Annotated in this window: 48 protein-coding genes and 4 pseudogenes (1 of these 52 running past the window's edge); 26 read left to right on the top strand and 26 right to left on the bottom strand. The window is 63.3% G+C overall.

Going from position 1 to position 57,671, the window contains the following annotated elements; all coding sequences use genetic code 11:
• The 6 genes from MLGJGCBP_RS26775 to MLGJGCBP_RS26750 all read right to left on the bottom strand — a co-directional run.
• A protein-coding gene (locus MLGJGCBP_RS26775; RefSeq protein ID WP_160099236.1) for a cyclase family protein crosses the window boundary here: on the bottom strand, positions 1 to 828 show its 5' portion. Its footprint begins 48 nt before the window's first position; only the first 828 of its 876 coding nucleotides appear in the window; the start codon lies at positions 826 to 828; the stop codon falls past the left edge of the window.
• Positions 825 to 2,504: a class I adenylate-forming enzyme family protein gene (locus MLGJGCBP_RS26770; protein ID WP_201453210.1), complete on the bottom strand. Its 1,680-nt coding sequence runs from the start codon at positions 2,502 to 2,504 to the stop codon at positions 825 to 827. The genes MLGJGCBP_RS26775 and MLGJGCBP_RS26770 overlap by 4 nt, the downstream gene beginning before the upstream one ends.
• A 165-nt stretch (positions 2,505 to 2,669) precedes the next feature.
• Positions 2,670 to 3,434 (bottom strand): crotonase/enoyl-CoA hydratase family protein, encoded by a 765-nt coding sequence (locus MLGJGCBP_RS26765; protein ID WP_160099232.1) that lies wholly within the window; start codon positions 3,432 to 3,434, stop codon positions 2,670 to 2,672.
• 22 nt (positions 3,435 to 3,456) lie between these two features.
• Complete coding sequence (locus tag MLGJGCBP_RS26760; RefSeq protein ID WP_160099230.1) at positions 3,457 to 3,831, bottom strand: Zn-ribbon domain-containing OB-fold protein; 375 nt, start codon at positions 3,829 to 3,831, stop codon at positions 3,457 to 3,459.
• 1 nt (position 3,832) lies between these two features.
• The gene (locus tag MLGJGCBP_RS26755; RefSeq protein WP_160099228.1) at positions 3,833 to 4,984 is read right to left on the bottom strand and encodes a thiolase family protein; all 1,152 of its coding nucleotides are present in this window, start codon (positions 4,982 to 4,984) and stop codon (positions 3,833 to 3,835) included.
• An 11-nt stretch (positions 4,985 to 4,995) separates the two neighbouring features.
• Positions 4,996 to 6,327, bottom strand: a complete 1,332-nt coding sequence (locus MLGJGCBP_RS26750) for a flavin-containing monooxygenase (RefSeq protein ID WP_236581394.1) — start codon at positions 6,325 to 6,327, stop codon at positions 4,996 to 4,998.
• Between the two features lie 117 nt (positions 6,328 to 6,444).
• Here MLGJGCBP_RS26750 and MLGJGCBP_RS26745 point away from each other — a divergent pair, with 117 nt between their 5' ends.
• The 3 genes and pseudogenes from MLGJGCBP_RS26745 to MLGJGCBP_RS54375 form a co-directional block, all read left to right on the top strand.
• Positions 6,445 to 6,654, top strand: a complete 210-nt coding sequence (locus MLGJGCBP_RS26745; protein ID WP_160099224.1) for a hypothetical protein — start codon at positions 6,445 to 6,447, stop codon at positions 6,652 to 6,654.
• A 124-nt stretch (positions 6,655 to 6,778) separates the two neighbouring features.
• Positions 6,779 to 7,948 carry a CaiB/BaiF CoA transferase family protein gene (locus tag MLGJGCBP_RS26740; RefSeq protein ID WP_160099222.1) on the top strand — a complete coding sequence of 390 codons (1,170 nt, stop codon included), beginning with the start codon at positions 6,779 to 6,781 and terminating at the stop codon, positions 7,946 to 7,948.
• Between the two features lie 139 nt (positions 7,949 to 8,087).
• Positions 8,088 to 9,802, top strand: a pseudogene (locus tag MLGJGCBP_RS54375) (IS1634 family transposase); the annotation flags it as partial.
• A gap of 127 nt (positions 9,803 to 9,929) precedes the next feature.
• On the opposite strand, the gene MLGJGCBP_RS26730 reads toward MLGJGCBP_RS54375, so the two are convergent.
• Entirely contained in the window at positions 9,930 to 11,102 is a 1,173-nt protein-coding gene (locus tag MLGJGCBP_RS26730) for a CaiB/BaiF CoA transferase family protein (protein ID WP_160099220.1), read from the bottom strand.
• Positions 11,099 to 11,929, bottom strand: coding sequence for an IclR family transcriptional regulator (locus tag MLGJGCBP_RS26725; protein ID WP_160099218.1), 831 nt, complete (start codon positions 11,927 to 11,929; stop codon positions 11,099 to 11,101). The genes MLGJGCBP_RS26730 and MLGJGCBP_RS26725 overlap by 4 nt, the downstream gene beginning before the upstream one ends.
• Positions 11,930 to 12,545: 616 nt before the next feature.
• Between MLGJGCBP_RS26725 and MLGJGCBP_RS26720 the strand changes: the two genes are divergently transcribed.
• The 10 genes from MLGJGCBP_RS26720 (at position 12,546) to MLGJGCBP_RS52070 (ending at position 22,743) form a co-directional block, all read left to right on the top strand.
• Positions 12,546 to 13,790, top strand: coding sequence for an acyl-CoA dehydrogenase family protein (locus MLGJGCBP_RS26720; RefSeq protein WP_442972125.1), 1,245 nt, complete (start codon positions 12,546 to 12,548; stop codon positions 13,788 to 13,790).
• A 217-nt stretch (positions 13,791 to 14,007) separates the two neighbouring features.
• Complete coding sequence (locus MLGJGCBP_RS26715) at positions 14,008 to 14,994, top strand: AraC family transcriptional regulator (RefSeq protein ID WP_160099214.1); 987 nt, start codon at positions 14,008 to 14,010, stop codon at positions 14,992 to 14,994.
• Positions 14,995 to 16,150: 1,156 nt separating this feature from the next.
• Positions 16,151 to 16,648 (top strand): ester cyclase, encoded by a 498-nt coding sequence (locus tag MLGJGCBP_RS26705; protein WP_160099212.1) that lies wholly within the window; start codon positions 16,151 to 16,153, stop codon positions 16,646 to 16,648.
• Between the two features lie 118 nt (positions 16,649 to 16,766).
• Positions 16,767 to 17,999, top strand: coding sequence for a cytochrome P450 (locus MLGJGCBP_RS26700; RefSeq protein WP_160099210.1), 1,233 nt, complete (start codon positions 16,767 to 16,769; stop codon positions 17,997 to 17,999).
• Positions 17,996 to 18,202 carry a ferredoxin gene (locus MLGJGCBP_RS26695; protein WP_160099208.1) on the top strand — a complete coding sequence of 69 codons (207 nt, stop codon included), beginning with the start codon at positions 17,996 to 17,998 and terminating at the stop codon, positions 18,200 to 18,202. Before MLGJGCBP_RS26700 ends, MLGJGCBP_RS26695 begins: the two co-directional genes overlap by 4 nt.
• Before the next feature lie 674 nt (positions 18,203 to 18,876).
• Positions 18,877 to 20,259 carry an FAD-dependent oxidoreductase gene (locus MLGJGCBP_RS26690; protein ID WP_201453212.1) on the top strand — a complete coding sequence of 461 codons (1,383 nt, stop codon included), beginning with the start codon at positions 18,877 to 18,879 and terminating at the stop codon, positions 20,257 to 20,259.
• Positions 20,260 to 20,517: 258 nt separating this feature from the next.
• On the top strand, positions 20,518 to 20,835 hold the full coding sequence (fdxA, locus tag MLGJGCBP_RS26685) for a ferredoxin (RefSeq protein ID WP_160099206.1): 318 nt from the start codon (positions 20,518 to 20,520) through the stop codon (positions 20,833 to 20,835).
• Between the two features lie 638 nt (positions 20,836 to 21,473).
• Positions 21,474 to 21,632 carry a hypothetical protein gene (locus MLGJGCBP_RS26680; RefSeq protein ID WP_160099204.1) on the top strand — a complete coding sequence of 53 codons (159 nt, stop codon included), beginning with the start codon at positions 21,474 to 21,476 and terminating at the stop codon, positions 21,630 to 21,632.
• Positions 21,633 to 21,788: 156 nt separating this feature from the next.
• Positions 21,789 to 22,109 carry a hypothetical protein gene (locus MLGJGCBP_RS26675; protein ID WP_160099202.1) on the top strand — a complete coding sequence of 107 codons (321 nt, stop codon included), beginning with the start codon at positions 21,789 to 21,791 and terminating at the stop codon, positions 22,107 to 22,109.
• Positions 22,110 to 22,428: 319 nt separating this feature from the next.
• Entirely contained in the window at positions 22,429 to 22,743 is a 315-nt protein-coding gene (locus MLGJGCBP_RS52070) for a Mu transposase domain-containing protein (RefSeq protein ID WP_442972127.1), read from the top strand.
• Positions 22,744 to 23,122: 379 nt separating this feature from the next.
• Here MLGJGCBP_RS52070 and MLGJGCBP_RS26665 read toward each other — a convergent pair whose 3' ends face one another.
• A complete protein-coding gene (locus MLGJGCBP_RS26665; protein ID WP_442972124.1) occupies positions 23,123 to 24,208 on the bottom strand; it encodes an IS110 family transposase in 1,086 nt (361 codons plus the stop codon).
• Between the two features lie 611 nt (positions 24,209 to 24,819).
• On the opposite strand from MLGJGCBP_RS26665, the gene MLGJGCBP_RS26660 reads away from it, so the two are divergent.
• From MLGJGCBP_RS26660 to MLGJGCBP_RS54370, 12 genes and pseudogenes are all read left to right on the top strand, one after another.
• Positions 24,820 to 26,106 (top strand): MFS transporter, encoded by a 1,287-nt coding sequence (locus MLGJGCBP_RS26660; RefSeq protein ID WP_160099196.1) that lies wholly within the window; start codon positions 24,820 to 24,822, stop codon positions 26,104 to 26,106.
• A gap of 352 nt (positions 26,107 to 26,458) precedes the next feature.
• Positions 26,459 to 27,408, top strand: a pseudogene (locus tag MLGJGCBP_RS26655) (enoyl-CoA hydratase-related protein).
• Positions 27,409 to 27,710: 302 nt separating this feature from the next.
• Positions 27,711 to 30,050 carry an ATP-binding protein gene (locus MLGJGCBP_RS26650; protein ID WP_236581391.1) on the top strand — a complete coding sequence of 780 codons (2,340 nt, stop codon included), beginning with the start codon at positions 27,711 to 27,713 and terminating at the stop codon, positions 30,048 to 30,050.
• A gap of 446 nt (positions 30,051 to 30,496) precedes the next feature.
• Positions 30,497 to 31,717, top strand: a complete 1,221-nt coding sequence (locus tag MLGJGCBP_RS26645; protein WP_236581390.1) for a cytochrome P450 — start codon at positions 30,497 to 30,499, stop codon at positions 31,715 to 31,717.
• Between the two features lie 46 nt (positions 31,718 to 31,763).
• Positions 31,764 to 33,317, top strand: a complete 1,554-nt coding sequence (locus MLGJGCBP_RS26640) for an aldehyde dehydrogenase family protein (RefSeq protein WP_201453203.1) — start codon at positions 31,764 to 31,766, stop codon at positions 33,315 to 33,317.
• A gap of 53 nt (positions 33,318 to 33,370) precedes the next feature.
• Positions 33,371 to 34,483, top strand: a complete 1,113-nt coding sequence (locus MLGJGCBP_RS26635; protein ID WP_160099194.1) for a Zn-dependent alcohol dehydrogenase — start codon at positions 33,371 to 33,373, stop codon at positions 34,481 to 34,483.
• A 159-nt stretch (positions 34,484 to 34,642) separates the two neighbouring features.
• Positions 34,643 to 34,996, top strand: a complete 354-nt coding sequence (fdxA, locus tag MLGJGCBP_RS26630; protein WP_160099192.1) for a ferredoxin — start codon at positions 34,643 to 34,645, stop codon at positions 34,994 to 34,996.
• Positions 34,997 to 35,016: 20 nt separating this feature from the next.
• Positions 35,017 to 36,366, top strand: coding sequence for an FAD-dependent oxidoreductase (locus tag MLGJGCBP_RS26625; protein WP_160099190.1), 1,350 nt, complete (start codon positions 35,017 to 35,019; stop codon positions 36,364 to 36,366).
• Between the two features lie 138 nt (positions 36,367 to 36,504).
• Complete coding sequence (locus MLGJGCBP_RS26620; RefSeq protein WP_160099188.1) at positions 36,505 to 36,771, top strand: hypothetical protein; 267 nt, start codon at positions 36,505 to 36,507, stop codon at positions 36,769 to 36,771.
• Between the two features lie 212 nt (positions 36,772 to 36,983).
• A complete protein-coding gene (locus tag MLGJGCBP_RS26615) occupies positions 36,984 to 37,877 on the top strand; it encodes an NADP-dependent oxidoreductase (protein WP_160099186.1) in 894 nt (297 codons plus the stop codon).
• Between the two features lie 201 nt (positions 37,878 to 38,078).
• Complete coding sequence (locus MLGJGCBP_RS26610; protein ID WP_236581388.1) at positions 38,079 to 38,948, top strand: PDR/VanB family oxidoreductase; 870 nt, start codon at positions 38,079 to 38,081, stop codon at positions 38,946 to 38,948.
• A 321-nt stretch (positions 38,949 to 39,269) separates the two neighbouring features.
• Positions 39,270 to 39,698, top strand: a pseudogene (locus MLGJGCBP_RS54370) (hypothetical protein); the annotation flags it as partial.
• Positions 39,699 to 39,940: 242 nt separating this feature from the next.
• Here the strand turns inward: MLGJGCBP_RS54370 and MLGJGCBP_RS26600 are convergent.
• The 17 genes from MLGJGCBP_RS26600 to MLGJGCBP_RS26520 all read right to left on the bottom strand — a co-directional run bounded on the left by MLGJGCBP_RS26600 (position 39,941) and on the right by MLGJGCBP_RS26520 (position 57,031).
• Complete coding sequence (locus MLGJGCBP_RS26600; protein ID WP_160099182.1) at positions 39,941 to 40,570, bottom strand: PaaI family thioesterase; 630 nt, start codon at positions 40,568 to 40,570, stop codon at positions 39,941 to 39,943.
• 11 nt (positions 40,571 to 40,581) lie between these two features.
• A complete protein-coding gene (locus MLGJGCBP_RS26595) occupies positions 40,582 to 41,010 on the bottom strand; it encodes a Zn-ribbon domain-containing OB-fold protein (RefSeq protein WP_160099180.1) in 429 nt (142 codons plus the stop codon).
• On the bottom strand, positions 41,010 to 42,179 hold the full coding sequence (locus MLGJGCBP_RS26590; protein WP_160099178.1) for a thiolase family protein: 1,170 nt from the start codon (positions 42,177 to 42,179) through the stop codon (positions 41,010 to 41,012). The genes MLGJGCBP_RS26595 and MLGJGCBP_RS26590 overlap by 1 nt, the downstream gene beginning before the upstream one ends.
• 39 nt (positions 42,180 to 42,218) lie before the next feature.
• Entirely contained in the window at positions 42,219 to 43,634 is a 1,416-nt protein-coding gene (locus MLGJGCBP_RS26585; RefSeq protein ID WP_160099176.1) for an MFS transporter, read from the bottom strand.
• Positions 43,635 to 43,708: 74 nt separating this feature from the next.
• Positions 43,709 to 44,881 carry an acyl-CoA dehydrogenase family protein gene (locus tag MLGJGCBP_RS26580; RefSeq protein WP_160099174.1) on the bottom strand — a complete coding sequence of 391 codons (1,173 nt, stop codon included), beginning with the start codon at positions 44,879 to 44,881 and terminating at the stop codon, positions 43,709 to 43,711.
• Positions 44,881 to 45,675 (bottom strand): enoyl-CoA hydratase/isomerase family protein, encoded by a 795-nt coding sequence (locus MLGJGCBP_RS26575; RefSeq protein ID WP_160099172.1) that lies wholly within the window; start codon positions 45,673 to 45,675, stop codon positions 44,881 to 44,883. The genes MLGJGCBP_RS26580 and MLGJGCBP_RS26575 overlap by 1 nt, the downstream gene beginning before the upstream one ends.
• A gap of 14 nt (positions 45,676 to 45,689) precedes the next feature.
• Positions 45,690 to 46,868, bottom strand: coding sequence for an acyl-CoA dehydrogenase family protein (locus MLGJGCBP_RS26570; RefSeq protein ID WP_160099162.1), 1,179 nt, complete (start codon positions 46,866 to 46,868; stop codon positions 45,690 to 45,692).
• 33 nt (positions 46,869 to 46,901) lie between these two features.
• Complete coding sequence (locus MLGJGCBP_RS26565; RefSeq protein ID WP_160099160.1) at positions 46,902 to 47,684, bottom strand: aspartate/glutamate racemase family protein; 783 nt, start codon at positions 47,682 to 47,684, stop codon at positions 46,902 to 46,904.
• A gap of 125 nt (positions 47,685 to 47,809) precedes the next feature.
• Positions 47,810 to 48,559 (bottom strand): SDR family NAD(P)-dependent oxidoreductase, encoded by a 750-nt coding sequence (locus MLGJGCBP_RS26560; RefSeq protein WP_160099158.1) that lies wholly within the window; start codon positions 48,557 to 48,559, stop codon positions 47,810 to 47,812.
• A gap of 11 nt (positions 48,560 to 48,570) precedes the next feature.
• Entirely contained in the window at positions 48,571 to 49,347 is a 777-nt protein-coding gene (locus MLGJGCBP_RS26555) for an enoyl-CoA hydratase/isomerase family protein (RefSeq protein ID WP_160099156.1), read from the bottom strand.
• Positions 49,348 to 49,397: 50 nt separating this feature from the next.
• The gene (locus MLGJGCBP_RS26550) at positions 49,398 to 50,153 is read right to left on the bottom strand and encodes an SDR family oxidoreductase (protein ID WP_160099154.1); all 756 of its coding nucleotides are present in this window, start codon (positions 50,151 to 50,153) and stop codon (positions 49,398 to 49,400) included.
• Between the two features lie 121 nt (positions 50,154 to 50,274).
• Entirely contained in the window at positions 50,275 to 51,465 is a 1,191-nt protein-coding gene (locus tag MLGJGCBP_RS26545) for a thiolase family protein (RefSeq protein ID WP_160099152.1), read from the bottom strand.
• A 103-nt stretch (positions 51,466 to 51,568) separates the two neighbouring features.
• A complete protein-coding gene (locus MLGJGCBP_RS26540) occupies positions 51,569 to 52,513 on the bottom strand; it encodes a TIGR03620 family F420-dependent LLM class oxidoreductase (protein ID WP_160099150.1) in 945 nt (314 codons plus the stop codon).
• Positions 52,510 to 54,219, bottom strand: coding sequence for an AMP-binding protein (locus MLGJGCBP_RS26535; protein ID WP_160099148.1), 1,710 nt, complete (start codon positions 54,217 to 54,219; stop codon positions 52,510 to 52,512). The genes MLGJGCBP_RS26540 and MLGJGCBP_RS26535 overlap by 4 nt, the downstream gene beginning before the upstream one ends.
• 300 nt (positions 54,220 to 54,519) lie before the next feature.
• Positions 54,520 to 55,158 (bottom strand): TetR/AcrR family transcriptional regulator, encoded by a 639-nt coding sequence (locus MLGJGCBP_RS26530; protein ID WP_268960776.1) that lies wholly within the window; start codon positions 55,156 to 55,158, stop codon positions 54,520 to 54,522.
• 185 nt (positions 55,159 to 55,343) lie between these two features.
• Entirely contained in the window at positions 55,344 to 55,829 is a 486-nt protein-coding gene (locus MLGJGCBP_RS26525) for a nuclear transport factor 2 family protein (RefSeq protein ID WP_160099144.1), read from the bottom strand.
• Complete coding sequence (locus tag MLGJGCBP_RS26520; RefSeq protein ID WP_201453201.1) at positions 55,829 to 57,031, bottom strand: NADH:flavin oxidoreductase/NADH oxidase; 1,203 nt, start codon at positions 57,029 to 57,031, stop codon at positions 55,829 to 55,831. Before MLGJGCBP_RS26520 ends, MLGJGCBP_RS26525 begins: the two co-directional genes overlap by 1 nt.
• Positions 57,032 to 57,234: 203 nt before the next feature.
• On the opposite strand from MLGJGCBP_RS26520, the pseudogene MLGJGCBP_RS26515 reads away from it, so the two are divergent.
• Positions 57,235 to 57,671: pseudogene (locus MLGJGCBP_RS26515) on the top strand (NAD(P)(+) transhydrogenase (Re/Si-specific) subunit alpha); the annotation flags it as partial.

The raw sequence follows: 57,671 nt of genomic DNA, 5'->3' as shown, positions 1-57,671 counted from the left end.
AGGCAGCGGAGCGAACAACAGCAGGAAGGTGGAGCGCTTGGCTTCGGCCAGCGTATCCGCCAGCGCGGCCAGGCTGAGGTTCTCGATCAGCGGCACCCCATGCCGATGGAGTAGGACAAGGTGGGCGGGGAATCCGGGCTCGGCGGTCTGCCGCTCTACCGCGTAGTTGTCCGCTCCGACCAGCGCGACGTCTCGTGCGGCGAGCCAGGTTGCCGCCTCCGCGGTGATTCCGGGCTCGTCAGCGAAGTAGTCGGCAGCCGTCCCGTGCGACTCCCACCAGCCCGTCCGGATTAACACGGCATCTCCGGGCTCGGGGGTGACTCCCGCCTCCGCGATCCCGCGCTCCAGGTCCGCAGCCTCCACCGGGCTTCGCGACGGCAGCGGGCCACCGGTAGTGGCGACCATGTCGACGAGCACTCCACGTGTGACGACGGGGACCAGATGCTCCGCCCCGCAGCGCTGGGCACCGCGGGTGGTCCGGGTCGAGCTCTCGGGATGACCATTGAACAGATGCTCGCCGGACCAGGCGTGAGACAGCGCATCAACGTGCGTGCCACTGTGCGTAGGTAATTGCACGGTGTCCTCGGCGAATTTGAACCCGCCGGGGGCGCGGGCGCCGAGAGCGTAGTCCCCGGCGTCCCGATTCATGAACCGGACGGGTCCGGGCCGGTGCCCCGGGGACGGGGTGTGTGGCCCCAACGGTTGAGCCAAAGACAACGTACGCCCGGACCGAACCAGTCCCGCCGCTCGCCGCGTGACTTCGGGGGTGACGAGGTTCAACGCCCCAGCCTGATCCTGCTCACCCCAACGGCCCCAGTTCCCGATCATGAGCTGCCAGCCCTCTCCGCCGCCAGCGCGGCGTCGACCAACACGACGGCATCCGGCTTCAGCAGCCGACGGGCAATCTTGCCGGTGTCCGTTCGCGGCAACTCGGTCACGAAGGAGATCAGCCAGGGAACCTTGTAGCCAGCGATCCGCTCCTTGCAGTAGCGGGTCAGCTCCTCTGGTGTGATCCGGTCCGAGCATGGGATCACAAAGGCGATCGCCACCTCGTCCTTCGACGGATGCGGGGCTCCCACAACCAATACCTCACGCACATCGGGATGCTCGGCAAGGAAGCTCTCCACCTCCGCGGGCGAGACATTGATCCCCGAGACCTTGATCATGTCGGTTGCCCTGTCGACAAAGGACACGGTGCCGTCCGGATGGAGCACTAGCCGGTCACCGGTCCGGAACCATCCGTCGCTTGTGAAGGCGGCGGAATTAGCTGCGTCGTCGTTGAGGTAACCGGGGGTGATGCGGCCACGTACCTGCGCCTCGCCTGCCTGGCCGACGGGAAGAACGGCTCCCGTCTCTTCGTCCACCAAGCGGATCGCGACGCCGGGCAGCGGATGCCCCTGAGTGGCCATTCGATCGGCCAGAGGCATCCGGTGATCGGTGACGCAACAGTTGCCATAGGTCTCGGTGGAGCCGTAGATGTTGCAAATCTCCCCCACCCCCAACTCGACCACTGCGCGCTGCACGGTATCGGGACGCCCGATGGTGAGCCCGGTACGCAGAGAACCAATTCCCCGCATCTGCTCTGCACACTGCGTGGCAAGGACGTCGATCATCGCGGGGAGAAGATATGCTGCGGTGACATTCTCGCGTTGCATCACATCCACGGCCTGACCCGGAGTGAACTGTTCCTGCAGCACGAGACAGGCCCGGTGAGTCATCGTGGCCAGGGCCGCGTTGGCGCAGCCGTAGCTCCAGAACAGCGGTGATCCAAGCCATACGCGATCCTGCTCGCCCAGTCCCATCCGCTCACCGATGTGAAATGCATTCACCACGAGGTCGCGGTGACTGAGTGGCACAGCCTTGGGCGTACTCGTAGAGCCAGAGGTGTATAGGACGTACGCCACCCGCTCGCCCCGACCGGACGGTTCCTTGATCGGATTCCCGGTGGCGTGCTGATCGGTGAGATCGGCCCACGAACTCGTGGCAGCCGGGTAGTCCTCGCCGATCACCAGTACGTGCCGTAGGTTCGGGAATCGGTTGCTGCGCAACGGCCCTCGGTCATCGAGCTCGGGAACCAACGCGCGAAGCTGGGCCACCAGGTCCGTGCCCCGCACTCGGTCCACCATCACGAGGACCGACGCTCCGGAGGACCGCAGCAGAAAGTCGAGGTCATAGGCCTTGGCCCAGGTGTTGAATGCGTCCACCCGGGCGCCGCAACGCATCGCACCGAAGGCCACCGGAATCCATTCGGGAATATTGGGTGCCATCAGAGCGACGGTGTCGTCCTCCCGTATTCCGAGACTGTGCAGAACCCGGGCGGCGACCTGGCTCTGCGCGGCGAGCTCCGCGTACGTCAGCCGTGTCGTCTCGGAGACGAGTGCGTCGCCGGCGGGCGTGGCAGCAGCGCAGGCGTCGAGCAGTTCGGGCAGAGTCCGGGCAGTCGGCGGTGGCACGAGGAGTTCCTCGGCCGGGGAGCCCTGCTCCCACACGGTGGTTTCTGACACGGTATTGCGTCTCCTCATGTACATGCCTCTAGGCGTCAACTACATCCGAGATGTTTTCAATATTGCGAATTTCGATTCTACATATCGAATCTAGTCAAGTGCTTGTACACCGGCAAGTGGAAGTGGTCCCATTGCATCCGGTGGAACGAGGCCAGGCGCCGGGCGTCAGCGGCCGGTCCACTTCGGCTCGCGCTTCTCGGCGAAGGCGCGCGCGCCCTCCTTCGCATCGTCGGAGGCGAGAACGGTGGAGGTGATCTCGTCTTGCCGGGCGAAGCTCTCCTCGGTGGACCAGTCGCGCTGCTGGAGGATGACTTGCTTGCTCGCGGCGACGGACAGTGGCGCGTTATCGATGATCCTGCGCGCGAGCCGGGTGGCTTCGGCGAGCGCGCCGCCGGGCTCGGTGACCCGGTTGACCAGACCATGAGCGTGCAGGCATCGTGCATCGACGGGATCCCCGGTCAGGGCCATCTCCATCGCGACGCGCTGCGGAATCAAGCGCGGCAGGCGAATCAAGCCGCCGGCCGCGGCCGCAAGGCCGCGCCTGGCCTCGGGCAGACCGAAGACCGCGTCCCGCGCGGCGACGACGAGGTCACAGGCGAGGGCGGCCTCGAAACCGCCGGCGAGGGCGTACCCTTCGACGGCGGCGATCAGCGGTTTGTCCGTTGGCGTGCGGGCGATACCCATCAGTCCGCGGTGTTTGACCCGGGTACTCTCGCCGCGCAGGAACGCCTTGAGATCCATTCCGGAACAAAAGGTGCCGCCGGCGCCGGTGAGGATGCCGACTCTGAGATCCGCCCGGGCGTCGAGCTCATCGACAGCCGCGCACACTCCGTAGGACACGGCGCTGTCGATGGCGTTACGGACCTCCGGTCGATTGATGGTGATAATCATCAATCGATCGTCGACCTGGACGAGTACGGGGTCGGTCATTGTGGGGCTCCCTCTGTCGTACTCAAGTGGCGGCAGTAAAGACGGGCACAGGCAGCTCATCTGCGGACGTCTTGAAGCCGAGGTGAACGGGGAGACCGATGCGGAGCGGGATGTTGTCGGTGAGACGGCCGAGCACCCGAACACCCTCCTCCATGTCCACGGTGACCAGGGTGTAGGGGACCTGGTCGCGAACATTGGAAGTGAAGGCGTGGTGGCTGATCGTCCACGAATGAACCGTGCCGTGCCCGGTCGCCGTTACGTGTTCCACGGCGAAGGAGTGGCAGGTGGGGCAGAGCATCTGCGGGTAGTGGCGAATGCGCCCGCAGTCCATACACTTCTGGAGGACCAGCCGGCCCTTGGCGGCCCCGGCCCAGTAGGCGTCGGACAGTTCGGCCATGTCAAGCCCCTTCCATGATCGCTACGGCGCCGTCGCCCATGTCGCCGTAGCCGGTGACCAGACCGACCCGGGCACCGTCGACCTGAGCGGCGCCGCCGTCACCGCGTAATTGCCGGACGAGCTCGACGATGTGATTCATTCCCAGCATGTGCCCCTGAGACAGGAGCCCGCCGTGGGTGTTGGTGGGCAGTGCCCCGCCGAGACGGAGCCGGCCGTCCTCGACGAATTTTCCGCCGTCGCCCTTGGCGCAGAAGCCGAGGTCCTCGAGCTGGCAGAGCACGACCCAGGTGAAGCAGTCGTAGATCTCGGCAACATCGATGCTCGCGTGGGAGATGCCCGCCATCGAGAAGGCGATTGGCGCGGCCTTGGCGACACCGACGGTGGTCAGGTCGGAACGTTGGGTGATGGCGCTGGGCGAATCGGGGTGACCCATCGCCACCCCGCGCAGGACGACGGGGCGGTGCCGTAGGTCCCGCGCACGTTCGGGAGTGGTGACGACGTACGCGGCGCCGCCATCGCTTTCCAGGCTGCAATCCAGCAGTCTGAACGGATCGGTGATCATCCGCGAGTTCTGGTGGTCCTCGACGGTGATGGGTGTGCGCATCACGGCGTGTTCGTTGAGTACCGCGTGTGAACGTACCGCGACGGCGATCTCGGCAAGCTGGCGGCTGGTGGTGCCGTAGAGCTCCATATGTCGACGGGCCATCGGGGCGTAGAGCTGGGCGGGGGCGATCGCGCCGACGGGCCGCTCGAACTCGGTGATGTAGTGAAACTGGGGCATCTGGTGGATACGCACCCCGGCCCGGGCCCCACTGCTGACGTTGCGCCCGGACGGGACGAGAACAGTGGTGCAGATTCCTGCTGCGATGGCGGCCGCAGCCATCTGGATCGCCCCGACCGCACTGGCTCCGCCGTGCGGAACCAGCCCGGAGAATCGAAGGTCGGTAAGGCCGAGGTTGTGAATGTACTCCTCTGCCGGGGCACCAGTGATTCCGATCGGGATCACCCCGTCGACGTCCCGAGGCCGCAGCCCGGCGTCTTCGATCGCGAGCAGTGAGGCCCTCAGCTGCAGCTCCAGTGCGCTCTCCGTGGCCGAACGAGAGTACGGGGTCTCGCCGATGCCAGCGATGGCCGCGGCGCCGTTGAGTGTCATTGTGGTCTCTCCTATTTGGGGTTGCTGTCAGCGGTCCCCGTCGCTGCGCCGCCGAGGACCTTCCCGATTTGACGTCGGTAGCGCACAGGATCGAGTTCCAAGCCGTAGCGGGCGCTGCCCGGAAAGTGTTCGGCCAGGAAGCGCTCTTCGCGGGCGATGTCGCGGTGCATCCCGGCGCTGTCCGGAAGGGCGGCGTCACCACGCAGTGCGGCGGTCATAAGCCGAGACTGGACGTCCATCATCGAGATGTTGGCGCCGCCGGAGACATTGAAGAACCCAATGAAGTACATTCCCGGCCAGTCTGGATGCACGACCCGCTTGTAAGCCTTGATCTGGTGTTCGACGATCGGGGAGACCTTCTTCGATAGAAAGGGCAGGTCGACCTCGTATCCGGTGGCCGCAATAATCGTGTCGACCTCGGCGCTGGTGCCGTCGACGAACGTGACGGTGTGCCCGTCGATTCGCTCCACTCCCGGACGAACGTCGATGCGCCCGTAGGACACATGCGCCATATACGTGGCACTGCTGGCAGGGTGCGTGCGGGTTGCCGGGGTCCGAAACCCCCATTGTTCCGGGCGTCCGTGATACACCCGGCTGATCCAACGCATTGCTTGCCGTTGCACCACCCACGGAAGCCAGCGTCTGTTGATCTTTGCCAGCACCCGCGCCGCGGGAAGCCCCAGGATCATCCGCGGCATGATCAGAAGCGGAGAGCGCGCCGAGCTGAGTGTGTGCGCCGCGAACGGCACCAGGTCCGAGGCGATGTCGAGCCCGCTATTTCCCGCCCCGACTACCAGCACCCGGTGCCCGGCGAAGGGCGCAGGTTCTCGATAGGAGTTGGAATGCAGGTATCGGCCGGTGAAATCGGTGGCCCATGGGGGGTGGGCAGGCAGGCCCTGATGCCCACTGGCAACCACGACGACATCGAATGTCTCCTCGCTGCCTTCCTCGGTTCGCACGATCCAGCCGGCACCTGGCTCTCCGTTGACCGGTTCGACCGCGCTCACTCGGCTGCGAAAGCGGATGCGCGCACCGATACCGAAATGATCGGCAACCGACTCCAAATATGACCGTACGTGCTGATGAGCGGGGAACAGAGGCGTGTCGTCCGGGAACGGAAAGCCCTCGAAGGACGTGCTCCGTGGCTCCGAATTGATGTGCAACGAGGAGTAGGCGACGCTGAGCCCATTGTCGTTGTCGTAAACCCAGAGCCCACCCACGTACGATCCGGCCTCGAACACTATGACCTCGTGTCCGTCTGCCAACAGATGACGGGCCGCACTCAGGCCTGCCGCCCCGGCCCCGATCACCGCGCAACGCCTCTTCTCAGACACTGTGCACATCCGAATGGTCGGCACTGCCAAGCGGCAAGGGAATGATAGTCATCAACCGATCTCCTCCACGGACAGCTAGAATTCAGAATCTCGAATCTACTTTCCTAACTTCGATAAGTTAAGCGGATGAAGCGCCCTACGGTCAAGATGTACGACGCGGCCGATATCCGTCAGCAGGAACGAGGCGCCGAACTGTCCGGATTCTGGACCTACACCAGACCCGTTGCGCTGCTGTCGATCCGCTTCACGGAAAGCAGCTGGGACCGCTCCTATCGCCGGCGCTGCCGCAGGAGGGTGCTGCGTCTGCAGTGGCACCCCCGATGGGGTCGTACTTGACCTGACACCCAGCCTGGGGTTACACATTCTCGAATAGCAATTCTGTTTACCGAAGAGATGACGAGGTAGCCGAATGATGTCGCCAGATCCGCACTCGCACCGCCCCGACGCACGGTTGGGGCCGTTGAGCGGTATCCGTGTCGTTGAGAACGCTTCGATCGTCCTCGGACCGCTCACCTGTCAGTATTTGGCGGCGATGGGTGCGGATGTGATCAAGATCGAGCCCCCCTCCGGTGATATGACCCGCCGCATCGGCCCGCGCCGTGCCGAGGGCATGGGGGCGCTGTTCATGACCAACAACAGGAATAAGCGCAGCGTTGTTCTCGATCTGAAGAGCCCCGACGGGCAAGAGGCCCTGCGCCGGATCGTGGACACAGCCGATGTCTTCGTGCACTCGGTCCGGACGGCCGCCGCCCGCCGGATCGGCCTTGTCTACGAGGAGCTTTCGGCACGAAATCCGGGCCTGGTGTTCTGCCATGTTGCTGGATTTTCCGATGGCGGTCCCTACGGACCCAATCCTGCTTACGACGACATCGTCCAGGCCCTCAGCGGATTGGCGATGCTCCAGCGGGTGGTCACCGGCGAACCGCGATACGTCCCCTCGATCCTGGCGGACAAGATCACCGCTGTCCATGCGGCCTTCGCCATCAGCAGCGCCCTTCTCGAACGCTCACGCACCGGGCTCGGGCAGGCCGTAGACGTCACGATGCTCGAGACGATGACCGCGTTCGTCAGTGCCGAGCACCTGTGGGGTCACGCATTCAACCCGCCGCTCGGACCGATGGGCTATGAGCCGGTCGTTACGGCTGCCCGCCGCCCATTCCAGACCGTGGACGGCTATCTCGCTCTCATGCCTTATTCGGACGCACAGTGGATCCGCTTTTTCGAGATCGTCGAACGCTACGACGTCCTTGCCGACGCGCGCTATACCACTCTCGCCGGCCGTCAGGAGAACGTCGCGCTGGTATGGAACGAGCTCGGCATTGAGGTAGCGAAGCGGACCACCGCCGAGTGGAGCGAAATCCTCGAGAAAGAGGACATCCCGTACGCGCAGGTCAATTCGCTCGAGGATCTGCTCGACGATCCCCACTTGGAGGCCATCGGGTTCTGGCGGATGATCAGCGATCCGGACGGGGGGCAGCTGCGTGTCCCCGGTGACGGAACTGCCTTCTCCCGTAGCGTGAGCCCAGCGCCGGCACCACCGCCACACCTCGGAGCTCACACCCGCGAGGTACTCAGCGAGGTCGGGTTGAGCCCCGATGAGATCGCCGAACTAGCGAGCTCCGGCGCGTAGGGCACCTAGACCGAAGTTTGGACGAACCTGGGTGCCGGGTGCGCCTTTGATCTGCCCTCTTCTCGGTTTGCGAGCTGTCGGGTGTAGTCAGAGTATTGGGTGTGTCGTGATACACGACGAATGCGACTGCATGCAGGTCATGACAAAGCGTCACGACGCGGTCTATGTGGTCAGAGCGCGGAAGTCGCACGTGGACTACGAGTCCGCCGATCTGCGGCGGACCTTCCGCGAAGTTGCCCGGGTCCGCAACGAGACGGTGGCGAACCTGTCCACGCCGCCCGCCCACGTGATCGACTGGTTCGAGGCCGGGTTGAAGTGACAGACGCTGGTGCCGGCCGCCACGACGGCCAGGGTGCCGCACGGACACGTCGCCGCGGTGTGGGCGATGGCGCACCGGTGGGGTTGCCCGCACTGCTCAGCCCGGCCGGCCGGTTGCGGGTCTGACGATTGCACTGCCCCTCGCCCGGGCGGTGGCCAGCCTCGAAGCTGGCCACCGCCTTCTGGTGGGCCGACACCACCCTCGGGGTGGACCTGGGCGTCGCCCACGCATCCACCGACGAGATCTACGCGACGATGGACTGGCTTGTCGGTCGGCAGGACACGATCGAAAAACGGCTCGCAGGAATGCATCTCGACCATTGGTGAATCCATCGCGGATCGTGATGTTCGACCTGTCCTCCTCCTGGGCGATCGGCCGGCACTGCGACCTGGCCGCCCGTGGCTACTCCCGCGACGGGAAGAAGGGCTGCGAGCAGATCGAATACGGGCTGCTCACCGACTGAGGGTCGTCCGGTCGCGGTGCGGGATTTCCCGGAAAACACCGCCGACCCGGCCGTCTTCACGCACGCCGTGACCGCAATTAGAAGGCACTTTCGGACTCGAGAACTGCTGATGGCCGGCGACCGCGGGATGGTCACCTCCGCCCGCGTTACAGCCCTCAACGAACTCGGCGGGGCTGACCGCACTGCGGCCCCGCAGGTCGCCTCGCTCGCCGCCGACGACGGGTCGCTGCAGATGAGCCTGTTCGACATCCGGAACTACGTCGAGATCAAGCACCCCGACTACCCCCGGGAACGGTTAACTGTCGGCCGCAACCCGGCTCTAGCCGATGAACGCCCGCAAACGCGGCGAGCTGCTCGACGCCACCGAGGCGGAACTGGGCAAGATCGTTCGCCGCGGTATCCGGGGCCGAGGCCGGGAAGATCGACCTACGGGTCGGCCGGGTGCCGGGAAATACAGGGTGGGCAAACACTTCCACGTCCGAATCACCGACACGTCACTGACGGTGACCCGTGACCGGGACCGGATCGACGCCGAGGACGCCCTCGACGGGATCTGCACCCTGCGCACCACCGCCAGCGCCGACGAGCTCGACACCGCCACCGTGATCGTCGCCTACAAGCACGTCTCCCGCATCGAAGGCTACTTCCGGTCCCCCAAGGCCATCGACCTGGACCTGGACCTGGACCTGGACCTGCGCCCCATCTACCACCGCCTCACCGGCCAGGTCACGGCGCACGTACTGATCTGCATGCTCGCCACCTACCTACCTCACCTCGCACCTGCGCAAGGCCTGGGCGCCGTTGACCTACGAACACCCGCCGCACCAGTAAGGATCCCGTTGCACCGGCGGCCCGCCCGGCCGCCGCCGAGACCAAGGCGACCCGCAAGATCACCACCGACTGTGACCTGCCGGTCCGATCCCGCCAAGGGCTGCTGGCCCACCTGGTCACCTTGACACACAACGACCCGCGCTACGGCGCCGCCGGACCGATCGTGGCGACCCTCGCCGTCACCACCGCCACCCAACGACGCGCCTTCGAACTCGTCGACACCACCATCCCCCTGACCGTCAATTGGCTAGAACAATCACAACCGAAAGCAGCGAACCCCCAGCTCAACTGGGGGTTCGTTCGTCCTCATGGCCGTAACTTCGGCCTCGACATCTGACCGGACTGCGTCGGCCGAGCACTTGATGGGCTCAGCCTACGGCGCCCGCCATCCGAAGTTCCTCTATCCGCTCTGCGGGAAGACCGAGTTCGGTGAGAATCTCGTCGGAGTGCTCGCCGACGCCGGCTGCGGGCCGGGCGACGGAGCCGGGTGTCCGGGAAAACCGCGGCGCCGGTGCGGGTTGCACCACGCCGTCCACGGTCACAAATGCCTTCCTGTGGACGTTGTGTGGATGGCTCGGCGCCTCACTCATCCGTAGAACCGGCGCGAAGCAAGCATCCGTACCTTCCAGCAAACGGCACCATTCGTCACGCGTTCGGGTACGGAAGATCTCGGTAAAACGACGGGATGCCTCCGGCCATCCCTCCGGGTCCCACTGCTGGGGTAGGCCGGAGTCCGTCAGGCCGACCCGGTTCAACAGCTCGACGTAGAACTGGGGTTCCATCGCCGCGATCGCGACGTGTTCACCGTCGGCGGTCTCGTAGACGTCATAGAAGTGCGAGCCGCCGTCGTTGGGATTGGACTCGCGTTCCTCGACCCACGCACCGCGGCCAAACAGCTCATACATCATCGTCATTTGATAGGCAGCGCCGTCGATCATTGCGGCGTCGACCACCTGGCCGCGCCCGGAGCGCATTGCTTCCATAAGTCCGGCCAGGAGCCCGGAGACCATGAGCATGCCGCCGCCACCGAAGTCTCCCACGAGGTTCAGTGGGGGTGACGGTGGCAGGGCCCGGCGTCCCAGCGGAGCCAAAGCGCCTGCCAGCGCGATGTAGTTGAGGTCGTGCCCTGCGACGGTCGCGTAAGGCCCTTCCTGACCCCATCCGGTCACGCGACCATAGACCAGTCGCGGGTTTCGTCCGAGGCACTCCTCAGGGCCGAGCCCGAGCCGCTCCATGGTGCCGGGCCGGAAGCCCTCGATCAGAGCGTCAGCGCCCTCGACGAGCTCGAGCGCGGTGGCGAGTCCGTCGGTGTGTTTGAGGTTCAGCGCGATCGATCGGCGGCCGCGGCCGAGGATGCCGTCGGTCATCGAGGACATCCCACCGTCTTGGCTTGGTCCGTGTGGCGCTGGCCGGTCGATACGCACGACGTCCGCACCGAGGTCGCTCAGCATCATGGCACTGAACGGGGCAGGCCCGACGCCTGCGAACTCCAGCACCTTGACCCCATGGAGGGGTCCTGCGGCGGCCGCACGCGATGTCACTGTCCAGTGTCTCCGGTCTCGGGTCCGCTCAACGGGTCGGCATGGTGGACTCGGCCGAGGTCCCGCTCCACCAGCACCGCGGTGGCGGCCGCCGACTCGATGAGCGCCCGCTCTGCCTCCGCGTCAATACTATTGCTGAGCGTGGAAAGGTGGATCGCCGCGACCACCGTGCTGTGATCAGCTCGGATGGGTACAGCAATCCCCACGACGCCAATGATCGCCTCTTCACGACTGACAGCGAAGTCTTGCTCGGCGATGCGGTCCAGTTCTCGCTCGAGTTCCGCGTCCTCGACCAGGGTGTGCTTGGTCAACTGCTGCCGGTCGCCGGCGAAAAGCCGGCGGCGCAACTGCCGGTCATTCGCGGCGAACAGCTTGCCCACGGCCGTCGCGTGCAGGTATAGGGACTGACCGAGCCGGATGTCTACCGTGACCGGTCGCGAGCCCTGGAACCGGTCGACGTAGGCGACCCTGCGGCCGAAGGGAACAGCCAGATAGACGTCGTATCCGGTTTGTCGGGCCAGCTCGCCCAGGTGCCGGCGACTGATTGCCCGCACCTCCAGTCCGTCGACGATCCGGATACCGAGCCGGATAGCGCGCGGGCCCAGCGAGTACCGCAGATCCTCTCGGACCGCGGCGACGTCGGTCGCCACCATCCGCTTCAGCAGGTTGTGGCTGCTGCTCATCGGTAGGTCGAGTCGTTTGCTGATCTCGGTGACAGTCATCCCGTCGGGACGACTTACCAAGAGTTCGAGGACGTCGAACGTCCGCGAATATCTGTCATTGCTGCCCATCAGCACCACCGAATCGGCTGTTTCGTTTTGCCGCACAGATTCCTTTTGCCGCACAGGCCGATGGTAGCTCGCCTATTCCGAAATTGGGAAATGATTTCGGGATACGAGCGGCCTCGACCCGGAGGGCCGGAGACTTCAGGTCAGCCGACAAGGTGACCGTCAATGACCCTTGACACACGAGGCACAATCTTCTTAGATTCGAGATGCGGAATCCATTTTCGAGAAAGGCGGTCCGCCTCTTGATGACCCCAGACACTGACCGACCGCCCGCCACAACCAAGCGGGGCGCGCATCTCGCTCACTCCCCCAGCAGATGGACTCTCACATCAAGGTTTTCGTGAGTGTGCGAGGTGCTGGGTTGCTCGAACCACGAAATGACCGGCACGCTCTCGCCATACTTCGCCAGCGCCCCTCGCTTCGGGCAATCCATCTAGTCCGTCGCGGTTTTCACCTACGCTGGAACGACCCGACGCCTGGTCGCCGAACGCATGCGCGGACGACGAATACACGATCGAACGGCTGCACGGCACGAAAGGGCCCGCTGTAATCGACACGCTGTGGGGCTGAGCCGGTAAGGCCCGCGATCCTCGTAGAGGAGGCCATGCGCGCCAGTAGGTAATTGCAGTGCGGTGCCGTCAGCACAGCGGCCTACATGGCCACGAATGCAGACGCACCCCATGTAAGGATCTCGGCCCACTCCGAGCACCCGCCAACTGACCGACCTAAGGAACCAGGAAAAGCCGTGATCCCTCGCACCATTTTCTCGACCGAGCACGATCTCTACCGTCAGACCGCCCGACGCTTCATCGCCGAGGAAATCCTCCCTTACTACGAGCAGTGGGAGGAGGATGGGATAGTCCCACGGCATGTCTGGCACGCTGCAGGCAAGATCGGGCTCCTTTGCCCCTCCGTTCCTGAGGAATATGACGGCGCCGGCGGAAACTTTCTGCACAACACAGTGATCATCGAGGAGATGGCCCGGGTCGGGGCCACTGCCCCAACCTTCTACCTCCAATCGGACATCATCGCGCCCTACCTCGTGCACTTCGGTACCGAGGAGCAAAAGCAGCGCTGGCTGCCGCCGATGCTCAGCGGCGACATCGTCACAGCGGTGGGGATGACCGAACCCTCTGGCGGCAGCGACTTACAGAATCTGCGAACCTCCGCCCGGCGGGAGGGCGACGACTTCGTGGTCAATGGGCAAAAGGTATTCATCACCAACGGCCACTCCGCGGATCTGCTTGTCTTGGCCTGCCGCACCAATGACGCACCCGGCGCCAAGGGCGTCAGCCTCCTACTGGTGGAGACAGATACCGTGGGGTTCCACCGCGGACGCAAGCTCGGCAAGATCGGATGCAAGGCCCAGGACACCGCCGAGCTGTTCTTCTCCGACATGCGCGTCCCTGCCGTGAACATACTCGGCGAGGAGGGCCGCGGCTTCTATCACCTCATGACCGAGCTTGCCCAGGAACGCCTCGTTCAGGCCGTCCGCGCGGTCTCGTCAGCCGAGGCCGCGCTCGAATGGACGATCGAATACTGCCGCGACCGGTCGATGTTCGATCGGACACTCGCGGACTTCCAGAACACCCAGTTCACGCTAGCCCAACTGCACTCCGATGTGCTCGCCCAACGGGTGCTCGTCGATCGCTGCATCGAGCTGCACGTCGAGGGAGGCCTCGACGCCGTCGACGCTGCCAGTGTCAAGATGACTACCACACAGCTACAGGGCCGAGTTATGGACGAATGCCTCCAGCTGTTCGGCGGCTGGGGATACATGTCCGAATACCCCATCGCGCGCGCCTACGTCGACGCCCGGATGACTCGCATCGGCGGCGGCTCGATCGAGGTAATGAAACACATCATCGGCCGCTCGCTGTTCCGAGAAGCGAGGTCCTGAGAACCAATAGAGCGGAATCTTCGACAGACCCGACAGCAGTAGGATCATCCTCCAACCGACCTGGCTGAGGTGACCTGATTGACTGAGCTTGACCGAGGATGATGAAGGTTTGAGCACGGTGACGCATCGTGGAGATGCAGTGCTTCAGCGAGTAGGTTCGGCAGCGGTGCACGTTCCCCACAGCGACGGCGTGCGGTGGGAAAGGAGTCGAACAGAGATGACTTCTAGCGATACTGATCCATTCACCGGGATCTCCGATCCTCTGATAACTCACGATCTCGACGAAGCTCGCACCTACATCGACCAGGTATACGCCTCACATCGTCTTGAGGCGCACACGCACAGACAACTCGATTTTCGGCATCAGTATTCGAAATCGGGGCGATTGACAATCGGGCATCTCACCTATGGTGCCGATGTCTCCCTCGACATCGCGCCCACCGAAAAGTCGTACCATGTTTGTCTACCGTTACAAGGGCGATGCGTCGTCGAGGACGGAACCGAACGCGCGCAGATCGGTGACGGTCATGCCGCAATACTTCCCCCAATGCGTTCACTGACCGTCCGGTGGACTCCCACCTCTATACAGCACGTTCTCAAAGTGCCGCAGGAGGCACTCGAGATGCAGTTGGCACGGTTGATCAACCAGCCAATCGACAGTTCGCCTACGTTTGCGCTCGATGTCAATTTGGGAACCGGCGCGGCTCAAGCTCTTCAGGCGTCGGTCGCATTTTTGTGGAGAGAGCTTTCGCGTGTTGATGGCCTCTCCACCATTTCCTTGGCTCGTGAGCACCTCGAACAGAGCATCTTGACTCAGCTGCTCTTCGCAGTCGAACACCAGTATTCGGAGCTCGTGCGCGCGGACGTGCGCCAACCCCGCCCTAGCAGGATCCGGAAGGTGCTCGACTACATCGATGCTTATCCCGAGCGGGATCTGAGCACGCCATATCTTGCGGAGGTCGCGGGAGTGACCGAGCGGGCGTTGCAGGCAGGCTTTCGGAAGTTGGTGGGGGTTTCCCCGAGTACCTACGTCCGGGATGTGCGTCTTGAGCGCGTCCATGCCGAACTCTTGATGGGTCCTGAATGCGGTACCGTCACCGAGATCGCCTCTCGTTGGGGCTTCTATCATTTGAGCCGCTTCGCCGGTCAGTACAAGCGCCGCTTCGGTGTCCTGCCGTCGGAGACTATGGCCCGAGGCCGTTGAGATCGATTCCTTTGAATCGTTGTCGAACAACTTCGCCCGCCTATCCACCGACTGGTGACGTCGGCGGGTGGTTCGGAACCCAAGCAGCGTTCGTCCAATTCGAGAGTTTGTGAGCTGAGATCTGCAAGCACCCGGCTAGGTCGGTCCCGTGCGCGGGGGTGGGCGGCCAGTCACTGACAAGCGCGGAACGAAGCTGGATCGCACGGCTCGGCGGCAAGCCGATTTTCGTCCTCAGTGTCGCCACCTGCTGGCTGCTGGTGCGGGTATGGAGGCGGTCTCGTCTTGCGTTACGTCCCCGGTCGATCTGGTCGAGGCGGCGGTTGGGCACTGCCCGAATATGGAGAGCACCGCTCGATACGAACCAGTCCGGTTGTTGGCGCGCGTGGAAATGCCACATGAGGTGATACCCGGCCGCCCGCACGTCCAGCACCTCACTGTCCGGCCAGTTGTCCGTCGACTGTCAATGGCCAAGTAGAAGTGGATCTGGCGCATTTTTCGTGAAGCCGCTTGGCGTGTCACTGACCTGCATCGACGAGGTCGGGTGAGGATTCTCCGGGTGCGCAGAAGACGGTGTGTGGGTCCTACTCCTGCATTTGGTACTTCGATCGTTCGCTGCGGGCCTGGTCTGTGATCTCGACGCCGTCACAGCGGGGCTGACACTGCCGCACAGTTCCGGCGCCGCCGACGGGCACGCGAACAGGAGCAAGATGCTCAAACGGCAGATGTACCGGCGAGCCAACTTCGACTTACTCCGCAAACGCGTCATATACGCCGGATAGTCAAGCGCCCCATAGAAATCACGAAAGTTGCGCTAGATCCACTTTCTCATGGTCACGGATATCGACACCAGTCGGCGATTGAATTGGAACGAACGTGGACCGCCGGCCAATCGCAGACAGCGCGTTCGCCAACACCGAGGGACGGCAACGCCCCACCGTGCAGTCACGCGCCTATGCCCGTCCCAACTTCCCGGAAACACCGGGATCCGGAAAACTTGCCGAACGACCGATAGTCAACAACCTACGGGACCCCCCAAGGTTCGGAATGAGGATAGTCCAGCTTCGCCGCGGGGATAGTGATGCAGACCACATCGACGTACCGTCGGCGGCAAGGGATTTTCACGATCCAGACTTCGGATTCGAAAGGTCGAATACAGATGACTGCCAGCGTTACGAAGAAGTGGACCGATGCCGAGAGGATCGAGGCTCAGCGTCAGTGCGTCGAACACCATGTCGCTCTGGAGAATGCCGGCGAACAGAGCCGAGTTCTGAAGGAGACTTTCGCCACCGAGGGCGTCTTCTACGACGTGGTCCCCGGTGTCACCCATTTCGAGGGGCTTCAGGGCGTCGCCGACTTCTACGACATGCTCTTCAGTGTCCTGCCGGACATGCACATCAAGGTCACCCACACTTACGACGTTCCGGGTTGTTGTGTGCGCGAAGGCGTTGTCACCGGAACCCATTCGGCCGAGTTTGCGGGTGTTCCCGCCTCGGGAAAATTCATCTCCTTCCCCTTCTGCGGGCTCTACATTTTCGGTGACGACCCGACCAAGTTGATTGCCGAGCGTGCCTATTGGGACAACGACGGACTGTTCCGTCAAATGCGTGGCGAGGAGGACGCTTCCCAGGGAACACCTTGGGACACAACGCAATAAACAACCGCCCCTACTCACAACACGAGCTCCGATTCCTGGCGCTAGAACCACTGGGCGATGAGGTCTCGACCGGCGCAGCTGCGGCGACAGTGAAGATCACGGAGCAAAGGAGTAACGAATGACCATAGACGACCAGATCGATCGTCGCGACTATTTCAACGATTTCGACCTCGACGCACCCGATTTCGCGGAGAACTACGAAGAGGTCCTAGGTGAGCTCGTGGCTAAGTGCCCGATGGCGCGAAGCAACGTCGCCGGCGGATACTGGGTAGTGAGCCGATATGAGGACGTTCGCGAGTGCTCGCAGGACTGGGAAACATTCTCCAGTGAGGGTGGATTCGAGCCCGGGCGTGGTGGCGAGGATGGTGGCGCGAAACTCTATCCCGTCGAGCTCGATCCCCCGTATCAGACACGTTGGCGCACCGCGCTCGGCCCCTATTTCAATCCCCGAGCGATCAAAACGCGCACCGAGAGCATTCGCGAGCAGATCACCGAACTCATCGACGGATTCATCGAGAAGGGAAGCTGTGATTTCGTCGACGAGTTCGCGGCACAGCTGCCCGGACGCGTGTTCTTCGCAACGTTCCTCGGCGTCCCTCTCAGTGAGCTCCCCTACATCCAGCAGGCCACGGACATAGCGATGCGTGGACCCATGGACCAACGTCCTCAGGCGTGGGGACAGATTGCGGAATTCCTCGACAAGTACCTCAGGATGCGCGAGAAGGAGCCGCCGCGCAACGATTTTGTCGACGTCATCCTAACTGGAGTACTCGACAAGGACGGCGAACCGTGCTCATGGGAGCACAAGCTGTTCATTCTGATCGACCTGCTTGCCGGAGGCATCGGCACGACCACTTATCTGCTCGCTGGTATGGCACACCATCTGGCGACCCATCCCGAGGATCGGGCTCGTCTTGCGGCAGATCCCTCGCTACATCGCGGTGCCATCGAGGAATTCATCCGATACTACGCGGCCATCGTTGCCCTGGGGCGGACTGCGACGCGCGATACCGAGGTGGCGGGTCAGAAGATCGACAAGGGCGACTTTCTGATGCTCTCGTTCGCGGCGGCTTGCCGCGATCCGCAGGTGTTCGACAATCCGCACGAGGTGGACATCGATCGCCACATTGCAGTCAACCCGGCGTTCGGGTCGTCGGGACCGCACCGCTGCATTGGGTCTCACATCGCCAGACTGGAAGCCGCTGTCGCGTTGGAGGAAATTCTCCGTCGCCTCCCCGATATCACCATGGCCAGCGGGGAACAGCCGGTTTACAGCAACAGCACGATCACTCGGAATATGGACAAGCTCCCATTGGTGTTCACTCCCGGACCAAAGGAGGTTCAGCAATGAAATATATTGTTGATGAGGCTTTGTGCTCCGGTCAGGGCCGTTGCTATGCGGTCGCTCCCGAGGTATTCGGTAAGGACGACGACGGCTACAACAAGGATATCGGTCGGACAGTCGAGGTACCGCCCGAAAACGAGCAAGCAGTCGAAGACGGGGTCGGCGTTTGCCCGGAACAAGCGATCAGAGTGTTCGCCAACCTTCCCTAGCCTTTCCGCTGTTGTATCGGTCGCCTAATCACGGTGTCACCCCGATCCGAATCGGAGAGGCCGCGTGTGTCCAAGCAGATCTCGCATCCACTGTGCTGCTCTGCCGTTGCTGAAGATCCGTGCCGAAAGTCACTTTCAGGGAATCGGCACGCTTTCGGTAGGACAATCTCGGCGCCCTGACCACTCGGCAGCGTCGCGGTCTGTGCGTCGAGAAGTCGGAGGAGGTCCGCGGCCAAGCGGCACCGACCCGGGTGCCTGCTTGGGCCGCGAGAGCGGTCAGGGGACGTACGCTTCTTCCGGATGCCGACCGCGGTCCGCCGTCTGGACAGGATTCCCAGTACGGCCTCATGGGTCTCGTATGGACAGAGAATCGTTCAAATGGCGGGTGAATCCCGGTGGAACCACGAATGCGGTCGTTCGTCCGGGCGGCCGCGCCGGTCAGGTCGTCGTCGAACTCGACGAGGATCCCAAGCGCGGCCAACACGAGCCGTACAGGCTATGCAGTGACGGCAGCGCGCGCTTAGACGGAGCTCCGCTTCGTGACAAAACGAGAAGGCACAGAGCTCCGTTCTGCGATAACCCGCCGACTGCGGGTGAGAAGACAGCCTCACCGCCCACAACACCAACGAAAGGCCGGCCAATTGTCCGACCCACTGACCGATCGACCGGGCGATATCGATTGCTCAGCACACACCAGCACGGTTGCCCGCATTTCAGTCATCGGAGCGGGTCCCGCCGGAATCTACGTCGCGGCTGCGCTTGCCAGGAGCCATGTCCCGGTTTCGATCGACATCTTCGACCGGCATCCCGCACCTTACGGCCTGATCCGATACGGTGTCGCACCCGATCATCCTCGCATCAAGAACATCGTGAAAGCTCTGCATGAGGTACTTGAACTCCCGCAGGTCCGATTCCTAGGGAATGTGCAATTCGGAGTCGACATCGATCTCGCGGACCTTCAATGCCGATACGACGCGGTGGTCTTCGCTACCGGCGCAAGCAAAGACCGTGATCTCGATATCCCCGGCATCGGCTTGCCCGGAAGCTTCGGCGGAGCGGAGTTCGCTTCGTGGTATGACGGTAGTCCCGACGCCCCCGCGGATTGGCCGTTCACCGCCGAGAGTATCGCGGTCATCGGCGCCGGCAATGTCGCTCTCGACGTCGCCCGGATGCTCAGTAAGACAGCAGATGAACTGCTCAGCACGGAGATCGCCGACAACGTCTATCGCGGTTTGAAATCGTCGCCGGTTCGTGACGTCCACCTCTTCGCTCGGCGCGGACCCGCACAAGCAAAGTTCACCCCGCTCGAACTACGTGAACTCGACGAGTCACCGAACGTCGAGGTGATCGTCGACCCGGCGGACATCACATTTGACGAGGCAAGCCTGGCCGCGAAAGCGCAGGACAGTCAAATACGCATGGTAACAAGAGAATTGGAGAAGTATGCGACCAGGGCCCGTGACCGGCGCCCTCGCAAACTTCACCTACACTTCTTCGAAAACCCAGTCGAGGTAGTCGGAAGCGACAGTGTCGTGGCGCTCCGCACCGAGCGGACGCAATATGTCGGCAACGGTGAGACGGCGGGAAGCGGAATTCACACCCAGTGGCCGGTCCAGGCAGTGTACCGGTGCATAGGATATCGCAGCACCACGCTGCCCGGATTGCCATGGGATGACAACCGAGCCGTCGTGCCACATATCGCAGGTCGGGTGATCGACCGTCACGGTGGCGCGCTTCCCGGGATCTATGTGAACGGTTGGATCAAGCGAGGTCCCGTCGGTTTGATCGGGCGGACACGCAGCGACGCCGCCGAAACCGTCAAGAGCCTACTCGAGGACCTCTCGGTACTACCGAGGGCAGTCGATCGCGATCAAAATTCGATTGACGCGCTCCTACTGTCGCGTCGCGTGCAGCACACCACATTGAGGGGATGGCTTCGTCTCGACGCACACGAGCGTGAACTCGGAGCGCAATGCGACCGCGAGCGCGTGAAGGTGGTGGATCGCGCAGCGATGATCGCCATCAGCGGTGTTGATCGTGACACCGCACGGCGGTGACGCTGCCGATCTGTCTTCGGCGTTCGACGTCACAGTGGACCGCGCGATCATGCCCTGCATTTCTGGTGTAGGAAGCCATGCTCTGGTAGCCGAACCCGACAGTCATCCAACGCGGTCGGACCATCCATCGTCAGTTCGAGATCTGATCACTGACAAGTACATAACCAAAGTCGGACTCAAGAACTTCCGCGCGTCGATCTTCACTCGCGATATCCCTGTTGCGTATCGACCGTACGATTTACCGAGAGGGAGTCAGTTTTGCCGTACGTAGTTGCCGAGCCCTGTGTGGATGTACTCGACAAAGCTTGCACTGCAGAATGCCCAGTCGACTGCATCTACGAGGGGGCACGCATGATGTACATCCACCCCGACGAGTGTGTCGATTGCGGCGCTTGTGAACCGATATGTCCGGTTACGGCGATCTTCTTCGAAGACGATGTACCTCAGGAGTGGACTCAGTACATCACGGCTAACGTTGAGTACTTCAGCGATCTAGGTAGCCCAGGCGGTGCCACGAAGGTCGGACCAACCGCGTTTGATCCTGAGTTCGTGAAGACTCGAGTACCCGCTCCATGAGCCCCTACTTCGAACATTTCGCTGAATAAGCCTGTCAGTTGCCGTGGACGCGGAGCGGCGGGTCGGCGGGCCAAGCATTTTGTCGAACTATCAGCTCGCCCACCGACCCAAAGGGGTTTGCTCGGGTCCTAGCCTTTCGCGTGTCGTGCCGTTGATGTTGTCCACCGCGGAGGCCCGCCCGAAACCCATCGTCGTTCTAAGAATGAAGGGGCGGACCTACACCGATGACAGCGCTCGAACTGGTCGGCACGCTGCCATGAGGCGTTCAGCCTGCGAGGATTGGACAAACCATAGACACGATTGGACAGAAGACCGCCTCAACTGCGATGTCTCCCTCGAATCGTTCCGGCAGATGGCTGGCACGGACATCATCGTGACGACCAACCTGATCACATCCGCACGAGCAACCGGGTTGCCACCACCCGCACCACGTTATCGCCCGTACCGGTGGCGTTATCGACGAAGAACTCGCGAAAGCGGTCGCCGACGCGGCGATGCACAAAGGGACACCGCGGCCCGATAGCGACAGAACCGGACTCGGCGCGGGGATAAGCGACTACATTTCGGTGGTCGCCGTACCTGCTTCGGGTGTGCGGAGTTCGGCGCAGCAGCGCCCTGTCCAGGGGACGAGGACCGCGATGTATGAGCTCGTCGCGAGGCCCGGATTCCTCGAAGCGCTCCGCGAGGCCACATCCCGGCACGGAATCGTTCTCATCTTCGACGCCGTGGGAACCGAGCCCGGTGAGGACCCCGGTCACGAAGGCGTGGTTGATGCCGCAGACCAGATCGGGGCCTGATCGGCGAGCGGATGAAACGGGCAGTTCCACAGCCGGACAAAGGTGCTGGTGTCGCGACCGGTTCGAAACCGAGCGGCGAACCCGGGCCGGACAGGGTAGCGGTAACAGGCGACACCTCTTGTCAATGCGGTGATCGAAGCTGGGAGAATCGATTACATGGACACGACGGAGGTTCCTGAGGACATCGCGAAGATCGCGGGGTACCTTGCCCGCAGCGCGAAGATGTCCGGCGGATCGATGAAGTGGAATGAGGAAGCCAAGCTCAAGGCGAGCCTCACGAACGAGCGGGCCCGATGGTCCCGCGCTCGTGTATCGCCCGAGTTGTTCGAAGCTCAGTGCCAGGCAGCTGGTCTTCCCGCGGACGATGTTGTGAAGGTCGGCGAGTTCCTGCGGAAGACTCAGTCCGGTAAGCGGCTCGTTCCCCACAGGTCCTACCGGGACTGGACCTTTAGGTACGACTACGACGCGGTGGTCTGACACCTACGCGTTCCCGGGAGTCTCCGACGTCGCATGTGAACGGCGGCCGTCGGCTCGCCTTGTACGACGGCCTGAGTACAAACCGGGAAGGCTCCGTCGAGCAGACGCAGGGGGATCGTGCGTATTTGCCATCGAGGGGTTGCACGGTCGGGGCTTTATCCGCGACCGCCGTGGACTCGTGAGGGGCGATGACTGCGAAGTTCGAGCTGTTCAAGGTCAACCGCCAGCGAGTTCCGGACCCAAAGCCGGGAACCGCAAAGGAGTCGTGGTGGAGAAAGCCAACCACACTGCCTTGGGCGGTGGTGGCGCACCTTGCCAGATGACGTCACGGTCGAACAAGCACAACAGATGTTGGACGAGTTCTGCCGGGTTCGCGACGATACCCGGCGGCGTGCCTCCCAACGGCAAGTCATCGGTGGCGTCGGTGGCGGCCGCCGAACCTTTGACAGTGCTTCCGGCGGCGCCGTATCCGGCGATCCGCACCGAAGCCGACCCTGTCCCGGCAGACGCTACTGGTGTCTTCCGCGGCAACCGGTACTCGGTACCGCCGGAACTGGTGTCCGCCCAGGTCACCGTCACCCGCGTGCTGGGGTCGGAGGTATCGACATCGTCACCGCGTCGCAGATCACGATAGCCCGGCACCGACTCGCCCCGGACGGTGCCGGGGTCCATGTCCGCGATCACGATCACGTGCACGCCCTGATATGGAATCAGGTTTGTCAAGAGGGCAGAGTGAAGCGGCGTCCACGACCGTCGTCGTGGACGCCGTTCCTTTTGACCGAAAAGGCCCCCTAGGTGGTGGCGAGCGTGTCGGCATCGACGCGTTTGTCAGTCTGATATGCGCGGGTTGGTTACCGCAGGACGGACTGTTCGGCTGGAGTGGTTCGCGGGTCTAGAGATCGAGCGTGATCCCAACGCGGAGTTAGGGATTGCTCATAGGGCGTTCGCGGGTCACTCCCAGGCGCTGGCCGTCACCACCCTGGTGGGTCATCCGGACACTTGTGGAGCGGCGGTCAGCCGTCGAGTATCGCCAGCGACCAGCACCAGCCGGCGAGCTCACGGGCGATGGCGGTGTTGGCGACCACTGGTCGCTTGCGTCGCTGATCGAAGCTCTGCCACCGACCGTACAGGCGGCGGTTGCCTTGCTGTCCGCGTGCCCGCGCCGACGGGGTGGCCCGGTCCCACCGCCGCCGCAGATCCACACCGGGATGGTGGTAGGGCTGGCGGTGATGCCAGGCGGCCTCTATCAGCAGTCGGCGGGCGTGAGCGTTGCCGGTCTTAGTAATCGACCCCTGCGAGCGTGACGCGCCCGAGGACGACTCGGTGGGCACCAGGCCAAGGTAGGCGCCGATCGACCGTCCGGTGAGTCGCTGCCAGTCTCCGATCTCAACGGCCAACCCGAACGCGGTCAACGTCGAGATTCCGCGCAGACACCCGAGCCTGCTCACCACCAGTGTGTATACGCTGTCCGCGGCCATCTCCGCGATCGCCGCATCCAGGCGGTCTCGGCGATCGACGGTGGCAAGCATGGTGTCGAACGCGGTGTCGTATGCCAATTGCAGTCCCGGGACGGTGAACGTGTGCGTCCGTAGCCACACCTGATGTTTACCCGTCCACGCCTTTCCGCCGGAGTAGACGATTCCCTGCCGGAGAAGCAGCTTCGAGATGCGGTGCCGGGCTGCCATCAAGTCCCCGCGCACATCCTCTCGTGCCCGGACCAGATCGCGGGCAGCTTCCTGCTCCACGCTCGGGATCGTCACCGGCACAATTTCACTCAGATGCAAAAGTCGGGCCAGGTGCCGGGCATCGCGGGTATCGGTCTTGACCCGATCGCCCGACGGGCGTTGCAACTTCGACGGCGCCGCCACGAGACACACGATCCCGGCCGCGAGCAGGAACCTGGCCAGACCAAACCCTGTCGGACCCGCCTCGTAAGTCACCGCCGCCCGCCCCGGTAACGAACGGATCCACACGAGGATCTCATGATGATCCGGCGTCAACCGACGCTCGAACATCTCACCGGTCTCACCATCGAGACCACACGCGACCACCGACCGCGCGTGCACGTCCAACCCGACACTCGTACGCTGACTCATCACTGGGGCCTCCCACATCTTGTGGCTCTACCGGCCGGGACCACATTCCTGTCGGTAACCCACGTTCACATGTGAGCGAGGCCCCAGCCACCCCCATACCGTCTAGAACAACTCGCCATGACGACCGCCGGAGCCGGTGGTCGCCCGCACCGCCAAAAGGAACGGATCTCACCCGGACTTGAGGCGGTCGCCGCGGCGAACAAATTACGACGACTGTTAGGGCAACTTCGCAGGTGAGAGCGGTGATTTGGTACTCGTCGCCTCACCGCTGCCGCCGTCCACATAATCGCAGAATGTGTCTTGACTCACGTTCCCCACGAACTTACACTTCCGATTATTGAATCGGATGATCGATTCAATACAGGTCCACGATGCCTTCCCTCCTCGACGACCCTCGCCGAGGAGGGAAGCGAACTGCGCCCTATTGCGTCGGCTCACGCGAGTCTCAGCACTGTCGAGGCTCACATGGGCCAGTGCTAGCGCCGACTCGGCCGCGGACTCATTGCGTCACGTGCCCGCCGATGCCTCGATCACTGTCCGTCAGCACCTACGAAAGGGTCGCTATGGCTGCCGAACCACAAATTAAACGACCGCCACTGCACAGGTTCCAGGTGATGATCGTCCTGCTGTGCGCGCTGCTCAACGCGCTGGACGGTTACGACATCTTCATCATGGGCTTCGCGATCCCGTACTTTCCGGATGATTTCGCCTCCAGCTCCATGCAGGGTTACCTGATCAGTGCCGCGTTGGCGGGAATGGGCATCGGGTCCATTGCTTTCGCGCCGCTGGCCGACCGATACGGTCGTCGCCTCGTCCTGGTGGCGGGGCTCACCCTCAATGCCGTGGGTCTGACCGTCTCTGCTCTGGCGCCGAGCTATTGGGTTCTCCTCGGCTCACGCGCCATTACGGGAATTGCGGTCGGAACGATCGCGACCGTCGTCGTGGTCCTCGCGCCCGAGGTGGTCCCCCGGGCCTGGCGAAGCTTTGCGGTAGGCACCGTGATGTGCGGATATCCGCTCGGGAGCACCATCGCCGGCTTCGCCGGTGCCGCGCTCCTTGCTGCGGTCGGAGGGTCCTGGCAGGGCATGTTCTGGGTGGGGCTGGTCCTGTGCGTCTTCGCGCTGATCGCCACGGTCGCGTTCATGCCGGAATCGACCGCTTTCCTCATTGGTAAGGGCGATCCAGAATCGTTGCGGAAGGCGGCCGCCACACAGAGTCGTCTCGGATTGGAAGACGACGCGCCTGCGCGTCAAGCCGACGAAGACGAGATCCGCAAGAGTCCCGCGACCGTCCGGTTGCTCGGACGCGAACTCCGCACTTTGACATTGCTGTTCTGGACCACCTACACCGCGTTGTCCGCGTCCTTCTACTTCATCAGTTCATGGACGCCCAAGCTGATTACGGATGCAACGTCCGACAAGGCAGAAGGAGCACTTGCCGGTCTCATGATCTCGTTCGGCACTTTGGCCGGAGCCGCGTTGTACGCGACCGTCGGACATAAAGTCTCACCACCTCGGTACGTCGTGGCCGGGTCGGTCGCCGCAGTGGTGGCGTTGATCGGATTCGCGTCCACGCTCAATGGGGGATTCGCGCTCATGATGGCCGCAGTAATGGGGATCACCGTGTATGGAGCGATGGCGGCAACTGTGACGAGCACTCTGGTTTATCCGGTGCTTGCGCGAACACGCGGCATGGGCACGATGATCGGCGTGGCACGAGTCGGTGCGATCCTCGCACCGATCCTCGCCGGCTATGCTTTGTCGTTCGTATCGATCCGTAGCCTGTACTTCTCGGTCGTCGCGCTTCTGGTCCTCGCCCTTCTCGCTGCCGCTTCTCTGCTCAGTCTTTCCCGGAAGACCAAACAATCCAGCGAAGTGCATAGTCTGCAGACCAGTCGATGAACTGCTCCACAAAGCGATTCGACGTACCCGTGCGGGATGAAGGTACGTATCGCACACGATGTGTGGCACGGGGGCATCGCCAATGCCACCACTATCCGGACTGATCGGCCGAGCCAGAGGATGACCGATCCGCCCGGCCCTCGCATTCCAGCGAGGACCGGGCGACATCGGTTATCGACACCGCAGAACGGCGTCGGACAGGTGACCTATCGTCGGCGGCCGGGAAAAACACCTAAGCTAAGAAGGGTTTCCGTGCACGACAATTACTTCGGACGCCTTTTGTGGCGTCGGGTCGGCCATCCGCAGGCTGAGCGAGAACCCCGGCGGCCGTCCAAGAGCACTGGGAGCGGACATGCAACATGAAATCGAGGGCGGAATCTTCACTGTCGTCCTTGATCGGTCGGAGAAACTCAATGCCTTCACCGTCGAAATGGCCGATGCTCTCGAACGCACCTTTGTGGCCGTCAATGACGACGACTCCGTGCGGGCGGTAATCGTTACCGGTGCGGATCGCGCATTCTGCGCCGGCATGGACCTGTCGAGTGCGGGCAATGCGTTCGGGCTCGACGGGTCGAAGGCGCCCATCACTGGACGACATGGCCGACCTCGGCGAGCCCGAGCTGCGTCGCATCCGTGACACGGGCGGCCGGGTGACACTCGCAATTTACGCCTGCCGCAAGCCCGTGATCGCCGCGATCAATGGCACAGCCGTCGGAATAGGCGTGACGATGACGCTGGCCATGGACGCGCGCCTCATGTCGATCCGGGCTCGATTTCGGGTTTGGAGTTCGGAAGGCTCGGCGTCCCGGAGGCGTGTTCGACCTGATTCCTTCCCCGGTTCGTCGGTCTGCCCAGCGCGTTGGACCGGTGTATCGGGCCGGCATCCTCGATCCGAACACCACCTGGGAGACCGGTCTCGCACAGGCCGTACACGAGCCGGACTCATTCCTCACCGAGGCGCGGGCGCTGGCGAACTCTTGGACCCGGGACCGATCCCCCCGTGTCCGTCGCACCTCATGCGTCAGCTGCTCTACCGGAACTCTGCTGCGCCGCACCCCGACGAGGCCCACCGGGTCGGGTCGCTCGCCATGCTCTACACGAGCATGGCGATGGCACCGACGGGCGTACACGCCTTTCTCGAGAAGCGCGACCCACTCTTGCGGGGGCGGGCGTCGGAGATGCCCCCCGTTCTACCAAGAGTGGATCGAGGCGAGTAGCGACGATGTGCGAACCGCACCGCAACCTCCATGGCGTGCGATGGAAGCCTCCATGCCCGGCAACTGCAGGTTACAGATGATGTGATACTTGTTACATATGGAGCGATTGTTGTATCTCCGAGGGTCGAGAGGAAAATGTGCGGAGCATATTCGGTCCGAGCATGACGGCCACCCTGGAACTCCTGGACTCGAAATTCGTTACCGCCACCGGCCAGGCTTCCCTGACTGTCGTGACACCGGAACAACAGAGCGCCACATCATGTCTTCTACTTCTTCATTTTGCGCGCCCCACAGCAACTTGACCAGAGCGATCATCACGCATGAATTGTTCGATATTGCGGAGCGCTGCTCCGAAGATACCGACGACCATACTCCAAGGAGAATGTAATGGCGGCGGATAACCAACTCGTTCCAACCGTCCGCGGGTTTTCGTGCGAAGTCACGAGTTTCGTCGGACGCCGAAATGAGGTCGCCGCGGTCAAGACGCGCCTGTCGGGCTCTCGGATACTGACGCTCACCGGATTCGGTGGGGTAGGAAAAACCCGGCTGGCTTGCCGCGTCGCTTCGGAAGTACGCCGGAGCTACACCGACGGCATCTGGTTTGTGGACCTCGCCTCGATCTCCAATCCTGAACTTGTCACTACCACAATCGCCGAAGCACTCGACATTCGGGAAGGGCCGAGTCCAGGCCATATTCACACTCTCTCCGAATTCCTCAGTGGAAGACATGCGCTCATCGTTTTGGACAACTGCGAGCACTTGATCGAGGCCTGCGGAACGGTCGCCGCCGAGATTGTTCGACGGTCACCCGGGGTGCAGATTTTGGCAACCAGTCGGGAGCCTCTCGGTGTGCTGGGTGAAACCGTGTTCGAGGTCCCGCCCATGTCGGTTCTGGACGACGCGCAGTTGGCCGAGGGACGAGAAGGTAAGAGCTTCCATAGCGAGGCGGTCGATCTTTTCGAGCAACGCGCTGCATCCGTCATCCCGGGATACACCATCGATGACGAGAGCCGCGTGGCGGTTGCCCGTCTCTGCCAGCGGCTGGACGGCATCCCTCTGGCTATCGAACTCGCCGCCGTCCGGATCAGGTCCCTTCCCCTCGATCGCGTCCTGTCACGGGAAGGTCCACTTTTCGATCTTCTGACTCAAGGGAACCGTGGCGGCCCGGTGCGGCATCAAACGCTGCGGGGCGCCATCGATTGGAGCTTCAATCTGTGCTCGCCGGACGAACAGACCCTGTGGGCGCGGCTGTCGGTATTTGCGGGTGGTTTTGATTTCGATGCAGTCGAAAGCGTGTGCACTGATCCGGAAATTGTTCCGGACGCCTTCGAAGTCATCTCCAGCCTTGCCGAAAAATCGATCATTGTCACCGCTCACTCCGGACCTACAGTTCGATATAAATTACTGGAAAGCATCAAGGATTACGCGGCCGAGAAACTTGCCGAGCAGGGCGACGGGGAAACCTGGCATCGGAATCACCGGGATTATTTCCTGCGTTTGTCCGAACTCAGCGAGAGCCGGTCACTGGGATCAGGACAGCTGGAGTGGAATCGTCGACTCCAGCCCGAGCGGGCGAATCTGCGGTCAGCGCTGGAGTACAGCCTGTCCACCCCCGGCGAGGCCCGCACCGGTCTCCGGATGGCGAGTTCGCTGTGGTTCTTCTGGAATGCGAGTGGCCTGCTGCAGGACGGACGGTACTGGCTGACCCGCGCCCTGGAGACCGACCGGCAACCGAGCCAGGAGAGAGCGAAAGCGCTCTGGGTAATCGGTTGGTACGCAATGATTCAAGGCGACAACGCCACGGCCAAGCGATACTTGCTGGAGAGCAGCGCCGTTGCGGAATCGATCGGTGATCGAACCGCTCAGGCGTTTGCGCTCCAGTTCCGGGGCACCGTGGAGCAGATCGACGGAAATCTCGACGGAGCACTGGAGCTCCTCAATTCCGCCATGAAACATCACGCCGCGTCCGGGGACGTCAATTCACTGACACTGCTGGGCGGTGCTCAACTAGCTTTCGTGCACTGCTTGTCCGGAAACCTGGACCAATCCATCGCTTCGGCGGAGGACACCATCGCTCTGGGAAAGTCGCTACGGGAGTGTTTCGCCACGTCGTGGGCGATGTGGTCGCGCGGACTTGCCCTGTGGACCCGGCGCGAGTTCCCGGACGCATCGGACTCGTTGAAAGAAGCGATCGAACTGAAGCAGTCATTGAGCGACTGGTTGGGCGTATCCGTATGCACTGAGATTCTCGCGTGGATCGCGATCGAGGAAGGAAACCCTGTTCGAAGCGCACGCCTGTTGGGGATCGGGCGGACGCTGTGCGGCGAAATGGGGAGCTCGCCACTCTTCGGAAGCGACGCGTTGGTCCGGACACGGAACCGGTACGAGAAGCGCACCCGTCAGTTGCTTGGGGGTCCTGCGTTCGAGAGAGAATCCCGGGCTGGTGAAGGGCTCGAACACCACGAGGCGATCGAATTCGCATTACAGAAGCGCACATCGGAGCCGGGTACGCCCGCACCTCCTTCGGCGGCGGTGAAACTCACACCGCGCGAGAAGGACGTCGCGAAGCTGGTAGCGGAGGGGCTGACGAACAAGGAGATCGCGGAGAGATTAGTCATCTCGCGCCGTACCGTCGAGGGACACGTGGACCGCATCCTCGCCAAGACCGGCCATAGGTCCCGCTCGCAGCTGGCCGCCTGGATCGCCCGCGACGAGAGCGTCGAGTAGACCCGGGAATCTGCCGTCCGCGTTCCCGATTCGGTCGACCCTCCTGCCGTAACACCTGCTGGTGACGAGAGTCCCGGTGCTGCGGTGCCTTATCCCGGTGACCATAGCGCTGCACTGCGCCTGCCTGCACAGATCGGTTTGGTCCTGCGGTGGGTCCACGGTTGCCGATCATCACTCCTGGGTGCCCCCTGGCCCAGGTTCGGCCGGCTGGCGCGCGCAGGGGGTGACTCCGGCGCTCCGCGGGCATACCTGCGTAGGGAATACAGGTAGCGAAGCAGGTATATCTCGCCCATCACACCCGACCCATAATTGAGATCCTCATCACTGGATGGGGCGGTGGCTCGGACTTACGTCAGCTGTAGAGCATGACGACTCGTCGATAGCGAAGTACGCACCGCTCGGTCTTCGACCGCCTCTTACCCCCTACGAAGAGAAGCGAGAATGTGGTGACCACAAGTATCCCCGTGATGCCGGACATCCTGTCGGATGAATTCGCCCGGGACCCGCACAAGTACTACAAGATCATGCGCGACCACTACCCCCTGCTCCACCACGAAGCCAGCGGTTACTACTTCGTCAGCCGGTTCGACGACGTGGCGCGGGTGTACCGCGACTCGGATGCCTTCAGCAACGAGAACTACGCCTTCCAGATGGAGCCCGTCATCGGGCGGACCGTCATCCAGATGTCCGGCCGCGAGCACACCATCAACCGGCAGTTGATCACTCCGGCTCTGCGTGGCAGCTATCTCGATGACCTGCTTCCGCAGGTCGATCAGCTCGCGACCGACATGATCGCGGCCCTGCCCGAGTCGGGGGCGGTCGATGTCATCGAGAACTTCACGAAGTGGTTCCCGATCAATGTCATCGTCAAGATGCTGGACCTGCCCAAGGAGGATCTGTCCAAGTTTCACGAGTGGTACTCCTCGCTGATGGCGTTCCTGGCCAACCTCACCCAGGATCCCGAGATTCACGCGTGGGGCATGCGGACCCAGCAGGAGTATCCGGCGTACATCTTGCCGCTCATCGCCGAGCGGCGCCGCAATCCCGGAAATGATCTGATCTCCCGGCTCTGCCAGGCTGAGCTGGAAGGTGAACAGCTCTCCGATGAACAGATCAAGGCCTTGATCGGTCTCCTTCTCATCGCTGGCGGTGAAACGACCGACAAGGCGATCGCCAGCACGATCAAGCACCTGCTGCAGCATCCCGACCAGCTGGAAGCGGTGCGTGCGAACCCGGCGCTGGCTACCAATGCGCTCGTGGAGAACCTGCGCTACCACCCTCCCGTCCAGATCATTCTTCGCACAGCAACTGCGGACGTCGAGGTTGCAGGTGGAATCATTCCGGCCAATAGCGTCGTCGCCTGTGTCAATGGTGCCGCGAACCGGGACGAGCGCAGGTACGAGGATCCGGACAAGTTCGACATCTTCCGCGAAGACATCGCGATGGATCGCGCCTTCGCCGGCGCGGCCGATCACATCGCATTCGCACTCGGCCGGCATTTCTGTGTCGGTTCCCTGCTCGCGAAGCGCGAAGCGGAAACCGCCCTCACCCAGCTGTTCGCGAAGTACCCCAACCTGCGGTTCGCAGACGGCTTCGAACCCGTGGACGTCGGTTTGTTCACTCGTGGCCCGGAAAAGCTTCTTCTCGAACTCGGTCCGGAGCGCTGAGCGAGTCGATGGATCAGGCGAACAACACACGGAGGCGGACAAACCGATGACAACCACGGCGCAACCAAGCACCCTCGACAACTCCACCATCGCCGCGACTCACTATCAGATGTTCATCGACGGCGAATGGGTCGACAGCGATGAAAAGTACAACCTGACCGAGCCGGCCACTGAAGAGGTATTCGCCACCGCGGCCAAGGGGGCAACACAGCACGCTGACGCCGCGGTGCAGGCCGCGAAACGCACATTCGAGTCGGGGATCTGGCGAAACATCGCTCCCGGTGGGCGGGCCGAGATCCTCGACCGCGCTGCCGACGCGTTGGAGGCCCGAGCCGAGGAGCTGACCATCCTCGGCACCCGCGAGGGTGGCGCCCCCTTCAACCTGTCGAACGCATTCAGTGTGGGCATGCCGGTGAGCAACACCCGGTACTTCGCCGACGTCCTCCGCAGGCAGGATTTCGAGCGACCGGGTCCTCTGGTCGGGCCTGTCCTGTCCGGTGGACTGATTCGGCGCGAGCCGATCGGAGTCTGTGTGGCAATCGTGCCCTGGAACTTCCCCACGGCTCTGGCCGTGTGGAAGGTGATGCCGGCCCTGGCCGCGGGCAACTCGGTCGTGCTCAAGGCGGACGAGAAGACGCCCATCGGAGCACTCGAGCTCGCGAAAGAGTTGAAAGCTGCTGGTGTCCCCGACGGGGTATTCAACGTGGTCACCGGTGACGGTGAGGTAGTGGGCGCTCACCTCGCCGCCCATCCGGACGTTCGCAAGGTGTCGTTCACCGGATCCACCGCGATTGGCAAGGAGATCGTCCGCGCCGGTGCCGGAAACCTCAAGAAGGTGACCCTCGAACTCGGTGGCAAGGGCGCCAACATCATCCTCGGCGATGCCGACTTGCGGACCGCTGTCGACGGATCGATCTGGGCTTTCTTGATGCACGCCGGCCAGGCCTGTGAATCGGGAACTCGACTGCTGGTCCCGTCCTCCCTTCACGACGAGTTCGTGGACCGGATGATCACCCGCCTGCGGACCCAGAAGATCGGCAACCCGCTCGAGCCGGACACCGACATCGGACCGCTCATCAATGCAGCACAGCGCGACAGGGTGCTCGGCTACATCGAATCGGCGAAGAACGAAGGCGCCACGGTCGCGTATGGCGGCGGCGTCCCCGCGGGCGAACAGTACCGGCAAGGCTTCTGGGTCGAGCCCACCATCCTCACCGACGTCACCAACGACATGACGGTGGCCCGCGAGGAAGTGTTCGGTCCCGTCCTGGCGGTGATCCGCTACGACTCCATCGAGGAAGCAGTCAAGATCGCCAACGACACCGAGTACGGGTTGTCGGCCGGTGTGTGGAGCCAGGATCTCAACCAGGCACTCGCCGTGGCCCGCCAGCTCGAGGCCGGCTCGGTGTGGATCAACGACTGGCACATGGGCAATCAGGAATACCCGTTCGGCGGATACAAGCAGAGCGGGGTCGGCCGGGAACTCAGCGCGCACGCCCTCGACGAGTACACCGAGCAGAAATCGATCCAGATCTGCCTGGAGCCGAAGCTCGAGAACCGGGCATACGGCCTGGTCCTGTCGGTTCCGCCGTCCGACTGATGTGAGTTCCTCGGCGCCGTGCGCCTGACGCTGTTCAATGAAACGGAGAAAGCATGAAAACCAAAGCCGCAGTGCTCTACGAAGCGGGCAAGCCCTTCGAGATCGAAGAACTCGACGTCGTCGCCCCGGATGAGAACGAAGTTCTCGTCCGGTACGACTACTCGGGGCTCTGTCACTCCGACCTGCATATGGTCAAGGGGCACCTGCCCTTCCGGGCACCTATGGTGTTCGGTCACGAAGCCGCCGGAGAAGTTCTCGAAGTCGGATCCAAGGTCACGAATGTCAAGCCCGGCGATCATTTCGTCGCATCATTTTTTCCGGTCTGCGGACGGTGCAGGTGGTGCGCGACCGGCAACTCCCGGCTGTGCGACATGGGTGCCAACGGACTCGAAGGCTTCCTGCCCGGTGGCCGATTCCCGTTCAAGGGCAAGAACGGTGATTACGGGTCCATGATGACCGTCGGCACGTTCAGCCAGTATGCGACCGTGCACGAGAATTCGGTGATCCCGATCCACGATTGGATTCCTCTGGACAAGGCCGCCCTGGTCGGTTGCGGCGTCCCCACCGGTTGGGGATCTGCGGTCAACTCGGCGAATGTGCGGGCGGGAGATACTGTCGTGGTCTACGGCATCGGCGGCATCGGCATCAACGCCGTGCAGGGAGCCGCGTATGCGGGCGCCCAGCACCTGATCGCGGTTGATCCGGTTCCGTTCAAGCGGGAGAGCGCCAAGCGTTTCGGGGCCACCCACACCGCGGAGTCCGCCGAGGAGGCGCTCGCCCTGGTACAGGAACTGACGTGGGGTGTGGGTGCTGACAGCACCATCATCACCATCGATCAGCTGACCGCCCAGTCGGTCTCGGACGCCGCCGAGGCGACCTCGAAGGGCGGCACCATCGTCATCACCTCGATGGGCCAGTACGAGGAGGACACGATTCAACTGTCGGGGGTGCAGCTCGCTCTGTGGGGCAAGCGTATTCAGGGCTCACTTTACGGTGGTTGCAACCCCGTCTACGACATCCCGAAGTTGTTGAGCTTGTACCAGAGCGGCCATGTGAAGCTCGATGAGCTCATCACTCAGACCTACTCGCTCGAACAGGTCAACCAGGGCTACGAAGATCTCGAACAACACCAGAACATCCGCGGCGTCATCGTTCATGAACACTGAACCGACTCCCCGCTAGGCCGGACGTGTCATCGACGGACCGACCTGCATGAGGCCGACGACGCCCAGGGCTCGAAGTCACCAAGATCGACCCTGGGCGCCGATCCCCTCAGCCGGGCACCTATCCGCGTGGAGGACCGCGCGACATCAAGGAGAAAGAAAATGGCCTACGTCATCTCGGGCCCGTGCACCGACATCATGGACAAGAGTTGCATGGAAGTGTGCCCGGTTCATTGCATCTACGAAGGTGCCCGCAAGCTGTACATCCATCCCGACGAATGCATCGACTGCGGGGCATGTGAACCGAATTGCCCGGTCGAGGCAATCACATACGAAACCGAAGTACCCCCGGATCAGGAGCAGCACGTCGCCGACAATCGGGACTTCTTCTACTCCGTCCTGCCAGGGCGTGATACCGAACTCGGACTGATCGGCAGCGCCCGAGATTACGGTCCGGTCGGTGTCGACACGCCGCTGGTGGCCAGCCAGCCGCCTTGCCCGTCGAACCAGCTGTGACTCGCTCCGAGGACCTTCCCATGAGAAATGCCCGCATAGCAGTAATCGGCTCCGGCCCCGCCGGCCTGTTCGCCGCCGACGAGCTGGTCCGGCAACACGACGTCGACGTCGAGGTCGACATCATCGACCGTGTTCCCGCCCCATACGGGCTCGTCCGCTACGGTGTTGCACCAGATCACCCCCGGATCAAGGCCGTCATCGGAAGCCTGCAACGCATCCTGGAAAATCCCAAGGTCCGATTCCTCGGAAATGTCGAATTCGGCACCGATGTCGATCGCCCGTTCCTCGACGCGCATTACAACGCGACGATCTACGCAACCGGTGCCTCGCGCGACCGAGCGATGGGAATCACAGGAGAAGACCTACTCGGCAGCCGCTCCGCGACCGCCTTCGTGTCCTGGTACGGCGGTCACCCCGACAGCCCGAATGATTTTCACCTGCGCGAGGACACCGTGGCTGTGATCGGCGCCGGAAATGTCGCCCTCGACGTAGCGAGAATCCTCGCGAAAACTGCCGCAGAGCTCGACAGTACCGACATGCCGCCGCATGTCCTGGACACGCTGCGCGACAGCCGCGTCCGCGACATCCACGTGATCTGCCGCCGCGGGCCGGAATTCGCCAAGTTCACCACGAAAGAGCTCCGCGAACTCCGCAACCTCACCGACGCAGACATCATCATCGATCCCGCCGAGCTCATCGGCGCACCACGCGAAGGCCTCGACAAAGCCACCCTCGCCAACCTCGCAGTCCTCGAGGAGTTCGCGTCCCGGCCGCGCACCGACCGAACTCACCGAATTCACTTTCACTTCTGGCGAAATCCGGTCGAGATCCTCGGCTACGAGCACGTCGACGGCCTTCGCATCGAGCGCACCGAACTCTCACCGGACGGCACCGTGCATGGCACCGGCGAGTTCGACACCCTTCCCGCCCAGCTCATCCTCCGATCGGTCGGCTACCGCAGTGTTCCCCTCGACGGCCTGCCGTTCGACTCTGTCCGAGGCACCATTCCCAACCAGCTCGGCAGGGTTGTCGATGGTGACGGGCATGTCGTCCCGGCGCAGTACGTCACCGGATGGCTCAAGCGTGGACCCTCGGGGGTGATCGGAACCAACCGCGTCGACTCGGTCGAAACCGTCGCCAGTGTGATGGAGGACCTCGTGTCCAGTCCCGAACCCGGTACCAGTGTGTCTGCTGATGCCGTAGACGCGGCACTGCGGACGCGCGGAGTCAAGGTCATCGGTTACGACGGCTGGCTACGAATCAACGGTGACGAGATCGAGCGGGGTCGGGTTGCGGGTAAGGATCGAACGAAGATCCCCGATTGGGACACTCTGCGACGGCTCGGGCACGAGGTGCTCACCTCAGGGTGAGCGCGATCGTCGCCTACTCGACCGCTCAGCGGACAGAACCCTCGGTCGATGTACGTGCGTAGATCATCACGGGATATGAAAGTCACTGCCCTATCTGACGTGAAGCAACTGTGTTCGCGCATGTGAAGGAGGCCGACCGTGTCTGTCACTGTCGAAGAAGAGCTGGCTCCCGAAATCGAGCTGCCGCACCGAGCGCATGCGCACGGCCTGCCAGTACTCGAATCACAGGTTGACCAAGTCGTACGCTGCGAACTCTCCCGGTTGTATCGCCGGTTGGCCTTGACCAATGAGGAACGCGACGTCGTCGAAGAAGCCGTGCAGCGGGTCTGCCAGCTCGTGGTCCTGGTCCCGGTCGCGAAGTGGCGCGGCGATCCCGGCCTGGTGAAAGAACTCCTGTGCGAATGACCCCCGGTGGCGGGAGGGACATCGCGACCTGTCTCGAATTGCTGCGTGGCGAGCCCGAAGTCGCAACTTCCGCGTAGACAGACACGACGGTCAGCCGGTTCTGGTATGGGATACCGCCTCGATTGCGGCCGGGCGTCAAGTTCGATCGCATGCGGATTGCTCCGTCACCTCCCGAGATCGTCGTCGATCTCACACACGAAAAGGTACGAACCATGTTCGCTGTTCAGTTCGACTCTCCTGGGGACATCGATGTGCTCCAGTTGCGAGATATTCCAGTCCCCAGTCCGGGCGAGGGCGAAATACTCATCGCCCTCGAGGCATCGGCGATCAATCCCGCGGACGTAAAAATCCGTAGCGGGATGATCACACCTCGTCAGGGAAATGCGCCGTTCACGCTCGGATACGACCTGGTGGGCACCGTCAGGCAGACGGGCCCGACGGCCGGCCGGTTTCTGCCCGGTGCTCGGGTAATTGGCGTCTCGACATTGGCCGTCACCGGAACCGGCACATGGTCGGAGTTCGTCTGCCTGCGGGAAACATCCCTTGCCGGTGCCCCCGAAGACGTCGACCCGGCCATCTTGGCCCAATTGCCCCTCCCCGGCTTGACCGCAATGCAGGCCGTCGACGCTCTACAGTTGCCTCAGAGGTCTGAGGTGCTTGTCTCCGGAGCCGCCGGTGCGGTCGGACGTATCGCACTGCAGCTACTCCACCTCCGCGGACACCGCACGCACGCGTTGGTCCGACGGGCCGAGCAGGCAGAACTGTTGCCGACCGGTGTAGCCGAGGAAGTGTATATCGGCTCCCCCCCGACCTCCCGCGTCGACGCAGTGATCGATGCTGCCGGAATCGACCTGTCCGCCGCGTTACGGCCTGGGGGACACTACGTCACCGTCGTCCCGGGAAGCCCGCCCCACAGCGTGTCAAAGGACAGCGCGACGCTGGTAATCGCTCACGAGTCGGGCGCGATGTTGCACACACTCGCCGAACTCCTCACTGCCGGTGATCTCACTCTTCCCGACTCGACAACGTTCAAGTTCTCGGAAATCGAGGCTGCTCACCGCGAGTACGAGCGCCAGCTCGGACGCCGCATCACGCTCGTCGTCTGACCGGCACCGCACTCGCTCGCCCGGGAACCCTGCCCAGCGCGTACACCTCGCCGAGCCTCCCAAACCAATCTCGCAGAAGGCCAAGCAATGAACCCGTCACTCGTACAAGACCACAGCCCCGCGCCTGTCTCCGCAGACCATGTACCGCTGCGGGTTTCGGAACGCAATATCGAAGCTTCAGGCGTCGTCTCGCTGCGGTTAGTGCACCCAGCCGGCGAACAGTTACCAACGTGGGAGCCGGGTGCGCACATCGACATCGAGGTCGCCGGGGTGACCCGCCAGTACTCGCTGAGCGACGCCGAACCCGACCCGAACTCCTGGCGCATCGCGGTGCTGCGGGAACCCGCGAGCCGCGGGGGTTCCCGAGCGATCCATGACGCGGTGCACGCAGGGACGGAGCTGGTTGTCAGCGCCCCCAGGAACCGCTTTCCGTTGTTACCCGCGCAGAAGTACATCTTCGTTGCCGGCGGAATCGGCATCACGCCGATCCTGCCCATGATCGGCGCAGCAGCGAGGCGAGGCGCCGAGTGGTCCTTGGTCTACGGCGGTCGATCCCTGGACACGATGGCTTTCGTCGATGACCTCACACGCTATGGTGACCGCGTCACGATCGTCCCGGAGGACACCAAGGGTCGGGTCGACTTCGCGAAACATCTTCGGCACGTGCACGATGACACTTTGATCTACGCCTGCGGTCCGACCCCGTTACTCGATGTCCTCGCTCGAGCATCCGACCACTGGCCGACCGGGAGCCTGCACGTGGAGCGATTCGTCGCCCAGGATATCGATGCTGCCGGTGACGTCGAATTCGAAGTCGAGTTCGCGGCGAGCGCTGTCACGGCGATGATTCCACCGGATAGGTCGATCCTGGATGTGGCGAATGATCTCGGGTTGCCGACGCTGTCGTCGTGCGAGGAAGGGGTCTGCGGTACATGCCAGACCGCCGTGTTGGAGGGTGACGCGGACCACCGCGACGCGGTCATGACCGATGGCGAGAAGGCGTCCGCCTCGTCGATGTTCATCTGTGTGTCCCGGTCGAAAGCCGGCACCCGGCTCAAACTCGACCTGTGAGGACTGATGCGTCCACTAGTCTCGCACCGGCGTTGCACCTGACAACGACCCGGACTGACTTCCGACGTGTGCCCCGACAAATGCCACGCATCTTCTGGCGTGTCGAGACACGCGTCCCACTCTGACGTCGAATACACAGACCCTACGACCCGGCGCATCCGAGGAGGTTGCCGAAATGAGATTCTCGCAATCGTTCCGGCAAAGCACAGCAGTCATCGCCGCACCCGGCGATTGGAGGATGCGCCCTGTGTGCCGACGGAGTGACCCGTCGGTGTCCTTCGGCCCTGAGGGGAACGCAGCCGCGACCGTGCCCGCCGGAAGGACCAGGCACGCAGAGTTTGTCAGGGCTGCCCGCTCCTTGTGCCGTGCGGCAACCATGCCTTGACAACAGGGGAACAGTCCGGATGGGGGCGGCATGGCCGAAGCCGACCGCAAAGCACCCGCTGTCGGCAACGAATCAAGTGCCTACCACTTGCTTCCCCATCCGCCGCACGCACGGCCGGCGGCCACCCGTCTGACCGCCCGGAACGCCTGCTCCGGATCGACCGCCTTGACGCAGCGGGTTGCGGGAAAGTCGAAACCGACAGTAGCCTCCGCCGACAGTCGGCGTCACACAAGGGTTTTCCGCCCAACACGGCCGCGCAGTTGCTCTCATGTCCGGCCGCTGCGACCACTTCGCAGCTGAGTTCTCGTCGAGCGTCATACTTTGCCACGCTCACGCGGACCGTCGAGGGCCGACTTCAGCTGTGAAAACCTCGGCGCCGGCCTCGATGTCCGGCGACTCGACCACCCGCGCCACTGGCGGTCACAGACAACGGTCCCTGCGGCTCGCCGAGACCTGAGCCAGCGGCTGGCTCGGCGAGGCGTGGTCGCGAAAAGCCAGGGCGCCGTTTCCAACTCGATATCGGGGTGCCGCCGACCCCACGCAGACGCACTGCAGCGGTGGGGTTTCACCACACCCGGCGGATCGGTCTGTCGCGGCGGAGCCCGACTCAGCGTCGTGGTTCGATGAACAGACCTCTGGCCTCCACTGTGCGAGTGCCCTCACACTCGATCCACGAGTTCACCCATACTTTGCGGCCCGAGGCCGAATCGGCGGTCGCGTACAGGTTGAGCGGACGATTCAGGGGGGTGGGTGCCAGATACTTGAGTTCGAGCTGGGCGGTGACACACGTTCGGCCTGCCGACTCGATCAACAGCCCGAGCATGCAGTCCATCAGCCATGCCCCTAAACCACCGTGTAGGCAATCTCGAGGACCTTCGGCGAGGGCATCCGCTGTCACAGTCGCCGACGCCGTGGTCCCATCGGAGGAGATCTCCAACGGGATACAGGATGGATTGTGACGGCCGATCCACCGTGTTCGAGTGGCCGCGGTTGTCTCGGGGCTGGCGAACTCTCCGAGGAGCACGCCGGGTCTGAGCTCTTGTTCCACAAGTTCCGAGGCCTGGGCGACCAGATCCGCTGACCGCCGCAGGTCTTCGTTGCCAACGCCTGTCGTGGCCGCCGCATACATCAGCCGGCGCACGGATGCCACCAGGTCACGGTGCTTCTGCAGCCACTGGGCCGGGAGATCGGAAATGTGGGCCCGGTCCCGGGTGAGGTCCTCATCGAGCTGCTGCATCGCGTCGTGCTTCATGGCTGCTGGGGATCGGTGAGAGAGGGCTCGAACACCGGTATGCGGGTGTGGTTTCGGTTCTCGAAGCGCACCTGCAGGGCCATGCCGATCGCGAGGTCGGTCTGGGCGCAGCCGACCACGTTCGACATCATGGTGGGGCCTTCCGCGAGGCGCACCAACGCGACCGTGTAGGGGGTCAATGCTTCGAATTCACCGGCGGCGCGGCGGACCACACTGAAGGTCTCCAATGTTCCCGCACCGCTCGCCGTGCGCCAGACCACATCCAAGGATGCGCAGTGGCTGCAGAGAAATCGTGGATAGAACTGCCATTGCTCGCAGGTGCGGCAGTACTGGATGAGTAGTTCGTCGCGTTCACAGGCATTCCAGAACGTCGCCGCCGGATCCTCGTGAGAATCGACTGCCTCGTATGTTTCTTTCGGTGCCATCAGGCCCTCCCCAGGATCAGGAATCCGTTGTTGGCCAGCCAGCTTCCCTGGCCGTGTACCATTCCGAGTTCGGCGTCGGCGACTTGGCGCTCGCCGGCCTCGCCTCGAAGCTGTGTCACCGCTTCGACGACGGAGTCGAGAGCAGCACCCATGCCGGGGTGCCGGAAGGCCAGGGTCCCGCCGTGGGTGTTCATCGGGAGCGGACCGCCCAGTTTGATTCCGCCGTCTTCTACGAAGGCTCCGGCGTCACCCTTGTCGCAGAAGCCCATGTCTTCGAGAAGGATCAACGGTACGATCGCGGCGGGATCGTAGACCTCGAGGAAATCGATGTCCGCCAAGGTCACATCCGCCCGGGCGAGAGCTTGCCGCGTAGCTACACCGATGTGGTCGAACTTGGCGACGTTCGGTGCCTGGCTCAAGCTCATGAACGCGGCCGCTTCGCCGTACCCACGTATCTGGACCGCGCGGTCGTTGCGTGGTCGTTTCGTGACCAGGAACCCCTGTCCTCCGCCGGTGGAGATCAATGCCAGCATGGAGCGGGTCAGGGGGCTGCTGGTGACGGTATCGCTCAGTACGGACTCGACGGTGAGCTCGCCCTTGACTTCCGTGTGCGGGTTCCGCAGTCCGTGCTCGCGGATGGTCACGGCCAAGGCCGCCATCTGTTCGAGGGTCGTCCCGTAGTCGTGCATGTGGCGAGTGGCCATCAAGGCGAAGGCGGTCGGGATGATAGGACCGAAGGGGCGTTCGAAGGTTTTGTCGAAGCTCTTCATATAGAGGTCGATCGCACCGTCGATTCCCAGGGTGGTCGCGAAGTTGTCGGCGGACAGTACCAGGACGTTGGACGCGAGCCCCAATTCGATGGCTGCCTCGGCAATGTGGATGACGTCGATTGCGGGTCTGCCGCCGTATGGTGCCATCGTGGTGTATGTCGGTGTGATTCCGAGGTATTCCGCGAGTTCTGCCGGATTGCACTCGAAGGGTTGCGGAATCGACGAGGACAGCACCACACCGTCGACTTCCTTCAGATCGACTTGGGCGTCAGCCAGTGCACCCAGGGCCGCATCGACGAGAAGTTTCATGTACGACGGTGCTGGTCGGCCGCGGCCGACGATCTGCTGTGACACACCCGAGATGTAGGTCGGGGTTGCGTCTGTTTCGTTGGTTTTCATGTTTCCCACCTCCCTTGCTGGAAGACAACGCTTCCGGCGTCAGGCGTCCGAGTCCGTCATCGGGTTCGGATGCCGTTTGGATTTTGATGCGTGTGACAAAGCCTCGTGGCGTCGGAGCTGGAAGCGAACCACGACGATCGCGGTCGTCGAGAGGAGCGCGAGCAAGGCCGAGACTCGGAAGGCACCCTGATAGCTCCCGAGCCCGAACCGGCCGAACGCGCCGTCGGTAGAGGCATCGAAGACCACCGCAAGCCCCGCAAGCCCCAGACCGCCACCGATCTGTCCGGCCGAGTTGAACATCGCACCCCCGATCCCAGCGGAGTCGAGACCGACGAGAGTGACGACCAGGTCGCTTTGCGCGATGAAGGCGATGACCTGGCCGACGATCGCCAAGAATAGGGCAGCGAGATACAGGACCGCGTGTGATCGCTCGGAGAGGTAGGAGGCCGCGATGGGTCCGAGAGCGCATACTGCTCCCCCGGTGATGATGATGCTGTCTCGCGACTGTCCGCGCGAAAGGGCTCTGGCGGCGACTCGGGATCCCAGAAGCGCTCCGACGGCCAGTGGTGCCAGCCACAGCGCTGCGGAGGTCATGCTCAATCCGACAAGGTTTTGGAGTGCGAGCGCACCGAAGTAGTAACTGCCTGCCCATGCCGCGTAGAGCAGGCCCGTCGCGATCAGCACGCCGACAAGTCCCGGGACGCGCCACAAGCGGTGCGGGATCATAGGGCGCGTACTGCGACGTTCGTGGACTGCAGCACCTACCCACAAAACCCCTGCGAGGGCCATCGTCGTCAAGACGGTTACCTCTCCCCACCCGGTTTTCGACCCCAGCGTCAACCACGATGCTAAAAGCAAGAGCGCCGCCGAGATGAGTACGGCCCCCCAATAGCTCGGGGCGGGTTTGTTCGGCGCTGCTACTGACGGTAGCCGCCAGGCAAGGAAGGTAAGGGTCAGAACGACAACAAACTCGAAGACGAACACCGACCGCCAACCCAACGCGTCGGACAGGATGCCACCGGCGAGCGCGCCGGCTCCGAAGCCAATCGCGCCCGAGGCTGCGAAGGCAGCCAACTGGCGCGATCGACGGCGTGGATCGCTAGTCGAGACCGCCAGCCACGCCAGCCCGCCTGGGACTGCCAATGCCGCACCGATGCCTTGGACGATCCGGCCGACGATCAGCATCCACGCGGTTGGAGCCACGGCCGCCAGCGCGGCCCCGGCGGTGGAAATGGCGAAGCCTGCGACGAGGATCCGGCGGCTTCCCACCGCATCCGTCAGGCGTCCTCCCCACAGGACCAGTGCGCCGAAGACGATGGCGTAGGCCGACACCACCCATGACAGGCTCGATGCGCCGCCACCCAGGGTGCCCGCGACATCCGGAACCAGCAGGGGGCAGGCACCGATATTGATCGCGTTCATCAGCTGGGCGGCACACGCGACCGCGACCGACACTCGCGCGCTCGGTTTCGACCGTGGTCGATACCAGTGGTTGTCCGCGCGGTTTGACCGGCCTGGTACCGCTGGGCTCACTTGCGGGTCCGGGACCACTTGTGGATGTTGTTGCGTTGGATGGCGGACGAGCCGCCGATGATCGGCATGACGAGGACATCGCGGACATAGCGTTCGCAGTCGAAGTCCTTGACGTATCCGTATGCGCCCATGATTGTCTGGGCGTTCAGGACCACCGTTTTCGACGCCTCGGTGACGAATAATTTGGCCATCGAGGTTTCGACGCCACATTGGACGCCGCGACCGGCAAGCACAGCCGCATCGTCCAGAACGAGTCGGGACGCGTGGAGCTGAACTTGCATGTCGGCAAGCGTGTGGGCGATCGACTGGTGCTTGCTGATCGGAACTCCGAACTGCTCACGCTCCTCACTGTAGGCGAGCGCATCCTCGTAGGCGGCGGTGGCGATTCCCAGCGACATGGCGGCCACCTCGAGTTTCTCGATATCGAGGCCGCTGCCCGTGATGAGTTCCCAGCCGCGGTTCCACGCCTCCTCACCACCCATGAGGTTGTCGACAGGGATCCGCACGTCCGTGAAGGAGACGTCGGTTGTGTGCGTTCCCTTCAGCCCCATCGTGTCGATCTGGGTGATTGCCACGCCCTCGGCGTTCGACGGGATGACGAGCGTCGAGAGATTGTGGTATTTGGCGCCTTCTGGATCGGACTTTGCGAGTGTATAGATGTAGTCGCTCAGCCCAGCACCCGTACAGAACCGCTTGGAACCGTTGACCACGAGTTCATCACCTTCGCGACGGACGGTGGTCTTCACGCTCGCGAGGTCGGCACCGACATCGGGTTCGGTCCATCCGTACGCAAAGATCATCCGCCCTTCGGCGATTTCGGGGAGCCAGCGCTTCTTCTGTTCCTCGGTGCCGCACTCGACGACGGTCATCCCCGCGTAGCAGCTCGCCATGATGTAGGGGACTGCGACTGCCAGGCTTCGCTTGGAGAGTTCTTCGATCGTCATCAGGGTCGCCGGTATGTCTGCACCCGATCCGCCGTACTCTTCGGGGATCGCCAGGCCCATCACGCCCAACGTGGCCAGGCGATCGAACACCTCACGGGGAAAGGTGTTGTTCTTGTCCCATTCGGCGACGACAGACCGGGGCATCTGTTCGGCGACGAATCGACGCACGACGCTCCGGAGTTCGACGGCGTCGTCCGACAGGGCGCGTTGCGTATCGCCGGCCATCACTTGCCCTGGAACTTCGGTGTCCGTCCTTCACGGAAGGCTGCCACGGCTTCGGCGTGGTCGGCCGTGCGGTTGGACAGACTTTCGTAGGCCATGGACGTGTCCATGATCGAATGGGCCAGCTGCTTCAGACCGATGTTGGCCGAAACCTTGCTCCAGCGAATGGCTTTGGTGGCGCCGTTGCGCAGCCGACCGGCGAATTCAGTGACTCGTTCATCCAAGGCTTCACTGGGCACGGCGTGGTTGATCAGTCCGATGTCCGCGGCAACGCGGGCAGGGATCAAGTCTCCGGTCAGCAGGTACTCTTTGGCACGGGCGTATCCGATCAGCTGCGGCCAGATCACTGCGCCGCCGTCGCCGGCGACGAAGCCGACCGAGACGTGCGGATCGCCGATTTTCGCGGACTCGGCGGCGAAGATGACGTCGCAGAACAGAGCGAGGGTCGCACCGAGGCCGACAGCGTGACCGTTCACCTTCGCGATGATCGGCTTCTCCAGATCGAGCAGGGAGAAGATGATGCGCTTCGCCTCGCTGACTGTCTGCTCGAACGACTCCGGATCATCGACGGCTTCCTGCATCCAGTCGATGTCTCCGCCCGCCGAGAATGCCCGGCCGGCGCCGGTGAGCACGACCACGTCGACGTCGGCATCGCGCTGGAGATCGTCGAAGATGGTGGACAGCTCGGTGTGGAGTCGAGCGTTCGCGACGTTGAGCTTGTCAGGCCGGTTCATGGTCACTGTCGCAACACGGTCGACGACGTCGACGATGAGATACTGGTACTCGTTGTAAGACATGATGGTTCCTCCGGTCAGCGGGACTTGGCCGCGTCCTTGTAGGTTTCGCGGGCGATGATGATTTTCTGGATCTCACTGGTGCCGGCACCGATCTCGTGGTGCTTGGCATCCCGGTAGAGTCGCGCAGCCGGGTACTCCTCCATCAAGCCGTAGCCACCGAGAACCTGCACCACCTCTCGGGAAGCCTCGACCGCGGCCTCCGAGCTGTACAGCTTGAGGATCGCGGCGGCGCGGGTGACCACTTCACCGCGTTCGAGGGCCCTGATCAGGTGGTAGAACATGACCCGGCTCATTTCGACACCGGTGGCCATCCGGGCGATCTTGTCCTGCGTCAGCTGGTACTCCGACAGGGCCTGGCCGAAGACCTTCCGCTCGCTCGAGTACGAGACGGCGAGGTCGAGACAGGCCTGGGCGATTCCGGTGTTGGAGGCGCCCTCGAAGACTCGTTCGAGATCGAGGCCCTCGAGCATGTAGTAGAAGCCCTTCTCGGCTTCGCCGAGAATCTGATCGTCGGATACGCGCACGGAATCGAAGAAGACCTCCGCGGTGGGGGAACTGCGCAGTGACATCTTCTTGAGCGGGCTTCCCACTGTCAGTCCCGGAGTTCCGGCGTCGACGATGAAGCAGGTGCCGCCGTGTGCGCGCCGGTTTTCGCCGCTGGTGCGGGCGAAGACCAGGAAGTGGTCGGCGATCGGGGCGTTGGTGATGAAAGTCTTCGACCCGTCGATGATCCAGTCGGACCCGTCGCGGCGGGCGGTGGTGCGCGGGCTCAGCGCGTCGGATCCACCGTGCGGTTCGGTCAGACAGATCGATGCGGACGCCGTGCCTTCGATCAGGGGCACCAGGTATCGCTGCTTCTGCGCCTCGGTACCCCGCTTGATCAGATGCCGTGCGACCAGGCTCATGTTGACGAAGAGTGTGGCGTCCAGGCCGGCGTCGGCGCGGGCGGTTTCTTCTGCCAAGATGGCGCGGGTCATCAGGCTTCCGCCACCACCGCCGTACTCCTCGGGTGCGAACGAGCCGAGGAGGCCTTGCTCGCCCATCTTCTTCAACAGTTCCGCCGGCGGGCGCCCGTCACGCTCCATGTCCTCGACGATCGGCCGCACATGTTTGTCCATGAACTTCTGGACGACGTCCTGGAAGGCGCGCTCTTCCTCGGTAAGTAGCGACTGGGCCACTGACGTGGTCTGCATGGTGAAAGTCCTTTCAAAACAAGAGGTTAGAGGTCAGAGACCGAAGAGGGAACGGACACGATCGGCGTCCTTGTCGGCGAAACGCTTGGTGTAGCCGGCACGGCTCGTGGGCAGAAGCCCTCCCTTGCTGGTGAGATCCACCCGCATCTCGAGGGTCTTGAGGCCGATGACCAAGGCGTCGAACACCGGCACGTCCAGGCCCGAGACCTGGGTGTACCCGGCCGCGGAGGCGATGGTGCTCAGCCCCGCGCTGCCCAGGACGATGGCGGTGGCACCCTGGTCGACGAGTTTGTGGGCCTGCTTGTCAAGCTCGGCAGCAACCTTCTCCGGATTCGTGAAACCGTCCGTGAACGCTTCCGCGGAGGGAATGTCGATGCGCTGCACCCCGGCGCAGCGGCCGAGCAGCCCGCTCTTGGCGACCAGACTGTGGCATACCTCCGCCCAGGCACGATCTTCGACCGTGATGACCCCGAAGCGGTAGGCGTACATCGAGGCCAAGTGCAACGAGGCCTCCCACGGTCCCACCACCGGGACATCGACGAGGGTGCGTGCTTCGATCACGCCCGGGTCGCCGGTACAGGCGACCATGCAACCGTCGACACCGTCACGCCCGGCCTCGGAGATGTTGTGGACGACGTCGACGGCGTTGAGGGCATACGGGTAGCCGAACACCGTGTCGGCGGCGCGCTTGAGCTTGGCCCATCGATGAACGATTTCGGTGTCCGGCCGCTTGTACTTGTCGAAAACTTCGTTGACCAGCTTCGTGTACGACTCGGATCCCTGCTGGGAGTTGATGTGTACGACTGAGAGCTTCATGGATTCACCATTCTATCGAGCGACCGTTCGATTAGTGTAACCACGGGAAGGCCGTGGAAACAAGGGTCGAGCGGGCGGCAATCGGTTGTCAGTGCCGAACTACGTTGGGATTAAGTTGTTTTCGTTCACTTCAAGGCTCCGACCGACAGTCCGCCGCAGGCGACGAGCGTCTGCCCGGTGATATAACCCGCCCCGGGAGAGGTCAGAAACTCGACGCACGCGGCGATTTCTTCGGTCGTGCCGGCCCGGCCCATCGGAATCTTGGAGGTTTGTTCCTCACGGAACTCTGCTGGGGTGGACAGGAACATCCCTGTCGCGATGACCCCGGGTGAGACACAGTTGACCGTGATTCCGTGGCGGGCGAGTTCGATGGCGGCCGACCGCGTGAGACCTTCGATCCCGGCCTTCGCCGCGCTGTAGCTGATACCCGCTACTGTTCCGCGGGAGGCGATCGAACTGGTGTTGACGATGCGGCCGAATCCACGCTCCTTCATCCCGGGTGCGAAGGCGCGCAGGGTGTTCAGGGTCGATTTCAGGTGCGTGTCGAGAACGAGAGCGAAATCTTCGTCGGTGATCTTCGACAGCACGGCGTTGCGCACCGCGCCGGCCAGATTCACCAGCACCGTGGGGGCGGCGAACTGCTTGGTGACGTCCGCAGCGAGACCATCGACGTACTCGCGACGGGAGACGTCACCGGTGTGCGCGGAGGCGCTCAGTCCCGCGGCCGCCAGTTCCTTGGCCACCCGCTCGGCGCCGGAGGGGTCGATGTCGACCACGCATACGTGCGCGCCGGCGCTGGCCAGGGTGTGGCACACGGCCGCCCCGATGCCGCCGCCTCCGCCGGACACAACCGCGACACTATCGGATGAACTCATAACGGACTCCTTCATCGGCCCTGGTATTGCGGGGCTCGTCCTTCGAGGAAGGCAGTGATGCCCTCGCGGTGATCGTCGGTGTCGAACAGTGCGGAGAAGATGTCCACCTCACGTCGGTGTCCCTCGTCGAGCGAGTGACGAAGTCGGTGATTGGCCGAGCGTTTCGCGGCTTCCACGGCGAGAGGGCCGGCCTTGTTGATCCGCTCGGCGACCTCGAGTGCCGCCTCGACGACTGTTCCGGAGGGGCAGACCGAATCCACGAGACCGACCCGTTGGGCTTCCTCGGCGCTGATTCTGTCGCCGGTGAACAGCATCCGTTTCGCTGTACCGGAAGGGAGGGCGGTGAAGAGCATCTGGGTGCCCCCGGCTCCTGGGATCAACCCCAGCTGCACCTCGGTGACGCCGATTTTGATGTGTTCCTCGGCGATCGCGAAGTCGCAGGCGAGCATGAGCTCGAGTCCTCCGCCGAGGGCGTGGCCGTTCAACGCGGCGATCACCGGCACTCGGAGGGAGAACAGTTTTTCCTGCATGGCCTGTACCCGCAGCGCCATCCGGGCTGCACCGGCGCGGTCGATGCTGGTGAAGTACCGGATGTCGCCGCCGGCGACGAAACACTTGCCGAGTCCGGTGAGGATCATGGACCGGTAGGTGCGATCCTTCTCTACCTCGCCCGCGGCGCGGGCGATCGCGTCGGCGACATCCGGGTGCAAGGCATTGACCGGCGGGTTGTCGATCGTTACGACCGCGGTCTCCCCGCACCTTTTCACTGACACGTATTGTTCGATCACTTTTTCACCTGCTTCGAAGGGGGCTCGTGAGGGCCGTCTGTCTGGGATTTTCAGAGAATGCTCTTGACGAGGGAATCGGGGGCGATCCGCAGCACGAGTTCGAAGAAGGTCCAGGGCCACCAGGGCACGCAGGCGTCCTTTACTTCGTGTTCGATTGCCCGGACGAGGGACGCCGCACCGGCGGAGGCCTCGACCAGCAGGGGGTGCCGCTTCCCTGTCCGGTCCTGCATTTCCGACTCGATGTACCCGGGCCGAATGGTGCTCACCTTGATGGGCACCTGCTTGGCCCTGACGTCCGAGCGGATACCCTCAGCCAGATGCGCGAGCGCGGCTTTCGTCGCCGCGTACACGTTCATCGGTCCGGGCAGGCCACGTCCAGCGGTCACCGACGACATCACCACCAGATGGCCGGTGCCTTGACGGTAGAACAGCTCCATCGCCGCCTCGCACTGGGCGATGCCGGCAACGAAATTCGTCAGGGCGGTGTCCCGGTTGGCGGCGAACCGCCCGCCGCCGATTCGACCGCCTTTGCCGATTCCGGCGTTGACAATAATGCGGTCGAGTCCTCCCATCTCCGCGGCCGACTTCGCGAACACCTCGAAGACGGCGTCGTGGTCGGTGACGTCGAGTTGGTGCATCAGCACGCGTCTGCCCGGGGACTGCTGCTCGATCTCGGTCTTGACCTTCTCGAGCAGTTCTAGGCGGCGAGCGGTCAGAACCAGATCACAGCCGCGCGCAGCGAACGCTTTCGCCATGCCGGCGCCCAGCCCGGAGCTGGCTCCGGTGATCAGCACTCTCGTGTTCATGCATTCTCCTCGAGTCTGCGGTATTCGGGAGCGTCGCGCCCGATGGTGCGATCACCGGATGGGTGATTGATCGGGGCAGGTCGCTCGTCGACGACGGTCATTTGTTGCGGTGACCCGCCGCTCACAGCACCTCGACGATGGTGGCGTTCGCCATTCCGCCGCCTTCGCACATGGTCTGCAGGCCGTAGCGGCCTCCCGTGGCCTCGAGGTGGTTGACGAGGGTGGCCAGCAGCCGTGTTCCGGATGCGCCCAGTGGGTGGCCCAGCGCGATCGCTCCGCCTCGCGGGTTGAGCTTGGCCGAATCCACGTCGAACTCGCGCTGCCAGGCCAGGGGCACGGGTGCGAATGCCTCGTTGACCTCGAAGGCGTCGATGTCGTCGATGTTCAGACCGGATCGTTTGAGTGCCAGTTCGGTCGCCGGGATCACGCCGGTCAGCATCAGCAGTGGATCCGATCCGGTGACGGCGAAGGTGTGGAAGCGGGCGCGTGGTGTCAGACCGAGTGCCTGCGCCCGTTCTTCGCTCATGATCAGTGCCGCGGAGGCACCATCGGTCAGTGGCGAGGAGTTGCCGGGTGTGACCGACCAGCTGATCTCCGGGAACCGCTGTTCGAGGGCGGCGTCGAAGAAGGACGGGCGTAGCCCGGCGAGGCCTTCGGCGGTGGTGGATGCGCGCACGGTTTCATCGCGCAGGTGCTGGGTGGTGTGGTCGTCGTCCGTCGCTCGGTCGATGGGAACGATTTCGGTGTCGAAGGCGCCGGAGGACGCGTGGGCGGCGGCCCGTTCGTGTGACCGCGCCGCGTAGTCGTCCAGTTCGGTGCGCGACATCTTCCACCGTGCGGCAATGAGTTCCGCGCTTATGCCCTGGTTCACCAGTCCGTCGGGATAGCGGACGCTCAAGGGTGCGAGCGGGTCGCCGCCGTGCATTCCGGAGAACATCGGGACGCGGCTCATCGACTCGACGCCACCGGCGATGACGACGTCATAGGCGCCGGCGAGCACACCCTGGGCGGCGAAGTGCACCGCTTGCTGGCTGGAACCGCACTGTCGATCGATCGTCGTTGCCGGGACCGACTCGGCGAAGCCGGCGGCGAGTACCGCTGACCGGGCGACATTGACGCCCTGGTCCCCTACCTGACCCACACATCCGATGATGACGTCTTCGATCACGCTCGAGTCCACTCCGGTGCGGGCGAGGAGCTGCCGCATGGTGCTAGCCAGGAGGTCGACAGGGTGCACTGTCGACAGCGCTCCTCCAGGCTTTCCTTTTCCCGACGCGGTACGGATGATGTCGACGATCACTGCAGTTGGCATGTGTTCCTCACAGAGGTGGTAGGCGGTGCTGGCGTTCGGTGACGGCGGCGCGGGTTGGCTTCGCGCTCAGTCGATGCCAGGGGGTCGGTGATGGCTGCCGCGGTCATCGGGATACTTCTTGGGAGATGAAACAGTCGACGGCGGTGCGGAGTTCCCGCCACTCCTCGAGTGGGGGGCTGTCGCGATTTTCCACGAGGAGATTGATCGCCACGTGGTCGGCGCCGGCGTCGAGTTGCGCGGCGACACGGGAACGGATTCCGTCGGTGCCCCATGCAAACAGTTCGTCGATCAGGCGGTCACTGCCATTTCCCTCGAGATCGCTTTCGGTGAAACCGAGGCGTCTGAAGTGCCGCACATAATTGGGCAGCTCGCGGTAGAACCGCAGGTAGGTGCTCGCGATCTTCCGCGCCTCACTCTCGGTGTCGGCCATGATGGCCGGCTGGGTGACGGCGAGGAAGGAATGCGCGCCCAGCGCGGCCCGGGCGCGCCGGGTGTGATCGACGGTGGCGTTGTAGGTGAGTGCGCCGCCGGCCGCAGATCGTGCGAGGTGCAGCATCTTCGGGCCCAGGGCGCCGAGGATTGTCAGCGCCGAATCGGGTACCTGCTGTCGTTCGGGTTGGTGCGCGATCTCGGTCAAGTACGCCGTCATCGCGGGGATCGGGGGTCCGAAACTCTGGCCTCGGCGCGCCACGAACGACTGGTGGCTCACGCCCAGCCCGAGCACGTAACGGTCCCCGTACAACTCCCACAAGGCCCGGCGTCCGCTTGCCACCGACCGTGCGTCGCGTGCGTAGATGCTCGCGACCCCGGTTCCGATGGTCAATCGTTCAGTGGCCGCCAGATAGGACGAGGCAGCGACGAGTGCGTCGCGGCCGGCGTCGCCCGGTAACCACAGCGCCCCAAAGCCCTGTTGTTCGATCTGACGGGCAACCTCGAGTGCGCGTGGTACCGGCAGTGGATCCAGCGTCGAGGTCCAGATCCCGACGAGCCCACCCGCGAACGACCGGCACTGCCGGTCGTTCTCCTCGCGAGTGGGCGGTTCGCTCATCCGCCGACTCCTACCGGGCCGCCCTGTGCGAGCTGGTCGGTCAGAACGAACTTCTTGATCTTCCCAGATGGGGTGCGCGGAAGGGACTGGGTGACAACCAATTTCTGCGGCCAGAACTGCTTCGACATTCCTACCTTCTCCAGGTGCTTGACCAGATCGTCGAGGGTCGGCGCGGGACCGGCGGGCACGACGACGGCACACACACGCTCACCGAGTCGTTCATCGGGGTAGGCGACGACGGCGGCTTCCTGTACGTGCTCGTGGGAGAACAGCGCGTTCTCGATCTCCACTGCGGAAATGTTCTGGCCGCCCCGGATGATGATGTCCTTCGTTCGTCCCTCGACGCGGATGCCTCCGTCGGGGGTGATCCGACCGAGATCGCCGGTGTCGAACCACCCGTCGGCGGTGAACGCCGCCGCAGTCAGCTCAGGCTGCTTGTAGTAGCCGGCGAAAACGCTGGGGCCGCGGACCTGCAGGCTTCCCGTGACACCGGTGAGCACCGCTTGACCATGTTCGTCGACGATCCGTACGTCCTGCCAGGGAACCCGGAAGCCGTCACTCGCCCCGAGGGTGTGCACATCGGCGCCGAGTTGGTGGATCGAGGCGATTCCGGTTTCCGAGCATCCCCAGAGCGAGACCAGGCTGGTCCCGAACAGCTCGTGCATGGACTCTGCCAACGAGGCGGGGATCGCGGCCCCTCCACAGGCGAAGGCCCGGAAGGTCTGCTGAGTCCGGGGCCTCTGCTTCTGGGTCTCGATCATGTCGAGCGCGAAGGTGGTCGCCGAGAGCGTCCAGGTGATGCCCTCCACGGCGATCGTGTCGAGCAATCCTTCGACGTCCCACACGTCTTGGTAGACGATCTTCTGCCCGGTCGACAGTGGAACCAACATGCCGTGAATGAAGCCGGTCAGGTGGCCGAGCGTGGAGGCCATGAAGGCGACGTCGTCCCCGGTGAGTTCGAGAGCACGGGTGACCACGCGGTGATAGCCCGACCATGCCGTGTTGTAGGTGTGCATGGCGGCCTTGGGCGTGCCCGTGGTTCCGGAGGTGAATACGAGCATCGCGATATCGTCGGAACCGGGACGGCGCCGATCCAGTGCCTCGCTTACCTCGGCGTCGATCTGGCCCGACGATCCTAGGAACGTCTCCTCGAAGGACGAACACCCGGGCGTCTCCCGCGACGCGTTGAGCACGAAAACATGTTCCAGGGTGGGCGTTTCGGCTTTCAAGCCCTGCGCCATGGTCGCATAGTCGTACCCGCGGAATTCCTCGGGCACGAACAGCACCTTGGTGCCGGCGTGGGCGAGCATGAACCGGAGTTCACGCTCGCGGTAGATGATGGGGATCGGGTTCGGCACGGCGCCCACGCGCATGGTCGCCAAGGCCAGGGCGGCACCTTCCCATCCGTTCGGGACCTGAATGGTGACGACATCGGACGGCTGCACTCCGAGTTCGAGTAGCTGCGCCGCGAAGCGATCGACGAGTGCGGCGAGTTGACCGTACGTCACGGTGTTCGGAAGCACGGTTCCTTTGCTGTACGAGACCACGGCCGCCTTATCGGGATGCCGACCGGCCGCGACCAGGAAGTCATCCAGGAAGGTTTCCTCACGCCAAAGGTTCGCTACCTCGAACTTAGCCACGTCGTCCGCGTTGAACGGCCGCAGCGATGACTCGAACACCGCGCCCTTGTGCTGCCGCATCCGCATTTTGCCTCCTCGAAGCGTATTCAGCGCTCTCGCTCACTATTCGAGCGGTCGCTTGATTTAATAACTGTATGACGCCGCAGTGCTGTGGTCAAGGGCTCTGGAACGCCTCCGCCGGAAATCAGTTCCACACCGATACACGAACCCGGTCGTGTCGGTGGCGATCTGAAGTTCCCCCCGTGGACAGAGAAAAGAAGTGCCGCCGAACCCGGCGCCTTCGCCGGTTCAACGTGCGCCGAACGCCGGGTTTCGTACCTGAAACCCGGCGTTCGGCCTGTCATCACATTCTCGGGGCAGTGCCCGTCAGGTGCGAGTAGGGAGTCCCACCATGCGGCGCGCCAGCTGCACGAAGTCGGCGGTGATTTCCTCGAGCCCCAACGGTCCTTGGGGGTCGTACCAACTCGACAGAGCGGTGATCATCGAGAGCATCGAATTCCGGGTGATAGTCAGGTCGACGATGTCGAATCGGTTCAGCACGGTGCCGTCCCGGAGAATTTCGTGCAGTGTGGAATCGAATCGGTCCCGGAGTTCGACGTAGGACTCGTGACGGGCCCGGGACAGCGCCCGGGTCTCAATGGAGGCGATGAACGTCTCCTTGTGGCGCGCGATGTGCCATTTGACGAGAATCCGAACGAAGGTCTCGAGCCGGGACTCGACGTCATCGGGGTCGATCTCCCCTAAGCCCAGCTCGAGATCTGCGACGATCTCCTCGAGAAGGTCGATCAGCAGTCGATAGAGAAACTCTTCCTTGCTGCGGAAGTAGTAGTAGAGCGACCCTGACTTCAACTCGGCCGCCTCGGCGAGCTGACGGGTGTTCATTGCCTCGTAGCCATGCTCGAAGAGGAGCTCGACGCCTGCCGATCGAACTCGTCTCCAGGTCTCGTCACGACTAGAGCCCGCCGTCCTCAAATCAAACCTCTTCTCATGTTCGCGTCCTCTCACGTCCAGGCCGCGCCCACCGGCGGCTGCGCCGCAAGTGGGCGACCTTCACGTGCATTTCTCGATGTGGTCGCCGAATTTCCTCAGTCTAGCGACAGCTTCGACGGCGCCCGATCACCATTGCCGAAGGTCAGCGCAACAGCCGGTGACTTGAGCCTCGGTTCGATGACAGTGATGTTGATGAGTTCCTAATGGCCCTGCGCCCGCACGGGGGGAGGCGTGATGAGAGCAAGGTCCATCGGCTCGGAGATGAACCATCGACTAACCACTCGCTCGTGCAGTTTCCACTGCCCGTCTCGGCGTTTGCACTCGTCGTCGTACGTTGCGGCCACCAGGCATGGACTGCCCTCTGCGGTGACGCAGATCGCGAAGGAGTCGCTCACCGTGCGGGCAAGGTCCGGCGAGTCGAACTCGATGATGTGGTTCGTTGTCCAGTGATGAGTGCTCACATAGCTGTTCGCGACGAAGTCGAGTGCGCTCGCCAACTCTGCCAGGCCCTTGAACCGACCGTTCTTGCGTCCCACGACGTACTCCGCTTCCTCGTGCCAGATGGACAGGAATACGGAGGGGTCCCGGCGATCGATACCGAGGCAATATCTGGCACCGAGTTCCAAGATCGCGGCACGACTGTCCAGCTCGTCGATCCGGCGTGAGAGCTCCGTCGAGTCGGTCATCAATTGCTCCTCGGGGCCGTGGAGTTCGCGGGTTCACGTGACGGAGCGCCGGCGTCGGCGGCAGTGACGCGGTCCAGCTGGCGTCGGCGTTTGCCGATCCAGGATTTGCTCTGCACCGGAAGGAGGTCGAATCGGTCTCCTTCGCCGAACTGGGCTAGTTCTTCTCGTGCGGTCACTGGCCAGGATGGGTTGATGAGGGCTTCGCGACCGAATGCCACCAGGTCGGCGGCGGCCGTGCGAATGACGTCGTCGGCCTGTAACGCATCGGTGATGAGCCCGACCGCAAGTGTTGGAACCTCCGCGCGCCTTCGGAGCTCCGCGGCAAGTTGCACCTGATATCCGGGCCGAATCTGATTGTAGTAGGCGCCGATTCCGCCCGAGGAGCAGTCGATGAGGTCTACTCCGACCACTTTCAATCGCCGCGCCAGCTCGATCGAGTCCTCGATGGTGATACCGCCTTGCTCGCCGTCGATGACCGAGATACGTACTAGCAGTGGACGCTCGGCCGGCCACACCTCACGGACAGCTTTGGCGACGCGCAAGGGAAAGCGCATGCGCCCTTCGAGATCTCCACCGTATTCGTCCGCTCGGGTGTTGCTCAGAGGCGATAGGAAGCTGTGGAGCAGGTAACCGTGCGCTGCATGGATCTCGAGGACGTCGAACCCGGCTTCGGCCGCGCGCTTTGCTGCCGATGTCCATGCGTCGAGCTGCTGTTCCAGATCGGCAACGGTAAGGGCAGAGGGTCGTTGCCATCCCGCGGAATGCGGTTCTTCGGTTACCGAATAGATGTCCCACCGGCTGTCGGCCGGGCGTTCCTCGTCGGAAACCCATGGGGGGAGTGTGCCGGCCTTCGCGCCCGCATGGCCCAACTGCAGTCCGATTCGGGCGCCGTACGCGTGCGCGAAGTCGACGACACGGCGCAACGACGGAATCTGAGAGTCATCCCATAAGCCCAGATCACCATAGGTAAGCCGCCCCTCGGGACTGATCGCCGTGGCCTCGACCATGACCAGGCCGAACCCACCGAGAGCGAAACGGCCGAGATGAACAAGATGGTAATCATTTGCGATACCCTGGTCGGCCGAGTACTGACACATCGGCGAAACGACAGTCCGGTTCCGGAAGGTGACGCCGCGAAGGGTCCACTGGTCGAAGAGCCGATCAGGCTTGCCTTGCATTTTCGGATCCTTCCTCTCTTCCACATCGAACAGCTACATGGACGGGCTGTCACGTAGCTACGCCGCTTCCGTCAAATTAATCGATCGAATGATTGATTTATTGGTAAGCTATGCCACAGCGTCCGGAAGGTCAACGGCGAACCCGTCAAGCCGACGCATCAACGCGAACATCGCCACCCCCTGTGAAGCGATGCCTACCCACCAGCGCAGGAAGCCGAGAGATCGTGATTGCCGAGTCAGAAGAAACGCAGAGCGCGTCCACCTCGCGCCCGACGATCGGTGTCGTTCGGGAATCGAACGACGGTGAGCGTCGCGTGGCGTTGGTGCCGAAGGTCGTGGCGTCGTTGATCGCCAAGGGCGTCGACGTGGTGGTCGAGTCGGGTGCCGGATTGGGCGCGTTGATTCCGGACGGAGCCTATAAGGACGTCGGGGCGTCGATCGGGGATGCGTGGTCGGCGGATGTGATCGTGAAGGTCGCGCCGCCGTCGGACGAGGAAGTGGGCCGGCTCCATGCCGGGCAGACGTTGATCGGGTTCCTCGCCCCCCGCAATCAGGACAATCAGGTGGCCGCGCTGAAGACGGCCGGGGTGCAGGCGTTCGCGGTCGAGGCGATCCCGCGGATCTCCCGCGCCCAGGTGATGGACGCACTGTCGTCGCAGGCGAA

This window comes from Rhodococcus sp. T7 (assembly GCF_009872365.1).
Classification (GTDB): domain Bacteria; phylum Actinomycetota; class Actinomycetes; order Mycobacteriales; family Mycobacteriaceae; genus Rhodococcus_F.
The sequence above is the reverse complement of the archived record's forward strand: the minus strand, read 5'-3'. Positions and strand labels throughout refer to the sequence as shown.

Coding starts and splice junctions, on each gene's coding strand:
- MLGJGCBP_RS26765 (WP_160099232.1), bottom strand. CDS start 3,434: ATGACCGACCCCGTACTCGTCCAGGTCGACGATCGATTGATGATTATC.
- MLGJGCBP_RS26760 (WP_160099230.1), bottom strand. CDS start 3,831: ATGGCCGAACTGTCCGACGCCTACTGGGCCGGGGCCGCCAAGGGCCGG.
- MLGJGCBP_RS26755 (WP_160099228.1), bottom strand. CDS start 4,984: ATGACACTCAACGGCGCCGCGGCCATCGCTGGCATCGGCGAGACCCCG.
- MLGJGCBP_RS26750 (WP_236581394.1), bottom strand. CDS start 6,327: ATGTGCACAGTGTCTGAGAAGAGGCGTTGCGCGGTGATCGGGGCCGGG.
- MLGJGCBP_RS26745 (WP_160099224.1), top strand. CDS start 6,445: ATGAAGCGCCCTACGGTCAAGATGTACGACGCGGCCGATATCCGTCAG.
- MLGJGCBP_RS26720 (WP_442972125.1), top strand. CDS start 12,546: ATGGCCACGAATGCAGACGCACCCCATGTAAGGATCTCGGCCCACTCC.
- MLGJGCBP_RS26715 (WP_160099214.1), top strand. CDS start 14,008: ATGACTTCTAGCGATACTGATCCATTCACCGGGATCTCCGATCCTCTG.
- MLGJGCBP_RS26705 (WP_160099212.1), top strand. CDS start 16,151: ATGACTGCCAGCGTTACGAAGAAGTGGACCGATGCCGAGAGGATCGAG.
- MLGJGCBP_RS26700 (WP_160099210.1), top strand. CDS start 16,767: ATGACCATAGACGACCAGATCGATCGTCGCGACTATTTCAACGATTTC.
- MLGJGCBP_RS26695 (WP_160099208.1), top strand. CDS start 17,996: ATGAAATATATTGTTGATGAGGCTTTGTGCTCCGGTCAGGGCCGTTGC.
- MLGJGCBP_RS26680 (WP_160099204.1), top strand. CDS start 21,474: ATGTATGAGCTCGTCGCGAGGCCCGGATTCCTCGAAGCGCTCCGCGAG.
- MLGJGCBP_RS26675 (WP_160099202.1), top strand. CDS start 21,789: ATGGACACGACGGAGGTTCCTGAGGACATCGCGAAGATCGCGGGGTAC.
- MLGJGCBP_RS52070 (WP_442972127.1), top strand. CDS start 22,429: ATGACGTCACGGTCGAACAAGCACAACAGATGTTGGACGAGTTCTGCC.
- MLGJGCBP_RS26660 (WP_160099196.1), top strand. CDS start 24,820: ATGATCGTCCTGCTGTGCGCGCTGCTCAACGCGCTGGACGGTTACGAC.
- MLGJGCBP_RS26650 (WP_236581391.1), top strand. CDS start 27,711: ATGGCGGCGGATAACCAACTCGTTCCAACCGTCCGCGGGTTTTCGTGC.
- MLGJGCBP_RS26640 (WP_201453203.1), top strand. CDS start 31,764: ATGACAACCACGGCGCAACCAAGCACCCTCGACAACTCCACCATCGCC.
- MLGJGCBP_RS26635 (WP_160099194.1), top strand. CDS start 33,371: ATGAAAACCAAAGCCGCAGTGCTCTACGAAGCGGGCAAGCCCTTCGAG.
- fdxA (WP_160099192.1), top strand. CDS start 34,643: ATGGCCTACGTCATCTCGGGCCCGTGCACCGACATCATGGACAAGAGT.
- MLGJGCBP_RS26625 (WP_160099190.1), top strand. CDS start 35,017: ATGAGAAATGCCCGCATAGCAGTAATCGGCTCCGGCCCCGCCGGCCTG.
- MLGJGCBP_RS26615 (WP_160099186.1), top strand. CDS start 36,984: ATGTTCGCTGTTCAGTTCGACTCTCCTGGGGACATCGATGTGCTCCAG.
- MLGJGCBP_RS26600 (WP_160099182.1), bottom strand. CDS start 40,570: ATGCAGCAGCTCGATGAGGACCTCACCCGGGACCGGGCCCACATTTCC.
- MLGJGCBP_RS26595 (WP_160099180.1), bottom strand. CDS start 41,010: ATGGCACCGAAAGAAACATACGAGGCAGTCGATTCTCACGAGGATCCG.
- MLGJGCBP_RS26590 (WP_160099178.1), bottom strand. CDS start 42,179: ATGAAAACCAACGAAACAGACGCAACCCCGACCTACATCTCGGGTGTG.
- MLGJGCBP_RS26580 (WP_160099174.1), bottom strand. CDS start 44,881: ATGGCCGGCGATACGCAACGCGCCCTGTCGGACGACGCCGTCGAACTC.
- MLGJGCBP_RS26575 (WP_160099172.1), bottom strand. CDS start 45,675: ATGTCTTACAACGAGTACCAGTATCTCATCGTCGACGTCGTCGACCGT.
- MLGJGCBP_RS26570 (WP_160099162.1), bottom strand. CDS start 46,868: ATGCAGACCACGTCAGTGGCCCAGTCGCTACTTACCGAGGAAGAGCGC.
- MLGJGCBP_RS26565 (WP_160099160.1), bottom strand. CDS start 47,684: ATGAAGCTCTCAGTCGTACACATCAACTCCCAGCAGGGATCCGAGTCG.
- MLGJGCBP_RS26560 (WP_160099158.1), bottom strand. CDS start 48,559: ATGAGTTCATCCGATAGTGTCGCGGTTGTGTCCGGCGGAGGCGGCGGC.
- MLGJGCBP_RS26550 (WP_160099154.1), bottom strand. CDS start 50,153: ATGAACACGAGAGTGCTGATCACCGGAGCCAGCTCCGGGCTGGGCGCC.
- MLGJGCBP_RS26545 (WP_160099152.1), bottom strand. CDS start 51,465: ATGCCAACTGCAGTGATCGTCGACATCATCCGTACCGCGTCGGGAAAA.
- MLGJGCBP_RS26540 (WP_160099150.1), bottom strand. CDS start 52,513: ATGAGCGAACCGCCCACTCGCGAGGAGAACGACCGGCAGTGCCGGTCG.
- MLGJGCBP_RS26535 (WP_160099148.1), bottom strand. CDS start 54,219: ATGCGGATGCGGCAGCACAAGGGCGCGGTGTTCGAGTCATCGCTGCGG.
- MLGJGCBP_RS26525 (WP_160099144.1), bottom strand. CDS start 55,829: ATGACCGACTCGACGGAGCTCTCACGCCGGATCGACGAGCTGGACAGT.